Raw genomic sequence first — 54345 nt, 5'->3', positions numbered from 1 at the left:
AGCTTCACGATTCGCATGACGTGTTCCTTCCTGTAGCGGCGGCCCCTTGGTGGGCCGCCACTACAGGTGGTGGTCGGACCGCCCAGGCCCGCAGCCAAGGTCGCTCCGCTATGCCACCACCGCTAGCCAACGACAGAACGAGCGGCTGGTAAGAACGGCGCCGATTCGACCGCGGCTTACCATCGCCGCCACAAACCGGCGCAGTTCCGCTGCTGCCGTCTGGTAACCGGGGCATGCGGCGCGGTCCCCAACCACGAACACGGCCCCGGTGCACCTCAGTGGTCACCTCGCTCCGCGCACGCTCATCCCTGTACCCCGGCTCGGACACTTCGCCTTACACGTATAGGTCCTTGCGCCGAGTGTTACAAAGGTGGGTGAAAATGGCCCAGTCGAGCTGAGGAGGCTTTTCTTGACCCCCTTTGCAACACCCGACCCGCCCGACGTCGAGGGCCTGCGCAGCCCCACACTGGCAGATGCCCGGCGCATCGCCTCATGGGCGCCCGAAGCGAGCCGCATGGAACTCAACCACGGACACCCCGGCAGGTTTCGCCGAGCGTGGCTACACGTCTGCGTGGCGGCCCGTACCGTCACGGCCCCAGTCCACGTGATCGTCTGGCTGTTCATAGGGCGCCTGCCGGGGCACCGCGCGTACGTATCCCCCGATGGCGACGCGACGATCACTCTGTTCGTCCGCCGTAATCGCTGGCTACTCGCCAACCACTACTGCGCCAACCCCGGGCACGGCCAGGGCCGCCGTCTACGCGCGCTCCTCAAGCCCGCCCTCATCGACGTCACCCGCCGCCAGCATGTCACCATCACGGCAACGACCCGCGTACCAGCACTGCGCGACGCCTATATGCACGACCTCGGCCCCAACGCAACCTGCCAGCGCCGCAGCCAATACTGGATCATCGAGCTCTCACCGACCGGAAACCCTCTTCCGCAGGCTTGACCAAGCGACTGGCATCAGCCAAATAGTCATTCACCCTCGTAGGAATGGTCTGCTGCGCCGTCGGTGTCCTCCGCTTGGTCAGCTGGGACGATACGGGACTGCCCCTTAGGGATGGGCACCCTGGGTGTCATCACCATCCCCTTCTCAGCCAGAATCTCATTGAGCGCCTGGTCCCGCAGACCCACGTAGTGACCACAAAGCCGCCCCCAGACATCCGGTCGCCATCCCCGCGGCGGAGAATCCGGGTCGACGCCAACCCGCTTATCATCCACTAGCACCAACGCGATGGCGGCATTCTTGACGCGTTCCATGTGGATCAAGACCTCACTGGTCATCCACACAGGATCAGGCGGCAGGAAGTCAGACGGCTCGTGGGTCGGGTGGAGCGTCATGGAGTGGACGTGGTACTCCTGCCGCTCCGGCATAACCAACTGGTCATCGACGCCCTGCCGCTGCTTCAGACGCTGCAGCACCTTCCCGAATCCGAAGACCTGGTGGCGCCTCTCCTCCTCCATGTCCTGCCACTTCGTCATCCGGTCCAGATCGACCGTCCACTCTTGTAGTAGCACCTCGATTTCCATCATGACTCTCGCCGTGTCGTTCACGGTCTGCTGATCGTCCGCCAGCAGCCCCTCGATCGCCCGGATGGACTCGGCGGCAGCGCGTTCGAGTAGCGAGCGGAACGCCGGGCTGACTGTCACCTCGGCCAAGCCGGTAAACAGGACGATGATGGTGTCAATGCCGGCGAGGAAGTCTGGCGTCGCCGTGCACAGTTGAAACAGGCGCTCCGTACGTGCCTGCTGCGTGCGTAGCAGAACGGTGGCTGTTAAGGAGGAATCCCCAACGGCACGCAGTATCGCCTCGTAGGGGGCATCACTTTCATCACTCACCCAGTCAAGCTACAGGCATCGCCTAGCCCGAAGTAGGCAACTGCGGAAACGGTCAGGCCGCGAAAAGCATCCCTTCGTGACTTTACGCCCGACCTCTGAAACAAAACCTCACTAGTCGCGTGCCCGGTTGCGTTTTCCCCGCACAGAACAGGGATGTGAACAGCCACCATCCAAACAACCTGACGGCAGAGCACGGCGAGGATCTCGTCGACCGTGTCACCGCTACCATCAACCGCGCCCTGGCGGCCCTGCGCACCGACCCTGAGTCCGCCCGCCGAGACCCCCAAGTCATCCGCGTCGTCCGGACCCTCCGAGCCCCAGAGACCGCGGTCCGCATGTGTACCCGCAACAGCAAACAAGCGAGCGGAAGGCACCACTGACCATGATCGACAACGTCAACTTCGTGACCCTCTGGAACGACTTCATCGCCACCATCGAGGGCATCGCCGGCGCCGACGGGCTCTTCAAGATCCTCGCCTACGCGGGACTGATGATCCTCGTCGTCGCCATCGGCTCCTGGGCGATCCAGAAGCGCCGCGGCGGCCGAATCTTCGAAGGCCGCGACGGCACAGTCATGGCCGGCGCCCTCATCGCCGGGCTCATCTGCATCGCCCCGAAGGTCATCATCCCCATCGCCCTGTTCATCCTGCAGGTCCTGGTCAACATCTTCATCGCGGCCCTCAACCAGGCCGGCATCGGCTCCTAACAGGCAGGAGCCGGGACCTTGCGGATGTACGACCTCACCGATTTGACGGGCATGCGCGCCGAGCGCGCCCGCTCAACCTTCCTCGCCAGCTTCCAGATACCCGCGGCATGGGTAGCCCCCATCACCGTGGGCGTCATCACCGGCGCCGTCCTCGGGATCGCCGCCTGGCCCCTCACGGGCCCGGCGGCGATCCTGCCAGCCGTCCTGCTCACCCCACTGGTGGCGATCTGGCTGACCGTCGACGACGTCGAGGCCCCATGGCGCAGGGCCGTGCGCCGGGCCCGCAACCACGACGGCCAGTTCACAGCCAACGGCGACGTCCTCGACCTACAGCCCCGAAAGTTCATCCACGTCGTCCCCTCATGCACACCCGTCACCAACCGCGGCGAGAACAAGAAGAGGCACCTGCGATGAAACACGCCATCACCACCTACGTGCCGCGCCTAGCCGCCTGGACCCAGCGCACCATCCTGGCCTGCCTGGCCGGAATGCTGCTCCTCGTCGCCCTCGCAGCCCCCGCCCAAGGCGCACCGACCTACCCTGACGGCACCCCCATGGACAACACGACGGTGGCCGAAGTGTGCGGGGCAAACTCCAACCGGGCGTCCTCTCAGCTCCTGCCGGTCAACCGGTGGGCTGACGCCACCACGACCTTCCACGACCGGCTCGACGCCAAGGCCTGGAATGACGTGTCGGAGAGGATTCAGCGCCATGGCATGGCCTCCCTGTGGATGCAGCTCGGCAACGCCATGTGGTCACTGTCGGCCAACCTCCTGCACGCATCCACTGCGTTCTGCCCGATCAAGACCCTGGGTCAGCCGATGGACCAGATCGTGGCCCTCATCGGCGGCGCCATCACGACGTCTGGCCTGCTCATCGCCATCCTTGTGTGGCTCATCGTCGTTACGCTCTGGCAGGTGCGCCGCGGACACGGCTGGTCGTACGTCGGCCGCGAAGCCCTCAAGACCGCGGCGATCCTCGGGCTCATGTTCTCCATGGTCGCTGGCGCCCAGGCGTCGACCTCCGCGGCTCCGGGCTCAGGAAGCCCCTGGTGGTGGGTAGCCAAGGCAAACAGTGCGGTCAACGCCCTGTCCGGTACCCTGACGACCTCCGTCGTGGAGGGGTCGGGGGTGATCGATCTCGGCTACCAGAAGCTCTCCGACAGCGGAGAGTTGGACCCCGCCGAGTGGTCGATGCGTTGCGCGGCGCTTGACGGCGCCGACAAGACGGCTTTCACGGACTGGCTGCACAACAAGTACGAGGACATCTGGGGAAGCACGGAGGGGGCGGCCCTGCCCGCCACGGTGTCGCGCCTGTGGGAGGCCACGGCCCTGCCCGTATGGGCGGGAACCCAGTTCGGGGCCGACAACCCCTACAGCGACCAGGTGTTCTGCTTCGCCCTGGAGTCCAAGTCCTCCACCCGTAATGAGGCGTTCTTCCGCCAGTACTTGACGGAGACCCTGGACCTGTCTGACGACGAGGTTGCGACGCTTCTAGCCGACTCCCACGCCTGGGACAATGACTCGAAGGTGGCGCGTGACCGCGCCTGGGCGGGATGGGCCGAGTGCGTCCCAGTGGACGCCACCACCGCCAACTCCCGCAGCCGCTGGGACGAGATAGAGCGCCCAGCGGACGGCAGCGACGACCCGGAGGGGGATTCTTCTGCGTGTGCGAAGTGGTGGACCGGCAGCGGCAAAATTGACCGCAGCAACTTGAACTGGGAGGACGACCCAGACGGCATCGCCAAGGCCACAGCCGGGTACGCCCCCGAGCAGAACTACCTCGACTCCCTGCACGGCAAAGGCGGCTCCGACATGGGAGTTGCCCAGCTGACCTTCACCGTCGGCTCCGCCATCAACACCGTCGTATTCGTGATGATCGCCGCCATGCAGGCCCTGTCCAAGATCGTCCTGGTCTTCATGATCGCCGGCATCTTCGCCGCTCTCGTACGTGCCCTTGCCCCAGGAGACGACAGCGAACTGTTCAAGAAATCCGCCAAGCAGCTCCTCGGAGCGGCCTTCGTATCCTCCTGCGCGGGACTCCTAATCTCGATCATCCTCATGATCGCCGGCGTGATCACCAAGACCGCCGTCGGAATGTTCGGAGCCGGATCCACTGGCGCCATCATCGCCGCCTGCCTCGGCCCCGCCATCGGGGCCTTCTTCATCCACTGGCTGTTCACCTCCGTCCTATCGTTGCCGTCGCCGTTCACCGTCAAAGGCATGGCAGCCTGGGGCCGCGGGATCACAAGCGGCGTCATCGGCGGCGCCGTCGGAGCAGGACTCGTCACCACCGCCTGGTCCATGGCATCCCGCGGCTCACGCAAGGCCCGCAGGGTCTGGGACCGCAAGCACCCCAAGACCGGTGGCAAGGTCGAGCGCGGTAAGAACGCCTCCGATGAGGGCGAGTCCGCGACCCAGCAGGTCCAGGCCGAGGCCGAGAAGAAGGCGGCGCGGCGCGGTGAGGGCCAGGGGAAGAAGACCCCCGCGGGAGTCAAGGCCGCCCACGGCTCCCCGCACGCCAAGCCCCTGACCCGCAGGGAGCAGGCACGCCAGGCCGGCCAGAGACTCAAAGACACCTTCAACGGGCAGCGCCTGTCCCGGCCAGCCGGACAGCGTGTGCGGGACCCCGAGACGCGGGGCCGGCACAAGGTCTCGGGGCCGGACACGTCGACCTGGAAGGGACGCCGCCAGGCCGCAGGCCAGGCCCTGCGCACGGGTTTGAAGTGGGCGGGATACATGCGGGAACACCCGCACACCGCCCCGGTGGTCAGGGCCTCCCAGGCCATCGACAAGGCCAAGGGCGCCGGCAGGTTCGGTGCAGGTGTCGTGGCCCCCGGGCTGGGTGTGTTGGCGGTCGGGGCCGTCGCCGGGGCACCCATGGCGGCCACCGCGGCAGCCGCGGTAGCGGGTCACAAGTTCGCCCGAGCCGTCCGGGACTACCGGGCGAACGGTGCGGAGGCCGACCGGAAGATCGCCGCATACAACGCGGCCTACCACGCCAAGCACGCAGTCACCGCCGAAGACCAGGCCCCCGCGGCCGCGACGGCCTCCACGGTCTCGGCGCAGCCGGGACCCCAGGAGGCGGCGCCTCAGCCTGCTACGGCACCTACCAGGCCCCTGCCTAAGGCACAGGAGGAACCCGTGGAAGCACCGCCGCAGGCTCCAGTGCGACGCGGCGTCTTCGACGACCCCGAGGTCGTGCGAGCCGACCACGAATATGCGGTCAGCCAGCTCGACAAGCTGCGGGCCTCAGTCAGGGACCGCCAGAATGACGGCGGCAACGACCATGAATGAGTTCCGCAAGGCCCCTGGGTGGGGTCAGAGGCTGGGACGCTCAGTGTCCCACAGTGCCTCTTCGGCCATGCTCAAGACCTCGCCTACGGCTTCCGGCCAAGATTCGGTGTGCTCGCGCAGGGTCAGCCCCGGCGGCGGACCGACGGGACCGGCCGCGGCGGCGGTTTCCAGCGCGTCCTCCACGTCGTCCGCGGTAAGGTCCTCCACCCACGGGCGCGTGGAACGCGGGTCCAGGCCATACCGTCCCGTAAGCGTGCTGGACGTGTGCCCGTCGGGGGCCTCTTTCTCGGCTTCGGCGACGGCTGGCGCCCAGGCCCGTTCCAGGTGGGCCATGACCTCGATCAGATACTCCCAACGGCCCACCTGGGCTCGTTCACGCGCCTCCGGGTCCGGGCCGGTCTGTGGGGCGGGCTCGGACGCCGGTGGGCGGACCGGTGCCGGCCGGAAACCCCACTCGGTCTGAGAAGCCATCTCGGTCAGGACGTCCCGTACGCGCCCAGGCCAGCGCTCATCCGGAGTACGAACGTACAGGGGCTCCAGGACCGGCGGTCCATAGCGTAGATGTCCCTGGACGTCGGCCTGCGCGAGGACGGCCTCGGTCTGCCGTCTCAGCTTCTGCACAGTCACTGGTCCCAGCCACGGGAGCGTTCCCCGCGGGTCGAACCCGTACCGGTCGTCCAGCAATGCCCTGAGGTTGGCGCCCTCGCGCGCATCAAGCTCCTCCGGGACACGATCCGCCTTAGACCGGACCGCATCCCCGATCATCCCCACAATGATGGGGCCTCCGAAGACCATGAACGCCAGCCACAACAGGCGGTGAATGAACTTCATCCCAGGGGAGAACCAGCTCAGCACGAACAGAACAATGCCGAGCACCAACACGTAGGGTGCCAGCCAGGCAAGCAGACGCGCGAAGCCCCACACCAGCTCTGGGCGGCGGCTCACCCGGGCCTCGTCTTCGTGTTCCCGGATCGTCATTCGCCAGGCCCAGTCCCACCGGTCCTGCTCCAGTTGCATGCGCTGGGCCACCTGCTCGCGCCGGTCAGCCCAAGCCAGTAGTGCGCGGCCCTCGCGCGTCATCTCCCACAGCTCATGGCGCTTCCGTCGGGCACTCTCCCTCTCGGCCAGGCGCTGGCGCTCCCGCTCCGCCTCCTGCTCCTCCAACTGCTGGCGCTGCGACTCAAGCCGGCGCTGGCGCTCCTCCTCATCCAGGCGGGCCTGTTTGCGCTCGCGGTGGTGCGACCACCCGGCACTCACGAGGTTGACCGCGCCCTCACCGATCGCCTCTCCTATGGCGTGGCCTCGCTCGTAGTTGCGGTCGATACGCGCTTGCTCCGCCACCTCACAGGCCGCACAACCAGCCGTGTAAACATGGTGCTTACCGCACGACGCCCTGGCCATGATCCATCACATCTACGCGCAACGGGTCAGTCGGTCTTCGTGGCCACGATTGGCTCATAGTCGTTGCTCGGGAAGAACGTCATCGTCTTGTTCTCGCGGTCCCACACGAGCCGCACGCTGATGTCCGTGTCACCGTCGTCACAGATCCACTGGAAGGACGTGATCATGTCCTCCGTATCAACGTCCTTCGGGATCGACTGCGCGGTCCCGGTCAGTCCCCTGATCAGGGCGCTGTAGTCGTCCGGCGCCTTGTCCTCGTCGACGATGAGACTTCCGCCCGACAGCCGCCAGGTGCCCGAACTCGTCGACGTGTAGGTCTCTGCGATGATCTGGGAGGACCAGGTGCCGTCCTGGGTGATCGCGATCGTTATCGGTGGCGGGTTGTACTGGTCGGTGGGCACCGTGACGGTCCAGGTGCCGGCGGCGAACTTCGAGAACGCGAGTGTTGATCCCGAGCAGCCGGTCAACGGCGCCACCACGGCCCCGGCCACCGCGATTGATAAGTACTTGAAAGCATCACGACGACCAAGAACAGAGAACAGCGAAGAAACACGCTTGCGCTTCATCAATATGACCCTTCCAGGAACAATAGGAAAAAGGGGAATATCCGACTTACGCGACCAAGCAATAGCCTAATAGCCGCGAATAACCCATTCGCCGTTGACATCGAAAGCACCGAAGCCGCAACTGTTCTCGACTACAGTGACGACTGCACGACTGTTCTCATCGTAGACTAGGCCGTAGTCGTTATATGCCGCACGTTCGTACCTGACGGTAATGTCGCCCTCGATAGCCTCAACATCCGACGTGGTGGCCGGGCATGAGCCGTCGCTCAGCTGAGCCCCGTAATGGTCGCAGGACGCATTTTCAGCGTCGCAGTAGATAATCTCAGATGGATCATCCACCCCCCACGGCTGAGTTGTCCCGTCGGCGATCATGACGGCTTTGACGTCTTGGTCTTGGCCGTTGGCGTTGGCCAAGAGCATCGTGTACACCAATCGTTCCGGGGAGGACTGGTCGATGGTGACGTCCTGGGAGCAGCCGGCGAGGGCTCCGGACAGGACGATGGCGCCCACGGCGGCGGTGGCGAGTAGCCGGCGGTGGCTGTGATGGCTCATGGGGACCTCCCAGGGTTACGAAACCGCTGCAAGTATGGCCCCGGCCAGTGTCGACACGCAAGATAACCCTGCCAGTGCTGCGCTGGCTGGATGGCCTGGAACGCCCGCAGTAGTGGGTGCCGACAGAGTTTGACGATGCCTTGAGTGCTCAGAGCGTGCCGGGCTGGTCGAGCTCGGCGTCCAGGGAATCCAACCAGGCGTCAAGGCTGCGGGGACCACTCTGTTTCCATCCCCGAGCCTTCGGCATATAACCCCACAGCGGACGACAGAAGACGCAAAGATCCCCCGTCTTCCCGTCCGTCCCAGGGGTCCAGTCGCACAGCCGCTTGCCGTCCTTCGAGAACAGCACGATCCCCGTCCCGGTTCTGGCCGCGTGCTCGTGGGCGTCCGCAATTTCGCCCAGGCGCTCGTACAGACGATCCACCGCCCGCACGTCGGCGGCGTGCAGTGCGCAGAGCATCGACCCCTTGATATCGCCCGTGTCGATCGGAGTCACGGCGCCGGCCTGGTCGTCCACTATGACCGGCTTCCCGTCGGGCCCCTGCCGGAGGTGCAGAAGCTCCCCGTCGGCGCGACGGATCGTCAGCGGCGGGTTGCCGTCGTCACGGCCTTCGTAACGGTCACCGTGAAGATCGTAGTGGGACTCATTGAGGAGTCCCCTCAGAGTCCAGGCGGCGAGAGCCATCAGGCCCGCTGTGCTGGTGTCATTGTTGCTCAAGCTCATGATCGCGGTCCCCTCAATGCCCGGGTGCGCCTGACACTTCTGATAGTGGTCGGAACGGCAGCCAGTGACCCGCGAGCGTCTCAGACAGACCACGAGCCACGTCCGGTATCCCCTCGACCGCCATGGGGCCGCTCACGGCCCCTCCTGGGCGCTGACTGTGCCGAGACCTGCACCTGCATGAAAAAAGAGCAGGAATTCATGCCAACAAATATGCCAGCACGAGTAGTGCGCGGCATGACGCCGTTAGCGGCTGGGCTCGTGCCCTGTACAGGCAGCCCGCTTGTGGTGGACACTTGGGTGGTCACAGCCCTTCCCCTGCCTGTTGGAGGCCAAGATGACGCGGACCCGCCGCCCCTCCCCCGCTCTCACTGCACTCGCTCTGACGTGTCTGTTGGCCGCCTCCGCCTGTTCAAGCGGTAGTGGCATCAACCAGTCCACTCCGGAGTCCCTGGCTGTCGACGTCGTCGAGGCCGCACGCCAGGGCCAGGACGTCACTGCCTACGCGCTCGTAGACCACAACAGTCCCGAGGTCTGCACCCCCGACACATGCGGGGACTTGACGGCCTTGCGCCGGGCCCAGGACGTGTGCGCCGACCTGGAAGGCGAGCTCTCGGCCCACGTTGAGACCGCCAACCGCGACGACTCATCGTCCGTCATGGTCTACGTAACCACTCCGGACGACGAGTCAGGCTTCTGCGGGTTCCACGTGTCCAAGCAGGACGGCAAGTGGTGGCTCAGCGACTGAAGCCGATGAGCATCCCGTAACGCTGTCGGTCAGCGTTAGGAGGTCAGACCGCCGCTAGGACCTTAGCGAAGCGGTCGCGGGGAAGGTACTGGAAGCTCTGCGGAGGGCGGGACACCCCTATATCGCTTAGCGGTAGGACGTTACGCAGGCGGGTCGCCTCGCCTACTTTGATGCCGGTCGCTTGGCTCCTGCCGGCGTAGTAGGCGAAAAAGTCGTCCTCGCTAATGACTCCCTGGTCACGAAAGTCTCTCCACAGGGAGGCGGGGCTTGAGGTCTCCTGTCCGTTGACGGTGAAGTAACCGACAACCGCCTGGTCTGGTGCCGTGGAATAGATGACTACGTGGGTGATGTCTGCGGCGAGGCGGCGTTTGCGGAACTCGATGGTCTTTCGTCCCTCGAGGATTGCCCGGGCGTACGCAGGGTGGATTGACATCAGGGCTACTCGCCCAACTGCTGCTTCAGCCACTCTAGGCCCTCCTTCCGCACGGCCATGATCGACCGGGCTATCGAACCGACGGGTTGATCGTGGTCGGAGTGCCGGTGCCGACCACGACTGTGGGTATGAGTCGAAGTACGGGCTTCAGGCCCCGCCGTCGTAAGGCCAGTCCCCGCTGGCCCCTGTACATGCTGCTGGACACGCTCCGCCGTCAGGGGTGGGGTCCCCTGGACGGTCGCCCTTGGAAGGGGCTACGGGCCGTCCTCGTGGGCCTGGCAGCGCGTCTCCCGTACGGGTCCGCTCAGGGCGCGGCCACGATCGAGCAGGTAGCGGCCGCCGCGGGATACGGGCTGCGGTGGACCCGCCAGTGCCTGACCGACCTGGAAGACCTGGGGCTGATCGAGTGGGTGCGCGGGGGCGTCCGCTACGGCCGGCCCGTCCCGTCGTGGTTCCGGATCAGCAAGACCATGCTGGCCGAGCTCGTGGAGGCAGCCCGCGAGAAGCGGACCGCCGACATGATCGCCTGGGCCCAGGCCACGAGGCGGCGCCTGGAGCGGATCCGGACGATCCGGATGATCCGAGCCAAGCGCAAACCCCGAACTCACAGCACACCAGCCACGCCCGCGGACGGCGGCATCGCGAAAAACAGGGTGGCGAAATCACGCGGATCCGTCCATGCGGCAGTAACTGCCAGCCCCTCCCCCAGGAGGGGAGACCAAGCGGGTCTCCGCCTCCCTGTGGACAACACACCACCCGCACGAACCTCCGCCCCACCACCGTCTGACCGCCCGTCGAACAACGTGCCTCTGCCGGACGGGCTCGCGGGGCCGGCACTCGCCAGGGCCGTCCTGGCCTCCCTCGGCCGCTAACCCCTCGTCCGTCCACTACTAGCCATGGACGCCGACATGCGGCGTCTGGACACGAAGGAGCAAGCCCGTGAACTTCCGCGCAACACGTGACCATGACACTGACCAAAAGTGGCCGTCCTTTGAGGAGATCCTCAACGGCGGCAACGACCCCGCCACCACTCAGGACGCCTCGGAGCCAGACACCAACGACCGGCCTCTGACGGAACTCGAAGTCTTTGTCGGCCGATGCGAGTGGCTCAGCATCGTGCTTGTCGTCGCCGGGCTCATCAGCTACTACGCCTACCACGGGGCTTTCACCGCCCGGGAAGTCTCGATCCTCCTGGGTCCGTGGGCCGCGTGCGCCCTGCTGATGACCCACCGTTCTGAGTGCGGAGCGGGCGTCGGGGCCCTTGCTGCCGTCGTGATGACTGCCGTGACGGGATGCCTGCTCGGCCCCTTCTACCGCGAGATCACCACGGTTTCGCCGTTGATCATCCTCTTCGCGGTGCGTACGCCCCTTCCAGGGCTGAGGGTGCCGCGGAGGGCGCGGTTCGTCCTATTGCGGGGGCTCCTGCTGGTAGGTCTGTTGGACGTCGCGCTGGTTTGGGCTGGTGCTGTTGGGCCCTGGGGGCTGCGAGGCGAGTCGGTGGCCTTCAGCGTGGCTGCGATTATCATCGCGGTCTCCTGCCGGTCAGAATGGCCAGATACCGACTTGGTGGATGACGTCGACCAGTCCTCCGTCAATACGTGGGACGAGGCCTCCAGGTTTGTCCTAAGCAGGGTCTGGATCTGCGTGGAGGCTGCCGCGCTCTTGGGGCTCTTGGGGCTTATGTGGAACTGACTGCGGCACTTCACGCGCCCCGGTAGGTAGTATGATGGGCATGGAGTCGGTGGAGACCCTTGCGACCATCCTGGCGATCACGCGCGCCCGGAAACCCGGCCTGTCACAGCCTGACCGGGTTCAGACCCTGTTGGACAGCGCCGACCCCGAACGGGTTCTTGAGCAGCTCACCAGCCCGGCCCTGCTTGATGACCCGCTCCTGGAACAGGCCCGCCAGGACGTTGACCGGTGGACCGGGCAGGGCATGAAAATGGTCAGCGTCCTGTCTGACCAGTACCCCAGGCGCCTACGGGACGTCAGGGAGGCCCCGGCCCTCCTGTGGTTCCAGGGCGACCTCCAGGCAGATGATCAGGGCGTGTGCGTGGTGGGGTCCCGCCAGGCCGATGCGGCGGCGCTCGATGTCGCCTCCTACGTGTCTGCGGCTCTCGTCGATCAGGGACTGACCGTCGTTGCCGGCCTGGCCGCGGGGATTGATGCCGCGGCTCACCGTGCGGCCCTACAGGCCGGGGGCAGGACAGTCGCCGTCATGGGCACCGGCTTGGACCGCACCTACCCGCGCGACCACGCTGGGCTGCGCGACAGCATCGTAGAGGCCTCCGGGCTGGTCGTGACACAGTTTGAGCCCGGAGCGACCATCAGCCGCTCGAATTTCCCGATGCGCAACGCCGTGATGAGTGGATATGGCATCACGACCTTCGTTGTCGCGGCCTCTGAGCACTCGGGTACCCGCAGCCAGGCCAGGTATGCGGTCAGACACGGGCGTGGCGTCATACTCGCCCGAAGGGTCGCTGAAGGCACCCAGTGGGGGCAGATGCTTGTCCGGGGCGGGCAGGCGCAAGTCGCTGACAGTACGGCGGACGTGCTGGAGCATGTGCGGGCTCTGCAGGCCGAGCGCGACCAGGCCGAGCGGCTCCTGCGGGATCTCGTCGCATGACCCAGCCACCGGCCCCACCGCGGCTGCCCGGCTACTACCTGGCGGCTGTTGTGCCCGCGAGCCTGCGCGGTGGACTGTGCCTGTGGTGCCGCACCCCCATCGAGGGCCCCTACCGGCTCTGCTACAAGTGCAACCGGGCGCGCACACTCCCCCAGGCCCGCCCCGACAATATCGGCTTCGCCAGCTACGCCATCAAGGGCCAGCAGGCCGCGGTCGAGATGTACCGCTACAAGGATACCCACCAGCCCTCAGCACAGGCACTCGGGAACGTCTGGCTCCTGCTGAACCACGCCGTGCGGCACCTGGGATGCGTCGGCAGGCTCGTCGGGGCAGGGATTGATGCCGTCGCGGTTGTGCCCAGCCGCACCCACCATGTGCCCGGTAGGCAGACTCCGCTGCAATACCTCTGCTCCCAGACCTTCCCACCGGGCCTACCAGCACTGGCGCTGCAGCCCGCCCCCGGTTCGTCGTCAGACCGGCACGTACGAGCCGACGCCTTCACCGCCACCGGCACCAGCGGCTTTTCGCACGTGCTCGTCGTCGATGACACCTGGGTCAGCGGAGGCACCGTGCTCTCAGCCGTAGCGACCCTCAAAGCCGCCGGCGTGCGGCACATTTCGGTGCTTGCACTCGCCCGATGGCTCGACCCAACTTATGGGCCCACCAGCACTCTCATCCGGAACGTCAACCAGGCCTGGATCACCCCGCAAGCGGCATGCCCATTCACCCTCGACGGCACCTGCCCGAAATAGCCCAGCTCGACTGACTTTTCTATCTGGTCCCCGCACAGAAGGGGGCATGAGCAAATTCTATGAGTCCCAGCACCCGCGCAATGCTGACGGCAAGTGGGCGACCAAGCCCGCCGCTGCCCCTGCCGCGAACCTAGGCGACAGCGAGCCGCCGCCAGCGCCGACGAACACAGTAGACGCCGAGGCCATGTGGAGGATCGTCCAGACCTACGCCCACAGGGCGGGGCGGCGCATGGGGGTGCGGGACCCCGACCACATTGACGCCGTCATCTCCGACGTCACGGCCGACGTCATCGGCCGGTACGGCAACGAGCAGATCCCGGTCGTCCCCTTGTACTCGGTGGTGTCCCGTCGCATGGCCCGCAGCCTCGGACACACCAACCTCGGCCCCACCGACCGGGCGGCCATGCGGGCCCTCAATGAGGCCGCTGCAGCCAGGGCCGAGGAGCTTGGGCGGGAGCTCACTGAGCGGGAAGTCCGGGGCCTGGCGGATGAGGTGCGGTCGGGCTGGCATGATCCGCGGCACCGTCCTTCCCGGAACTTCTTCGAGCGGGCCCAGATGGCACGCATGGGCAGCCTCATTGATGATGAGGGCAACATGATTGAGGGCGTGAGCCCGTGGGCGGGTGGCGGTGTCGCCGCCGCGCCGGATACGCCGGCGGCCCGCGCCGAGGAGGCCCTGAACGCTGGTCGGCGCGGAGTGGCGCGCTCTGAGGCGTGGGACACCCTGGCCACTGTGTCAGGGGCGCCCATGGTGGCGCGGGGCAGTCGCAGCACCACTACCGCGACCGCGTGCCGGCGGATCATGCGCGACTACCCTGGGGGTGTGGCCGGCGCCGTGGACGCCTGGCAGCGGGCCGAGCAGGACGAGGGCACTGTCGCCTTGTTCGCGCCGTTCGGTGACGGCCTGGATGAGGAGGGCGCAGACGCAGTGTGCTCCATGCTCCAGGCTCATCCTGAGGTTGCGGACGACCTGTGGGAGGCGGCCCTGTCGGCTTCAACACGCCGCTATACCCGTGATGGCTAGTCGGGGTCGGCCTGGCTGCCTGTCGCGACGTCAATGACCCGCCACGCCCCGTCGCCGTCGGCGGTGAGGGTAACGGCCCAGGCCGTGACTCCGGGGTCTCCCGGGCGTGCCTGCCGTAGTGCGTCCGGGACGGCCTTCTGGTCGGGTTGGGCCTCCCACGAGACCGTGTAGACCATGAGGACGATTCCCCGGCTGTCGTTGTGCACGGTCAGCCAGTCGCCGTCCACTAGTTGGGCGTGCATGGTGGTGCCCATGCGGGCCATGAGCTGCTCGTTCGTGGCTGCCCGCGCCTCTAGCTCGGTCGGCACCGATACTGCGGCCTGACCATCCAGGTCGTCCGTGAGGTCGGTGCTGTTGTCGCCGCAGGCCAGGGCCAGCACGACCTGCCCGGCGGCCTCGACGGCGGCAGTGTCAGCCGGGGTCGGGGTCGCCGAGGCCTCGCTGCCGCTGGCGGCCGGTTGTGGGGCCTGTTCTTGCGGTACCGTAACGCGCACCCCCGACGTGGCGGTCGGCGTCGGGGCCGGCTCAGCATCGCCCGCGCAGCCACCCAGCCCCGCCGCCACCAGCGCCACTACCGCCGCACCCGCTGTAGCCCTGAGTGTCATCATTATTGGATCCTCACCATGTAGTAGGAGCCGTACAGGGGGACCTCGATGATCCCCTGCCGGTAGTTCTGGGCGCCGACGATCCCGCCCTGCCCGTTGTACAGGGCCACGTGGTAGGCGGGCGTGCCCCAGCAAACGAGGTCACCCGCCTGCGCCTGGTCCTCGTCGATGACCTGTCCGGACTGGCACTGCGACGCCGCCGAGTGCTCCAGGGTGATGCCGACCGTGGCGTATGCGGCCTGTACGAGTCCCGAGCAGTCGTAGCCGTCGGGTCCCGTGCCTCCCCAGACGTAGGGGCCTCCGATCTTCGTGCGCGCCCATTCCAGGGCCTTGGTGGTCCCGCCGCCGGCCGGGGCCGTGACCTCACCGGTGGCCAGGTCGACTCCGTGGGAGGCGAACGTATCCACGGGGTTCGGGCAGGCCGACACGTAGGCGGCGTCGAACGGGCACCACATGGTGTCCTCCCCGAGCAGGCTGATCTGGGCTGCCTCCACGTGCAGGTGGGCGCCAGCTGACACACCGGTGTTGCCGACCTGGGCGACCTGTTGCCCCCGGGTCACAGTGTCTCCAACGCCGACGGTGAAGGAGCCGTTGATGACGTGCAGGTAGCGCAGCCGCCACCCGTCGGTGGAGTCGATGATGATCGCGCACAGCCCGTTGGTGCCGGTCTCGCAGTCCGCGTAGCGGACGGTCCCGTCGGTCGCGGATAGGACTGCCGTGCCTAGGGGCGCCCCGATGTCGGTGCCCCAGTGGGGACGCGCATACCCCAGGACGGGGTGCATACGGGCCGGATCCCAACTGGAAGTGATCGTGTACGCTTGGGGCAGCGGGTAACCCCAGCCGGTCGTGGAGGACACGTCTGTGCCGGTGCAGGAGACCCCTGCTGTCGAAGACAGCAACTGGGAGGCCGCCTGTTCCCAATGAGCGTATCGGTCGGGGTAGGCGGAGGCCTGGACGGCCTGCGCCTGCTCCCCCAGGCTCCCGGTCCCGCCACCGGCCTGCCAGGCGTCCAGGGCGTCGAAGAAGAAGCCCGCCGACTTGCCGGCGTCCATGAGAGCCGTGACGTCGCCGCCGCCCCAGCCCGCCGACGGCCTCTGCTGGAAGAGCCCCACGCTGTCATGGTCGGAGCCCACGGCGTCGTGGGACACCGACAGTGACTCGGGGACGTTGCTGTTGGCGTACATCTGCAGATGCGACTCGGTTAGGGCCGTCATCAGTGCCACCTGCACGTTCTGGTCGGACTCGCCGCGGTCCCGTCCGGCCTGGATGATCGCCGCGACGTACCCGGCCTGTTTGTCGCCGATGGTCACGTTCTGCCCGCTAGTCGAGGTGACTTCACCGACTGTGGCGCCCCCGCTGCTGGCCGTGCATGACACGGCTGTCGTGGGGGTGCCGAGCCACCAGGACAGGGCCCGACTATACAGGGCGTCTGCCTGGTCGCGGGTGAGCCCCTCCGCCTCCGCTTCGGAGTCTTCGGTGCAGCCGGCGCCCCACCCGGTTTCACAGGCCCAGACGCGGACCTCACCCTCCGCCGCGGGGTCGTCCCCATCCGCTGGGGCGTCAAGGCCCGTCCACCCTGCCTCGGGTGTCCACGACCTGCCCGCGGCCTCAATCACGGCCACACGGGTGTCTTGGTAGCGGGACGCCAGAGTCGTCGCCAGCGGCAGGGGCTCATCCGTGGTTACGGTGATGACCTGGGAGGCCGCGCCGGCACCGTCCGGGGCGTTGCCGGCGGTGTAGTCGTCCACGGAGACCGCTGTTACCGCGCCCGAGTCCAGCCCGTAGGTGTCGGTGGCGACCTGGGTGATCCGCTCCACCGTGGTGCCTTCCAGGTCCTCGGGTGGCGCCGGGGCGTCGGAGGCGCCCTGGAGCGTGCCCGTACGGGGCGCTGGCAGGCCCTCCACGGCCATGAGGGCCGCTACCCATGCCTCCCGCACCTGCCTGGCGTTGGCGGCCCCAGAATCGTCACTGGCGACGCCTGACGGGCATGTGTCGCCCGCGACCACCAGCTGGTCGCCCTGGCACATGACCGTCCCTGTCGAGAGGTCCCACCCGGAGGCGGCTGTCACACCGGCCTGAGCCTCACGCACGGCCTCCGCGACCGTCCGCGCGTTGTCCAGCACGTCGGCGTCGGTGCCGGCCCGCCACGGGCCCGATTTGGGGGCCACCAGGGCGTAGAGGATGACCGTGGGAATGCCGGCTTCCTCGGCGATCTCCGACACTGGCCCCGCCTGGTCTCCCAGCCCGGACTCCTCTGCGGCACCCACGAACCCTGATGTGTTCGACCCGTTGACGCTGACGTCGTTGACGTGAGCGGCTCCCTGACTGGCGGGCTCACCCAGGCCGCTGATCATGGCGCTGAATGCGCACACGAGGGCAATACCTCCGGCTGCTGCCGCTGCTGCGGTGCGCTTCCAGCCACGGCCCTGAAGAGCCGCTCGGGCACCACCGAGTACTGCGCCCCAGGCCCCGCCTTTCGTGGCGCCCTTGGCGGCACCAGCCGCAACATCCTGCTTCACGCCCTCGCCGTCTGCCATACCGGGTCACATGCGGACTCTGCGCCCGGGGCGGGGTCAGGAGTATCCGCGGTGGCGGGCCCGCCGCCGACGCAGGACCGCGGCGTTGGTCGTTGCCCGCCGGTGGAAGGCCGCCGGCAGCACTAGCTCGGCTGGCACCACTCGGTCATCGAAGTCGATGACGTAGGCGATGGAGCCCCGCAGGGACCGGCCTGTGCCTGGGTCTTCCAGGTGCCACATGGATTCCCAGTTCGGCACCGCGTCGGCGCCCTGCCCCTGGGTCTTCCGCTGGGTGAGCTTCCGGACCCGCTCCCCCGTCGCCAGGGCCGGGTCGAAGAGTTCCAGTGCCGTCCGGGCCTCATCGGCGTCGGCGAATGCCAGGACGGCACCGCGCACGAAATACCCGGACAGGCCCGCCCTAGTGGCTTCGCTGACCTTCTGGTTGAACAGCCCAATGTCAATGGAAAACTCGCGGGCTAGGCGGCCCGCCCGGTCCAGTTCGTCGGCACCAGCCAGAAGGAAGGTCCATGCCTCATCGAGGAGGATCGTGCCGCCACGCTCCCGCAGGGCGAACATGCACGAGTTCACGAGCGCACGGATAAGCGTTAGTGCCACGCGCTGTGACACATTGGTCTCACCACGGTCGACTGTGCCCTGCTCGGGCAGATCCAGGCTCATATTCCCTGCCTGGATGTGGGTCCAGCCCGGCTGACCAGCCAGTGTCGGGCCCTCCGGGCTCATACCCACGAACGCCCGGGCCTGGGGCATTGACCGGGCGAGCTTCAGGACCGGCCCCACCACATCATCGTCAACGACGCCCGCATCCTTCGCCGCCCGGAGGGCCTGCCCGGTCGACTTGGCACCACGGGCAGCCGCCCAGTGCAGGGCATCAATAAGGTCGACCTCGACGCGCCCACGAGCCTCGACGGTGCCCCAGGGGTTGATCGACAAGGTGTTGGCGGCCGCCTGATGCACGGCCGCCTCGGGGTCATCGTTGTAGCGCAGCGGGTCAAGAATCCCGTCAGCACTGATCAGGTCTGACAGGGACACGGACTGGGCTCCTGGAGTGGCGTCGACGACGGCGCTCGCATCCGCCATGGGCTTGGGCGCTACAGACACAACGTCCAGGCCCGCGCGGGAAAGCTGCTGGGCGTGCCGCAGCAGCAGCATCGTCTTGCCCGACCCGGAGGCCCCGGCAACCAGCCACATGGTCGCCGAGTCCTCATCCGAGGCCCGGGTCGGGGTGAACCCCACCGGCTGGTGGTCACCCACAGTGAACCCCCAGATGACGGGTGAGGCCGACCCGTCACCGACCACGGCCACATCGTGCAGGCCACTGGCGGCCACCATCTGCAGCGGCCAATCCTTCAGGTACGGGTTCTCACGCACAAACGAGCCCAGGCTCATTTCGTCGCGAATGAAGTCCTGACGCCCGATACGCGGCACCAGTGTTACGCCCAGGCCCTTGCCCAGGGCCGTGGAGTCCACCCACTGGCCGTCCATGGCAACACTGATGCGCGCCCCCGTCAGTGTCGGGGGGACCATTTGTGCCTCAGCCCCATAGATCCGCTCAGCCGACGCCAGAGCCGCGGCCGCTTCGTCGGCCTCACTCTTGTCCATGCGGCCCAGCTGCTGGGCCTTGGCGATGTCGTCCTCGTACTGGCGGCGGTGACGCCGCATCTCGTTGCGGGTCACGTCTGCGGGCTCCAGGGAGCCCCTTATTGAGACAGCGACCGCGCCACCGTGTAGCAGGCGGGACGCCCATGCCGCCACGTCGTCGGTGGAGTCGAGCTCCCACCCGGACTGGACCTCATCAAGGCTCGCCAACGTGAGGACTCGGTGGCCCTCAAGGTCCCGCCCCCAGTCGATACAGTCGGTGCCTCGCTCAAGTGCCCGCTCGGCTGCCTGGGCGGACGAAAACGAGGTGAACACGTGCATGTGGTCGCCGTGAGGCAGATCAATGGTCTCGGGCCACCGTCCATCATTCCACCAACCCACGGTGGCCTGGACGGCCTCCTGGGTGGGGACCTTGAGACCGTGCCTGCGCATGATCTGCCCCACACGCTCGTAGTCGCCCTGGTAGTCGGCCATGGTGGCGCCGCCCTCGATGAGGGTCCCGGCCACGTCCCTGATAGTCGACCGCAGGTTCCGCCGCATGGACGTGGCCTGCAGCGGAACGCCCAGGAGCACGGTCTGCTGGGCGACTCTCACGCCCGCGAACTCCTCCCCGAGCTCGGCGGCCGACGGGCTAGCCGGGTCGGGCCGGTAATCTCGACTGGTGCGGACGCCCAGCAGGTGCAGCTCCCGGTAACCCCGGCGCAGAAGCGTCCGACGCCGGATGCGCCCGCCCTGCATATTCGCCAAGTCGCGTCCGACTCCAAGCAGGGCGGAGGCGTAGGTATCCCGCCACTCCGGGACACGCGCATGCGTGACCGGGGCCGGCGGCAGCTCCCGGTACAGCCAGACCTCCTGGCCCGTGCTCACCAACAGTCCCGGGTCATCGGCGGACGGGACGGCCTGGACAAAAGTCGGTGATGCTTGGACTTCCGGCATTAGTTCTCCTCAGGCGTCGCAGTCGCTGTTGTCGGGGCCGGCACGGAGGCCGCTGCTCTGGTGGTGCCGGTTACGGCGTTCTGCCATGGTGCGAGGTCGGTGCCCGTGCCGGGTGGTCCCCAGGCCACCACGCGGGCCGTGCCCGTGCCCGCGCCGGTGACCAGCAGGTCGTAGCCGATACTGACCGGACGCTCGGCACCGTCTCGGGTGATGTCGAGGGTGACCGCGACCATCAGCGTCGAGGCGTCCGGGGTGGCATCCTCGGCGACGGCCCGTGCCGCAGCGTGGTCGATTGATACGGATACGCCAGTGATGCCGGACAGCGGGATGTACGTGTGCCCCAGGTCCGGGTCAGCCATGACCGTGGCCAGGGCATCTGCGTCACCCGAGGCGAACGCCGTAGCCCACGCGTTGACGGCGCGGTCGGTCGTCTGGTCGACCGTCACAGAAGTGGCACCGGCCCACATATCAGAGGACCAGCCCGCCTCCGCCGTGGGCAGGACATCCAGTGAGGGCGTGCCCACGGCCTCTGCGGCATCGGTCGCCGCAGAGTAGTTGACACGCGTCCCCACCTCGTACACGGCTGAATCGGTCGCGACGAGCACATAGGCCGTCCAGGTCTCCCAGGACGCCGCTGTCGCGTACCGCGGTGTCGGCACGGGCTCGGCCCGGTCCCAGCCGAGCACCTGCGCCCCCGCAGGCAGCGGAGACGGGTCCTGCCCGATCCAAGCCTCCACCTCGGTCAGGGCCGCGGCACGCACCTGTGTCGGCACCTCCACTCCCCTGCCGCCGTCATCGTCTGTGGGCTGGGGGCTGGTGAGTGTCTGGGACACCACCAGGATCAGCGTCAGGGCCAGCACAGGGCACAGGAACACGCAGGCGGTGACGAACCAGCGCATGCGCCGGGCCGCCCGGTAGCGGGGCCCCGTATCGATCCCGTTGTCGGTCGGAACCTGCGCAGGCTCCGACCACCAATCCTGCTGTCGGTTCTTCTTCCACGGCAAACGCATACGCCTTCTCCTCGCTCAGGCTTCCAGGAGACCCAACACAGACTGGCCCTCACCGAGCACCTGGACATGGGGCCCGCGGGGCTCCATGAGGTCGCTCATCCACGCCACAACCCGGGGGTCACCAGACCCCAGGGCAGCCTGTTCACACTCCCGGCACCAATCCTGGCCGGGCTCGGCGTCATTCCGGCACGCGGCCCAGCACTTCGGGCACAGGGCTGGTGTGTGCACAGGCACGTGATGATCGGGCCGGAGCCTCCACAACTGGCAACGCATCAAGCCACCAGCCCCGCGACAGCCTCCAGCAGCGCCTGGAGGCCGGTGGCGGCCTCGGCGAGACGGCGAGCCGCCTCCACGACGTTGGCGTCGGGCGCTCCCTCAAGGGCGCCGAGGGCGGCGGCAAGCTGCCAGGCCCTGCGTAGACGTGCCTGGCCCTCACGTCCGACAGCCAGGGCCAGCGCTGCCATGGGAGCGTCGTCGGCCGCGGCTACGTCCAGGAGGTCCTGGAGGGCCTGCCCGGCCTTGGGACGGGCGGCGGACGCCAGGGCCACCGTCAGGGCCCGGACCTCTATGTCCTGGACACCGAGCACGGCTGCCAGGGCCTGCCGCTCCGTGTCGTCGGCGGCCCCGATCAGGTCGTAGGTATCGAGGACGGTTTCGGCCTGGCGGCGCTGGACGGTGCGGCGCCGCCCGCCCCTGCGCACATGCGTCTCGGCCTTGCCGGCGTATTCGGCACCAGTGGTGTCGGGCGCTGCGGCCTCCGTGGTCTCCTGGGTGTCCTCACTGTCGTAGTTGTAGAAGTCGCTCATGGTTTCCTCTCCCCGGCCTGACGAGGGCGGGGTCGTTCGTTGGGTTTGTTTTCGTCAGGTGCACATGCGGACCGTCGCACGCGCACGATTCAGATGACGGCCGTGAGAACCAGGCCGGCCCCGCACCAGGTCACGTAGGCGCTGAGTCCCAGGCCGAGAAGCTGCTCGCGTGCCGACCCCGTATCCCCCAGCACGGGCAGCCGCAGCCGCGGTGCCCTGACCAGCGGCCACAGCAGGTTCTCGACGCCCTGCGTGGTCAGGGCGTCACCTAGTCGGTGGATCCACATGCCCAGGCCGACACTGGTGGGCATGAGCCACCAGGGCGTGGCGGGGGCTGCCGCTCCGACAAGGAAACCCCCGAACGCGGCGGCCCACAGTGCCAGGCCGGCCCTGGGGCTGACGCCCATGGTGCGAGCCCCGACGGCGGCGCACAGGCCGAGGATTAGCCCGTTGCCGGGGCGGATGACGAGGCCACTGCTGGTGGCGGTCCACGCACACACCACGGTCACCACGGCGATGGCTGCGGCGATGCCGACCAGGCAGTGGGTGATGGCCCTGTGCCCGCCGGGAGTGAGGCGCCTCGACACCCAGCCCGTGACCGGCGGCAGGGCCGTGGAGGCCGTGCTGGACGGCGTGTCCAAGTCCGGCAGGAGTGCCGCACAGGCAGTCACCAGCGCCCCGAGCGCGACGAACGCGGGTGACAGGCCCCCCAGGCCCGCTCCCAGCCGGATGGACCCGACGGTTGCTGCCCCGTAGACGGCCAGGCCCGCGGCCAGGCCGGACAGGGCGTGCGTGCGCCCCATCACTGTGCGGCTCCTACGGTCAGGGTCACCGGCCCCCGGGCGGTCGCAGTGATCTGGAAGACCCCGCTGCCAGTGACGATCACGGCCGTGGTCGTGGCGGACCGGCTGGTCGAGTTGATGGTCTCTATGGCGCCACCGGTGGTGGTGACGTAGATGGAGGCCTGCCCGTCGTCGGCCTCGGCAGTGAGAACCAGCGTGCAGGTCTCGGCGCACTCGTAGGTAGTGGTGGCTAGGGACGTGGTGGTGTCGGCCCCGTCGCCGACGACCCACGGGCTCGCGGACGCGCTGGCGTCCGGGCTTACGACGGCCCTGCTAGAGGCGGTGGCCTGGGTCTGCGGGGACGACTGTCCGCCGCGGGCCAGGTGGGTGCCCCCGACAGCCAGGACGATGACGGCCACAAGGGCCAGGGCCGCAACGGGCGCCAGGCGGATCGCCTGAGCCCTCCTTGTCCGCACAAGCGGGTTCGTCGGCGTTGGGTTGGTGGTCATTGCTTCTCCTAGCGGGTTTCGCTTGATGTTCTGGTTGTGGTCGGACCCTGGGTTCAGGGGCTGAGCCAGGTATGGGTGAGGAAGCGCCGCACCGACCTGGCGTCGTCTCCCAGGTCTCCGCGGGCCGCCCGGGCCGCCTCCACAGCCAAGGGCGCGAATCGGCGGGCATGCACGGCCGCGGTCTCCCGCATGGCCGTGGCTGTGGCTTCATCGACGCGCTGGTCCTGGGGCACCGGGTCGGTCACGAGATCCCAATAGCTGTCGGTCAGATCGGCCACCAGGGACGGACGTGCCGCCGGGATGAGGGCCGTGACTGCGCGCCGAACCCTGCGGCGCACGCGCCCGTTCGGGCGGGGCCGCAGCGTCACAGCCGCCTGCGCGTGCAGGGCCAGCAGGCGGTCCGGCATCTCGGCCATGCGCTCACGGTCAGCCCTGGTGGTGTCGTCCCACAGGGCCAGCGCCGCCTCAGGCACGCTCCCGTAGGAGTCCTGCCAGGGTCGGTCATCAAGGACTGACGTGGCGGCCTCCAGGGACCGGCGCGCCAACCTGGGTTCGCCGGCCAGGGCCTGCCGAAGATGCTCGGCCTCCACCGGGTCCTCCGGCGCCACCAGGGCCGGCAGCTGGTAGATCTCGGCGACCTGTGTGGCCGCTGCGAGGATGCGCCGGACTCCGGATCGGCGCGCGATCGCCGCCGTCACTTGCTGGGCATCCGCATCTGACACCCCGCCAGCGGTGACTCGGGCTTCGGGACCCGACTCCGGGTCAGCGGCGAAGCGCAAACCCTCTGTTGGCGTGTCCGGGTCGTCGAGGCTCACGATCACCCGCCGGTCCGGCATCACGCGCCGGACGACGGCGGCCCGTGACTGCCACCCGTATTCGGTGAGCCACCCGCACAGGGAGGCGCCGGCTGCGATACGTTCCCGGTCGGGCCCCTGCCTCAGACGCTCAACCAACAACAACTCGAATCCGCCGATAAGGTCCTCGATCTCGACGTCGGTGCGGGAGCGCATGTCCCCCGACGCCATGTACCTGCCTGCGAGCCTGCGCGGGACCCCGGATGCCGCGAGCAGCGGCATCAGGTACTCAACGAACTCCCTTTCCGTCAGGGTCGGGTCAGCAGCGAGATCCTGCGCATCGGAGTCGATGCGCAAGCGCAGGGTTTCCAGGGTGTGCGCTTCCATGGGGGGCGCTAGCGGCGTTTCCACGTTGTTGTGGTGGTCGGAGTCCGGGCTAGGCCGCCCCCTCAAGGCCATCGGTGCTGGTCAGGACGTCCGCCAGCCACGCCAGGGCGTCCTGACCGTCGTCGGCCAGGCGTGCCAGGTGGTCGCGTCCCTGCCGCAGCAGGTCTCCCCGGGTCGGGTCGGCGGCCAGCTGTGCCCATAGGGCCGGCGCCTGCGAGTGCCCGTCGACGACCTGCAGGCACTGGGCCGCAGTCGCCGCCGCCTGAACGACGTCCGGGTCATCCGTACCGAGCGCGGCCGTAAGCTCGACGGCTCCCAGGGCGTCGGAGGCGGCACGCAGCGCTGGCACCAGTTCCTGGGCAGCCCCTATCGCCCAGTCCGCGTCCGCACCTGTCGGAGCCTCAAGCCCGTCCAGTACGGGGTCGGCTGCGCCGGCGATCCAGTCACGCACCCGCGCGGGCGTGGCCCCAGCGTCCGCGAGGACGTCTATCCAGAGGCCGGACTGGCGGTCGTACCACCCGGCTGCAAGGGCCTCCAGCAGGAGTCGGCATACCCACGTGTCCAGGCCCTCCTGGCTGGTCGTGCCGTCGTCGGCGACCAGCTCGTACCGGGTGAGTAGCCGTTCGGACAGCCACAAGAACGGGTGCCCCGCGACCTGGTCGTTGGCCGGAGCCAGGCGGGCGCTCCTGGGCGTCAACAGCGGGACTGCGAGGTTTGCCCACAGTGGCGCGGTCACGCCGCTGGGGCCGAGTCCCATGGCTTCTCGCAGACGCTCGTGGCGTTCACCGGCGTCAAGGATGCTTGCGGTGCCCCATAGGGCGGGGATGAACAGGCCGGTGCCGGCCTGGGGGTCAAGAGCAATGGTGTGGCGCATGGTGGCCTGGCCTCTCGGTGCCGCCCCTCCCTGCGAGGGGCTCTTGCCCAGGCACATGCGGACCGACTATTCGAGGGCCAGGCCGTCTAGGCCCAGGTCGCCGAGATCCAGCGGCCTCAGCTCAACCGGCTCCTGTGTTTCGTCGGGCGGGAGTTCGCTGTACGCCGCCGTCGCCGTCGGTGAGGCGCCGCCAGTAGCGCCGAGAGACCAGTCCTCACACTCAGCAACACCCCGGTCGCGCAGCATTGCGGCCAGGTCGCTTGGAGGCGTGTACCAGCCCTGTACCTCCACGGCCACGCCGTTGAGCGACTCCCAGACGCCCCGGCCCGGGGGCGCGTACGTCAGCACGGGCGTCTGTTCGGGCCTGCGCAGCGCCGACGCCAAGTCACCGTAGGAGGCGACCCCCAGCAGCAGACGCCCCGTGTTGGTCTTCAGGTCGTTCCCGGGGATGGCTGCGAGCGTCTGGGCCCTCAGGGCCTGGGCGCCGAGCAGGATGTGCACGCCAGCGCTGCGGGCTTCGCGCCCGATCCGACCCACCAGGGACGCGATCTGAGCCTTTGCGGCGTTTAGCCGGTCGGTCTCGGCCCTCTCGGCCAGCACATCGGGATCACTCGTACGCACACGCGAGGTTTTCTCCGCCAGAAGCAGGGACGTGAACTCGTCGATGACGATCAGCATGTGCGGCGGGCGCAGACCCGCCGGAAGGTCGTCGATGGTCGCCGCACCGTGCTCGGCGTTGAGGTTCTTGCGGGCCAGCACCTGCTGGTAGACGGCCTGCAGGCACTGGGCGGCCTCGTCGACGGTGCCGATGAGCCCGCGCAGGAACGGCCCCAGGGCCGTGAAGTCGGCGCCGCCCTTGACCGGGTCGATCACCAGCGTCTCCCACCCGGCGAGCAGCGCGCCTGTCAGGGCGTCCGTGAGCAGCACGGTCTTGCCCGTGCCGGTGGGGCCGAGCACGAGGCAGTGCGGAGTCGTCCCGACGTCCCACGTAACTGGTGCGCCGTCGAGGCCGACACCCCAGGGCATGCGCAGCCGCCCGCCCCTGCCAGAGTCGGTGATCAGCCGCAGAGTGGCCGCTGCGTCATACAAGGCTGCGTCGGGGATGGGGTTGCGCGCCGCCGCGAGTACCCGCATCCGCGACGGGCCCTCGCCCGGCAGGATCCGCAGGAAGCCCCTCCCTGTGGAGGCGGCCAACCGGTCGCGCTTGTCCGTTACCTCCCGGACCGACAGGCCCGATGGCAGGGCGAAGTCGTGCACCTGCACGTCCGGGTTGCCCTCCAGGGCCGTCAGGTCCTCCAAAGTCGGCGTCTCACCCGCGGGCGTCACCAGACCGGCGTCAACGAACGCCTGCTCAAAGTCCAACTCCGCGAGAACCCGCATACTGTCGGGCGTCGGACTCGCCTGTGCCGGGTGAGCTCCGACGTAAAGGTCGACGAGGTCGCCGGCGGGGCGGACCCGCAACCACTCGGCCCGCAGGATCGCCGCCAGCCGGTCGGCCCGCCGCCGCACGTCCGCGACCGACAGGCCCCCATAAAGGCGCAGGGTCGCCCGCCAGATATATGGGCCGCCCCGGGTCAAGCACTGGGCATCGACTAGTTCCGGTGCGGTCTTCGCCGCGAAGACCGCCCGGAATGCCCCGTCGATCTGGCCCGCAAGAACCAGGGTCGCTCCGTCGCGACCGTCGAAGGGGCTCCGACTGGGCATCGCGGACGGGGGTAGTTCGGCCGGGCTCTCCGGGACCGGCTCGGTCGACCACACGACGGCGAAGAACTTGTCGGACCGGGCGCCGGGTGCGGCCTGGCCCTCGGTGGGCGGCATGCCCAAGAGCGCGAGGAACGGGGCGGACGGCATGGTCGTGCGCAGCCGCTGGCTCAAACCCAAGTAGGTGGCGGCCACATCCTGGCCCTGTGGGGAGGCGAACGGCAGACGCTGGACCTCCACGCCGGCGACCGTCTGGGTGTCCAGGTAGCGGACCTGTGCGACCGGCGGGGTCTGGGATGGGCGCAGCGCCTCACGGAAGTGCGCCTCCCAGTCGGCTGCAAGGGTCAGGTCGGCTACGTGCTCCCCCATGTCGGGGTCCGCCCAGTGGGCACCGGCAGCGTCGCCGAGGATGAGGCTCTGCCCGTCGACGAGGACGGGCGCCAGAGTGGTCAGGGCGGGGACAGCTACAGGGATCATGTCACCAGCCTGTGATGTCACGGTCTGGACACGCCAGACGGCAGGGGCGCCCTCGCACGTCAGCCTCTGAGACACGCACGCAATCACCTGCGGCTGGCCCGCATCAGCCAGCGCGCACGCGCACGCGATCTCCACGCCCTCGGCGTCCAGGGCGTCAAACTCGACCTGGCTGTCCGGGCTAATCATGCAAACTCGGAACGCCGCCGGATGCACCACCGTGCCCCCAGCATCAGCCGGGGCAGCGAACACTCGAACCAGATTTCCGGCTCCCACCAGTGCCCCCAGCGTCTCCGCAAGCCGGAAGTACTCCTGGGGTGAGCGCCCGGCCGGGCACATGAAAGTCTCGACCGTGTACGGGCCCACCTCGTCCACCCCGGTCAGCACCGGTGGCGGATCCTGACGCGGCAGTGCCGCCCACCTTGGCGCCCAGGTCTCCCGCGCGCGCCGACGCCGCCGCCAGGGACGCCACGATGCTCGCCTGCACAAGGCCCAGACACCCGCCGCAGCCCCGACAAGACCACACCCGGCAACCCACAAGGCCGGTGATGCCCCCAACGCCCGGAAAGTCAAGACGCCCACAATGGCACCCACTACCGCCATGGACGTGACAGTCGCCAGGCCCCAGCGACCAACCCGCCCCAGCATCACCAGGGGCGTGCCAGGGCCAGGCTCATCCAGGCTGGCCGCCTGCCTCCACCAACGCTCTAGACCCAACCCCAGCAGAAGCGCCGACGCGGCTTGCAGGCACGGTCCCCACGAGGTCACCCAGCCAACCCCTGGCCGGACCGGCAGCCCCAGCAGGCAGCACGCGACCCCAGCGGCCGCCACCAGGGCGGTTTGCACCGGCCACAGGCCGCGCGGCACCATCACCCACCGCAGCAGGCGCGCCCACCGGTGACGCTCCACAGCCCGACGCTCCGAATCATTCGCAGGCGTGCGCTTGCGGGCCGTACCACCCGTCAGCACCGGGGGACGGTGCGTCATGCCCGCGACCGTCAGGGCCACGAGCGTCACCGGCAGCCCCGGCAGCCTCCACACCGGCCACGCCACCACACCCACCGCTGCCGCCCCAAGCGCCAGCGCGAACGGCACCGGACTGGCCGAGACCTGCTCGCGTTGGCGGGTCACTGGTTGGCCTCCGCCCAACGCGAAACCGCCCGGACCACCGCGGGCGCGGCGCCGCCGCGCCCGGCGAGGCGGGCGGCCTTACGTACCGCCCGCCTGGCAGGCAGCACCGCGTCCGCGCCCGCATAGCCCATCAGTGCCGTGTGCACCCGCCCAACCCCACCAGCCGGCCACACAGCCACCACCGCCCCAACAACCGGTACACCCGCGGCCCGCAGCTGCTCGACCGACCGGGACATCGACGTCGACTCACCCGGGGTGAACCGCCAGACCGGGCCGCCGGTGCGCCAGGCCCGCCCAAAGGCCTTCGCGTACCAGCCGGGCCGCCAGCCCTTGGAGTCGATGACGACGGCCCCGCGGGACCCCACCAGCAGGTGGTCAACGTCGGCCCTGCCGCCCGCAACAGCCAGGGAGTGGAACACCACGTAGCCCCGCTCAACCACCTGGTCTAGTAGGGCGGCGGTAGCCCGCTCCGCCTCCGCACCAGCCCGCCGGGCCCCAGCGCCTTGGCCCTCAAACGCACCCAGCTGTTCGCCCGGCTGACCGACACTGAAACCCCCGCCGCGGCTCACCGGAGAACCTCGACAATCACCTGCGCCACCAGGATCAGGCCCGTGAGCACGGTGATCACCGCGATCACCACGCCCCCACGCCGCGAGGACGCCCAGTCCTCTACCTGCTTGTCCTTGTCCGGGTCATGTAGCCTCATGCCCGGTCACTGACAACCCCAGCCTCCGACGGGTTACACGCCATGTCGCACCAGCGCTGCTGGTGTGCGCAGCCGCAGCGGGTAGTCAGCCACCCGCGCCACTCCTCGGCCGGTGTTAGTGCCGATCCTGGCGCCGAAACGCCGCATCGGGGGCCCCATCGGGTCCAGGTCGTCGCGCCGCAGCCACCACGGCACACCACCCAGCAGGCCCGTCGCCGACAGCACCGACACCTCACCCCCGGCCACCGGCGCCGTCAGCAGGTCCACATCCGCCCAGCCCCCAACAGCCACCGGCGTCTGAGCCCGCATACCTCCAAACGCCGCCATGTCGACCATGCCACGCGCCGGAAACCAGGACCGCCAGTCCACCACCGCCATACGCGGCCCCGTCGGATCCGCCAGACCACCCGGATGGGTACGCACAGCCCGACCCACCGCCTGACGCACAGCCCCAAACAGCGACGCCCCCGACTCCGCCCCGTCCACCGGGGCCGCAACCACGAACACCACCATGACGCCCGCACCCGGGTTCGCAGCCAGCAGCCTCGCCCACGACTCCGCCTTAGCCGACAGGGCCGGAGTCGCCGAAGCCGTCAACTCCACCACCAGCCGCACCCCATCCTCCCGCACCAGCAGCGCATCCCCACGACGCCCCGACTCGATCCGGGCCCGACCGGCACCAGCACCAAACAGGTCATCCGCCGACGCCAAACACTCCCCCAACACCCCGGGAACACCAAGCCACGCGCCCGCACGCAGCGCCAGCTCACAGCACAGGCCGTTATGGCGCGCCGACGCCGACCCCCGCACCCAAGGCCGGTCCTCCGTCACCGCCAGCCACAGCGGCCACTCCAACTCCTCCAAATGCGCCCGCACGTCGACCTCCCGTCCAGGCGCCACGAGCGTCTCCCCGCCCCAAGACCAGCCACGCATCCCCGCCGGCAGCGCCGAACCCACATCCACCAGGCCCGCCCTAAACAGTGCCCGCACATCCCTGATAACCGTCCCCACCGGACAGCCCGTGATAGTCGATATCTGGGCGCACGTAAGCGACCCCCACATGCGGGCACACGCCAGCACACCGCACCGCCTCACCCCCGCCGGGCCACGCAAAGGCCACGCCCCCGACCCCGGGGTCATATACCGCGGATACGCCACCAGACCAGCCTCAACGGCCGCCCTCACCGCCGGGGCCGACAACCACGACGCCGACGCCGCAGCCCGCCAAGCCCCAGACCAGAACAAGTCCGCGCGCCCCGCCGGAGACGCCACACCCCCGGGCACAGGCACATCCCCAAACCCCACAACACCAGTCGTCATTGACGTGCCACCGCCACGAACCCCTCCGGGTCCCCCTCAGAGTCCACCGAGCGAGCCGTAAACGGCGGAGCCAACACCCCACGCACACGCGTCGCCACCACAGCCGTCCACTGAGGCAGCGTCGCGATTTCCGACGCCTCCCACGCCGACCCGTCCCGCCGCATCTGCCTAGCCACGGTCTCCGCCGCATCCGGATCGTCCTGATGGAACGACACGGACGTCGACAACGACAGAAACGACGCCAGCACGTCCGGCTCCAACTGCACCGGGTACTGCGTCGCCGCCACCAGCCCCACCCCGTAGGCCCGGCCGTCATCACGCCACCACTTCGCCGGACCCGCAGCCGATCCCGCGAAATGCTTGAACTCGTCCACGAGGACCCACACAGACCGCCCGGCATGACGCCACCCGAAGCACGTACGCTCCACGGCGGCCTGGAGCGTGAACCCCATCATCGCCGTCAGCCACTGTGTCATCGTCGACGTCGCCTGGTGCCGTCCCCGACTCGGTCCTGTCCCGACAACCACAACCCCGTGATGATCCAGTACCTGCCCCCACGTGTAGGCCACACGCCCAACCGGGGCAAGGAAGTGAGCCATAGACCGCAGCTGGTCGAACTTGTTGCGCGCAGCCTCAACGAGACTCCGCCTCGCCGTCGACGTCACGCCCGGCCCCCAAATGATCCCAAGTCCCGCCCAGGCCCGCCCAGCCGGTGACTCAGCCCCGAGTATCCGCGCACGATCAGCCAGCGCCGCATAAACGGCCTGGCCAGCCTCATCCCCGAACCGGCCAGTCAGCGCCATCCCGGCCCAGAACCACGACCGCTCCTCAACGCGTACGACTCCGGTCGCCTCACACGCTTCCCAGGCCTCCTCATCCATGGACAGTCCAGCCGCGATCACCGCCGCCAAGACCTCACGGGACCGCCCCATAATCGCCCCATCACCAAACGCCGACGCCCACGCGTCCGCGATGAACTCAGCTCGTGAGAACACGTCATCACCCTCACGAGCGAACATGTCGATCGCCGGCGCCCCCGGGTCAGCGGCCTCCACCACCAGCAGATCATCTTCATGCCCCGCCGCATCCGCCATCCGCTCATACGCAGCCACGCCGTCGGGCTTCGTCTCCACAGCAACCACCGCCTGCGCCGGGTGCTGCTCCCGATCCACCAACAGCCACCCAAACAAGCCACGCAACAGCACAGACTTACCCGACCCGGGGGCGCCGAGAATCCCTACACCACCCCACAAACAATCCCGATCAACCCTGACCAGACGACCCGACCCATCCTCAAACAACGGCGGCCCCGAAACCTCCTCCAAAAGAGCCGGAGGCACCGCCCGCGAACGCGTCAACGTCGCACCCGTACTCGCCCCAGCCTGCGGCGCCACCAGAGAACACACCACCGGCGCCGACGTCGGAATCACCAGCCGCCCAAACGGCCAAGGCCCCCGAGCCAACAACGATCGCCCAGGCGACGGCACCGGTACGCGCCCACGCCCCCAAGCCCGGCCCACCCGAGCCGCCGGACCCGGCCACAACCACCGCAACACACCCAACAACACCAACAAACCCGCCAGCCAAAACGCCCAGGACCAGCCCGACCCGACCCCCAGCAGCCCGAACAACACCGCCAGCACCAGCAGCAACCCCACCTGACCCCAACCACGCGACGCAACCGCAAGAGTAGCCGTATCCCAACCCGGCAGCGGATCAATCACCCGCCTCACCAAATCCCGAGCCCGCCGCGCAGAGGCCGCCGTCACCACAACCGTCGCAAACAACGGCGTCGAAGCCTTCAACGAATGGTGCTCCGTCGACCCCGGCATCAGCTCCGCATACCCCCGCCAACGCCGACGCTGCCGCCGCGACATCGGACGCAGCACAATCAACACCTCCTCCCCCTCACCCAGCGTCTGCTCCAACAAATGCGCAGCATTCGCCGGATCCACCCCCGCCAACGACGTCCGCCCCGCAACACCATCACCCTGCACCCTCGCAACCGCACGCGCGCCCAACAAAGGCTCCGGCGCCTCACACGGAGACGCCGCAGCACCCAACGCATCAGCCAACGCCCGAGCCTCATCCCCAGACTCCGACTGACACAACACAAAGTCCGCAAGCTCACCACCCGTACGCCGGACCAGCAAGCCCACGGCCTTCCCCCCAGTCGCCGCAGCGAACGCCTCCGTCCGCGCCTGGTAGTCCGGCAGGTTCTCCGTCATCGCGCCAGTACGGAACAAGCGCCACACTCGCGCAGGCCTAAACGTGCTCATACCCCCGCACATGCGGACCAGACGAAACCCCACCGGAAGACGTAAATCCAAGCCCCCAGTAACCTGCGGAATCTCCGCTGACCAGGAAGATCGCCCACCCTCCGGGTGTGGGAGGGGTGTGCGGACGAAACGATTGGCACGGGGATTCGGTGTTATTGCGGGGAGTTCTGGTGGTTGAGCGGATGCGTCGTAGTGCTGTGTGCACGACCATGCGCGGAGATGCCGGAATGTCTCGTCGGTGAGTCTCGGCGTTGGTATGAGGGACGGCTATCTTGTTGCTGCGCGAGTGTGTTCCTGGCGTTGAGACTTGTGTGCCTACCGGGGACGAGGAGGGTTGTCACCTGGTAGGTGGTTCGTCTCGGTGGCGAGTGGGACTCAGTTCTTGGGTCACGAATGGCGAGCGGCGCAAAGGCGGGGTTAAGCGCTGATCCGATCCGTGCTCAGGCTCTTAGGGTCCGTCGACGACATTAAGGTGAGCGGGACTGCCGGTTACGGGAGCTCGCTGCGCCTCTAGCGGGTACAGGCGAGGGTTAGTTCAGTGGAGGCCGTGGCTATAACGGGGAGGGAGCCGAAGACAGGTGGCAGACGATTGGGACTGAAGGCTCGAATTGGACTGCCGGGTCGGGATACGGGCAGGCCGAGACAGCACCCGCTGGGGCAGACGCCGCGCCGGCGAGAAGGCCACCTACAGGAAGGTGACACTTCTCGCCGGCTAGCGCACGGGATATGGCGGCACGCCGCCGTCACCCGCTCACGCGGGCTCGCCCGGGCACCTGGCGCCGCAGGCGTCACAGACCATGTACGGCCAGCGGGTGGCCGTGACCTTCATCTGTGCGCCCGCGAGCGCCCATGTGCCGATCGGCTTGACGCGCAGCCTGTACTAGATGCGCAGGCTGCCGTCGGTACCGCACCTGCCACAGGTGCCGGGGCACGGCCCTTCGGTGATGATGGTCTCGACGGGCTCGCCGTCGGTGCTGCTCTGGGTCATGGCACCTCCTTCATCGAGGTGGGTTCAGTGGGGCTGCTAGGGGTCCAGAGGACGGTCACCGGGTAGCTGAGGTCCTGGCTGAATGCCCCGGAACCATCCGTCGTGCCCCACGATGCGAGCGCGTCGACGTCTTCCTCATCGCGCTGGTACACCGACTGGTGATCGTCGAGGATTACCGCTCCGTGCGGGAGCCTCTCGGCCTCTTCGGGGGTGCTGATCGCCCATACGGGGCGTGCTGGTTCCTCCGTGAGGATCACGTCCAGCTGGTGGGATACGTGCAGGGGCACGTGGTAGCCTGCCCCGTTGAAGCGGATACCGATGGATTCGGCGTCCAGGACTTTGGCTTCGGCGATAGTGCGGTTGAGGCCGGTCCACCTAACCTCATCGCCTGGCTTTACCTGGTCGGCGCGGACGGGTCGCACCCAGTAGGAGGTACGGACGTGGATGGCTTGCCGTCCGTTGGTGATGGTGATGCCTCGCCGTGTGGGCCGGTTGCGGCTGTAGGCGCTGGTGTCGTCGACGCGGCCGACGGCGGTGAGCGTTCGGCCTTCCATGGCCCACAGGACGCCGTTTTCGACGGCGTAGAAGCGCTGGTCGTCGCCGACCATGACCTCGCCGACAAGACGCCCGTCCCGAACAGGGAGGATGTCTGACAGGACCTGCCACTTGTCGAGGCGGATCACGGCGTCGTCTTCGATCATGTCCATGTACTCGTCCCAGTGGGCGGACATGTGAGCCACGTTTTCCCGGGTGTTCCCGCGGCTGACGTACCGGTTGAGGTACTCAGCCTTGGCGTCACGGTGGGGTGCGACGACGGCGATGGCGGCGCCGCGGTCGCGGAGGGCCTGGCGGACCTGGGGGTGCATCGCCATAAGGACGGTCTGGCCGTCCATGTGGGCGTCCCAGATGGCGTCGATGTAGTTGTCTGGCCAGTCGGGGCGCATGACGGTGCGCATGCTTTTCCTGGCCTCCGGGTCGACGCTAGTCATGTCGTCGGCCCACTTGAAGTCTCCCGACTCGAGGTCGGTGATGCCTTGGATGTTCTTGCCGGCCCAGGTCTTGCCTGTGCCGGGCCATGCGGCGATGATCACCACTGGCTCCTTCTTGTTGTGGCTGGCGCCCTTGTGTGCCGGTCCGGTGTTCTTTGTGGTGGTCGGACAGGCGCTTCGGACGCACCAGTGGGTGTGCTGGTGCGCCCGAAGGTGGGTTAGCAGCGGTTGCGAGCCACAGCTGCGGTGATGATGAGGGCGCCGGCGATGACGGGGCCGGGGACGCCCTTGGCGAGAGCGATGAGGGTCCCGATGGCCGCGAGCGCGGCGACGGGGTGGTTGATGATGAGGCGGATCGCCAGGGCCAGGATGGCCCCGACGATGCCACCGACGGTTCCGGCGATGATGTTCATACCCCCAGTGGTGGTCGGCACTGGGTTAGTGGCGTGGGCGGAGTCTGTGTCCGGGTGGGTTGGTGGCTGCTTCTACCTGGCGGAGGAAGGCCGCCTGGGTTTCTAGAGCCTCCTTCTCGCGGGCTCGGGCTTCGGGTAGTGCCCAGGTGATGTGGCCGAGTTTGAGGAGTTCGGTCGTGGTCAGGCGTGTGTTGGTGCCGATGTACTCCCGTAGATCCTTGCGGGCGTGCGCCAGGTCTCGGTCCAGTCCTTCGCGGTTCTTTCGGGCTCGTTCCGCGTCTGCTTGGGGAGACAATTCTCCTTCGGGTGACACGCAGTAGTAGACTGTCCGGAGTTGTCCACTGGGTGAGATTTCACGGCCGTCGAGGTCCGCGAGCGCTTCGATGTCGCAGCCGAGTGGCCCCAGGCCGACGCAGGCTTCCAGGATGTCTCTGACCTGGAAGAAAGTAGTTCCCTTGGGGATGTCGACGTAGGTCGTGGAGCGGTGGAGTCGATGGTGGCTTCAACGCCGAGCGGCACCATCTGGGTGGCGAGCAGGTAGTGATCCTGGCCTGTGCGGGAGATTGTGAGCTCCCATGGCGTCATCATCTCAGCACGCTCCTGGTCGAAGTCTTCAAAGCTACGGAACGCGATCACTGGTCCCGCGAACACGGCAGCCGTGAAGGGCAGCCCCAGCAACAGGCGCATGCCAGTACTTACCTGTGCGTCGAACATGCCGAGCGCGTACCGCGCGGCGCCTATTACTTCGGTGGCGGCGAGGCCGACGCACAATCGGAGGGCATTCCGCAGGGCTATGCGTAGGTTCTTACGCATATCCGGGTGGTGGACGCGCCTATGCCATTCGGGCGTGCCTGCGTGCATCGGCGGTTCCTGTCGGGTCAGTCCCACCAGAGCCACATCCCTTCGGGGCCGTGGTCATTGAAGCGGCGGCGGGGTGTGGCCTCGTCGGGGTCGCCTCGGTTGGTCAGGCCGTAGTGGTTGGCGATGACGGGCCAGACTCGCTGGGGGTTGATGACGGCTGTGTTGGGGGTTTCGATCCAGATGGCGTCGACGGCGACGCGTTCATCGTTGCGTTGGGGGCCGATGCCGTACCCGTGCAGCCGGAGGCGCCCCTGTGAGGCGATGCAGGCGTGTAGCAGTTCGCCGAGGATGGGGGCGGCGTTGTGTGTGTCGGTCAACGCGTCGTCTGGCATCGCGTCGAGTAGCTGGCGTGCGGTGGTGGGGCCGATGTCACGCAGGTCCACGTAGTCGGATGTGGGTGCGCCGTTGTCGTCCAGGGCGGTGGAGAGGTTGGGGCTGATGTGGTTGCGGAGGATGCGCCAGATTCCGGCTCTGACGGTCCAGCCTCGCGGTCCGTACAGGCCCATTGTTTCAGCGACGATTGTTGGGGTGCTCATGCCCTAGTAGTGGTCGGCACACGCCAGCCGACCCGGGGCGTGTGACCCGTGGGGTGGCCCGGTTGTCAGTGACCGGGCATGAGCGACGAGCTGATAGGGGTCGTTGGCCCTGAGTCCCTGTCCCGTGTCCTGGCGGAGCGCGGAGCCCGGGTAGTCACCGGGCCGGACCGTGAGGCCGCGGCGAAGGCTGTCCGCGAGCGCGGAGGCGTGTCGGCGGTCGTTGTCGCGGGACCGCCGGATGCGGTGTTCTCGGCTTGGGCGGAGGCCATGTCTGCCCGGGTGGATGTGCTGGGGCTGGCGCCGGGGTGGCCGGGGTCGGTGCGGGTGCCACCGGCGCCCGTGTCTGTCGAGGATCTGTGTGACGCGTTGGGGTTGGCGCCCCGGCCTGGTGATGGCGCCCTGTCGGTCGGGTCTGACGGGGCCGTCGACGGGGTCTCTGGGGTAGGCGACACGTCCGCGGCGGGGGCGGTCACGGAAGTGCTGCCCGGGGATGCTCAGGCCGCGCCGGCGCGTGTGCCGACGTGGGCCAGGGACGCAGCAGACGCCAATCGTGTGGAGACGCCGGTTGAGGTCGTCCCCAAGCCTTCGGCATCTCCTTCGGATGCTGGTGGGGCGCCGGCGCCGTGGGGGACCGTCCTGCTCGTCGCGTCGGGGCGCGGTGGCGTTGGGCGCACGGCCCTGTCCGCGGCCGTCGCGTCCACCGCGGCAGCGCGTGGGCTCGACACGGTGGTCGTCGATGCCAATCCGGGTCCGGGTGGGCTGGCGCACCTGCTGCGGGTCGAGGGCCGGGGGCTCCCGACCGTCGCGGACCTGGCGGCTGGTGCCAGCCCGGCGCAGGTAGTGGCTGGGCCCGAGCAGGTGCGGGCGGCTGGGGGCGTGCGGGTGCCGTGGGCGGCCGTGCTGGGCCCGGACCCGGATCAGGCCGCAGGCGCCGGAGCCTCGCCGGAAATCTACGTACAAGCGCTGGCGCATCTGGCGGGCCGGGCGGGCCTGGTCGTGGTGGACATGCCCGTCTGGTGGGGGCCGGTTGGGCCGGGCGGCCAGCTGCTCGCGCACGCGGTGGGCCGCGGCGCCGCGGTGCTCGTCCTCGGGGACGCCTCACGTGAGGGTCTTGACGGTGGGCGTCGCCTGGCCGAGTGGGCGCGTACACGTGCGCGCACAACCCACGTGCTGGGCGTGCTGAACCGAATGCCTGCCCGGGGACTGCCGGGTGTTGGCGAGGGGGCGCGGGCTCTCGACGTCGACTTCTGCGCTGCCGTGCTGCCGTATGAGGAGACGGTAGTGCTGCGGGCGGCCCGCGGTGACTTGGTGCATCCGCTGCTGGGCCTGGCCGCGGGGCGTGTGCTTGACGCGATCGGCGTTGGCGGGGCTGGGCGGTGACCCGGCATCCGTGGCTGGCCCGGTGGGCGCCGGCACTTGAGGCCATGATCCAGGCCGCCGACCTGCCCGAGGGTCTGGGGGACGGCGAGTCCGTTTGGGTGGTGCCGGCGTGGATGTGGGTGACGGCGCCGGCGGCCATGGGCCGCAAGGGCTACGACCGGGTGTCGGGTGGGCGCCTGGGCGTGCCGGTGCGTGTCCAGTGGGACGCGGGCGGAACCGTCAGCCCCCGCAGCGGTGACCGACGGGGCCGGGCGGTGGGTCCCGGCATCGACCAGCCAGTCCAGGCGGCCGGTGCGGAGACGACCGCCGGCGCGGTGCGTGTCGCCGGTGAGGAGGCTCGCTGGAGCCTCTTTAGCGAAGTCGAGGTCTGGGCCGCCGGGCAGGTGGAGCGTGCGGCGGCGGCACGTCGTCGGGAGATCGCGGAGGCTCACGGCCACGCAGATGTGGACACAGGGCCGCCGCCCCTGGATGAGGTGGCGCTCGAGGGCATCACGTCGGACCTGATGGTCGCGCCCGGTGGGGCGTGGGAGCGGATGTGCCGGCTCATGGTCCGGCCGGGCTGCTTCGAGCGGACCGATCCACTGCGGTGGCTACGCATGACCCTGGCCAGGGAGGCCGACCAGGCGGTGGGGCGGGCGCTTGGGGACGTGTGGACGGGGCCGCGGCTGCGGCGCCTGGCTGCGGCCCACCCGCATCTGTCTGTGGAGGGTGTGGCTGAGCGGTTCAACGCCGGGCATGTGCGTCAGGTGACTGCGGGTCAGGTGCGGCGGGCGCTTGAGGCGGGGCGGGCTCGGCGTGTGGCCCTGAACCACGACCTGGCGGAGGGGATTGATGCCCTGGCGGTGTCGCCGTCGGCGGAGGACGTGGCTCTCGGACTCGGCGGTGGCCGGGCATGGGAGTGAGTGAGGAGCGGGCGGCCCTGCTGGCGGCGGTGGATGCGGGTGTCCTGGATGTGCCCGACGTGATCGCGGCCGGGCACTCGCGGGCGGCTGCGGGCATCAAGGTCCGGCGGCTGTTGGCGTGCGCGGGCATGTCGCCGTCGCGGGTGCGGCGGCTGCTGGGGCGGGCTAGGGGTCTGCATGGGGGGACGGCTGACCCGACCGTGGGGTGGCTGGTGGACCCGCGTGCCGGGGGCCGTCGTGTGGCGGCTTTCGCGGCGGCTTGGGAGCCGAGGCCGGGCACATGGGAGGGGTTCCCCTTCACGCCGGCCCCGGCCGACTGGCGGCGGGCCGACCCGTGACCGCGAGCGCGAAGGGCCCGGACGGGAAGGTCCTGGCGCTTCGGCGTGCGTTGGACGCTGGTGCGGGGCCCGTTGAGGCGCTGGTGGCATCGTGGGCGGCCGATGTCAGGGAGATTGCCCGGCGGGAGCGGCGGCGTTTGGGTCTGCCTGACCGGGTGCACGTGCAGCAGGAGTTGGAGGGGTTGGCCTGGGAGGTTGTGGCCGAAATGGTCGCCCTGGAGCGTGACGGGCAGGCCCCCGAGGCCTACAGGTTCGACGCCTGGGTGGTGATGCGTTTGCGGAACCGGGGTCGTGCGTGGGTGGACAGTGAGGCCGGGGTGGCGCCGGCGTCGGGCATGTCGGCCGTGCTGCGGCGTGGGCGTCGGATCCTCCAGGCCATGCGTGAGGAGCAGTCGGACGCCCGGGCGGCGATCGCCCGGCTGAATGCCGCGGCGCGGGCGTCGGGCTCGCACGCCGGCAAGTACAGTTTGGAGGATTTGCGGGCGCTGCGGCGGGCGGTCGAGTTGGATGCGTTCACGGAGGGTCAGCGTGAGGCTCTCACGGCCGAGGAGGCGGCTGAGGTGCTGGTGGAGCCGGAGGTGGGTTGGCTGCTGGCCCCGTTTGAGGGCCGGGCGTTCGTCGAGGAGGTGGTGCGCAGGGTCGAGGCTGTTGATGAGGGTGCGGCCGGGATTGTGCGGGTCTGGTTGGAGACGACTCGTACGGATGAGGAGCCGCCACTCGCCGCGGTTGCGCGCGCTGTGGGTGTCGCGCCGTCGCGTGTGCGGCGGGCCGTGGAGCTGGGGCGCCGGGTTGGGGCGGCCCTGGCGGTTGAGCTTGGACTCAACCCCTAGACGTGCCGGTGGGGTTTCCGACCACAACTAGGAACGGACATGCCCGCACCGGACGGAGGAACCCGATATGACCCAAACCGCTATCGCCACATCGACTGCCGTCGAGGACGAGACCCCGCAGGAGACCTCGGCGGGGCGCGCCCCGGGAATCTACTTGGGTGTCAGCGAGCGTGACTACCACTCGGACGCGTCGACGCTGTCGTCGACGGGGGCCAAGAGGCTCCTGGACTGCCCCGCGCGTTTCCGGTGGGAGCAGGACCACCCGAAGCCGTATACGCCGGCCTTCGAGCTTGGGCACGCGGTCCACGCCACGGTGCTCGGCGTCGGAGCCGAGTTGGTGGTCGTGGACGCGGATTCGTGGCGGACCCGGGCGGCCCGTGAGGCCCGGGACGAGGCCCTGGCGGAGGGGCTGACACCGCTTCTGCGGTCCGAGCACGAGCAGGTGCTGGCGATGCGCCGGGCTCTGGCCGAGCACCCGGTGGCGGGGCCCTTGTTTGAGCGTACCGACCGGGTGTGTGAGTCCTCCGTCTACTGGGAGGACGGCCCGACCGGTGTGCCGTGCCGGGCCCGACCCGACTGGCTCAGCGAAGACCACGGCCTGATCGTGGATTTAAAGACCACTTCGCGGTCGGCTGCGCCCGGGGAGTTTGGGCGTCTGGCCGCCCAGTTCGGCTACCACCTGCAAGCAGAGTGGTACGTCGAGGCGGTCCAGGCCGTCACCGGCGTGGAGCCGGCTTTCGTGCACGTCGTCCAGGAGACGACTCCCCCGTACCTGGTCAGTGTTGTGCAGCTGGATGCGGAGGCCCTGCGGGTCGGTGCGGAGCAGGCCGAGATGGCCCGCCGCACTTGGGCGGAGTGCCAGGCGACGGGCCGTTGGCCGGGCTACGCCCCGAGGATCCACTCGGCCTACTTGCCGGGCTGGTACGTCAACAACCACGAGACGGTCATGGAGTCCATGGCCGAAGAGGAGAACGGAGCGATCTAATGACCAACAACGGTAAGAGCAGGCAGGCGACCCCGGTCCCGACCGGGGCACTCACCGGAGCTGGCAACTCCGAGGCGACCCTGGTCGAGCAGACGCGGGCGGTCGCGGAGGTCCAGGCGGCCATTACAGTCGCACGCGCGTGCCCGCGCGACCTTGAGCGCGCACGCGACGAGATGCGGCGCGCCTGCACGACGCGGGCGCTGGCGGACCGTGCGTTCTACTCGGTGCCCAACCGGGGCCAGGGGGCGAGCGTCCACTTGGCACGCGAGTTGGCACGTGTCTGGGGGAACATCGACTACGGGGTCCGTGAGACCCGCCGGGACGATGTTGAGGGTGTCTCTGAGGTGCAGGCGTACGCGTGGGATCAGGAGACGAACGCCCGGACGATCCGGTCGTTCATCGTCCCCCACGCGCGCTCTACGCGCCGGGGCCGTCAGCGGCTCACCGACTTGGGTGACATCTACTCCAACAACCAGAACCAGGGTGCGCGAGCTGTACGCGAGTGCATTCTGGCGGTTCTGCCGACATGGTTCGTGCAGGAGGCGCAGGACCTGTGCCACCAGACTCTGCGTGGCGAGGTCACCAGTGAGGGGCTGCCGCAGGCGGTGGAGAAGGCCGTTCAGGCCTTCAAGCCGCTCGGCGTCACGCGCGCCATGTTGGAGGAGCGTGTGGGGCGTCCCGTGGCGGTGTGGACGCCGGATGACGTGGCGCGGCTGCGCACAGACCACACGTCCCTCACTCGTGACGGTATGCCTGTGGCGGAGCTGTTCGACACGCAGACGGTGGATGAGCGGATGCTCACCGCCCCCGCCGGGGCAGGTGAGGCAAGCGGCGGGGAGGTGGGGTTCCCGCCTGAGGAGCCCGACATGTAGCCCCTGCCCGCTGCCCCGGTCGTTTTGTGGCCCGCACCCCGATGTCGTGCTTCCGGGTGCGGGCCACACCCATGCGTGCGCGCAGGTCTTCGTTGCATTCATCGTGTCCGACCACCACTAGTGCGGGGCCGCCAAACGGGCGGGCCTACGCCCAGGAAACACCCTCTACTGCGACGGCAGGGGTGAAGGAGGACATTATGAAGGTCTTAGCTGTCACCAGTCAGGGCAAGCTCGACGCCGCTATGCGCCAAGAACGTGTCTTGCTCCGGCTTCGCAAGGCCAATTCCCCGTATCGAGTCACCGAACACTGTGGAGACGAAGTGGTCTTTTGCGGCATGAGCGTCGGGACTGTTTACGGCATGAGCCGAGTCCGTGCAGAAGGCTTTGCGGTCGTCCGTGCTGAGGACTCTGCGGTCGTCCGTGCTTGCGACAACGTTACGGTTGAGGCCAACAACACGTCCATGGTTGAGGCCCGCGGGAATGCCACGGTGTGGGCCTTCGATAACACGATCGTCCACGCCTACGGCCAGTCCACTGTCGAGGCCTACGACGCGGCCGTTGTGCACGTGCATGACGCTGCCGTCGTGCGCGCGCACGGGGAGTATGTGACTGTCATCAGCCATAGTTCGGGCCACGCTGGCGGACGTGTGATCGACCTGTCTGGTCTGGATCTGTCCGATGCCCGCCAGTGGGCGACCTATCACGGCGTTCACTTGAATGACAGCGGGATGCTGACTTTGTATAAGGCAGTCCCCGCTGACAGGACCACCGGGCGCGAGTACGGCCATGAAGTCGCCTGGCCGACTGAGGGCAGGGTTGAGTGCGAGGACTGGGATCCTATCCCGAACTGTGGCGGCGGCCTGCACCTTTCCCCGATTCCGCGCCAGGCAGCACGGTACATGGATGACGACAAAATCCGCGCTGGTGCTCACTTCTTTGAGTGCCGAGTACCTGTAGACAGCGTCATCCCCCTCTCGCTCGATGCTCCTCCCACTACTCCCAAAGCAAAGGCACCGTGGGTGCAAGTGGTCCGCGAAGTCACTATCGACGGCGCGAACGTGGACGGGAGTGAGCGCCGATGAGTCGCGTCCGGTACGAGCCGCCCTACCGGCCGTGGCTGATTGTCATTCACCGAGCCGCCACAGGCCGGGGCCAGTTGGTCCGTGACGTGCTGGCCGTCCTGGACGGGGACCGGTACGTCACCTGCCCGTCCGGGCAACGACTCCATCCGGCGGACATTGAGGCCTAGGAGCCCGTCGCGCTTGTGCCCGAGGACGTGCTGGCGGGCGCGGACGCAGCACTCGTGTCCGGCCAGTTGGCCTACTGGTCGGGCACAGTCACGGGCTCCGCGAAGGAACTCAAGTACCGACTCACCGGCCGCCTTCCCCGCACAGAACAGGAGTGGGAAGAGTCCCAGCGGGAGCAGGAGGAGGACCAGTGAACCCGAAGAGTGTGACGCCGCGGGATTGGTCGTGTCCGGTCCCCTGCGCTGCGGGGTGTGGGCGCATGCTCCGCCCCCGTCAGGCCCCCGCCGCCGGTGTGTGGGCCGGGACCGTGGCCCACCGAGCCAAAGGCCTCTGTCAGGCCTGCTACACGCGTCTGCTCGCCGAGGAGGCGGTGGAGGAGCCGCCGGCTTGGCGGCTGACCTTCTGCTACCGGCTCAGCCCGGATCTGTCGGTGGTGCAGCAGGAGGCGGAGGCTATCGCGGCGCTGGTGGAGCATCTGCACGCGATTGGGGCGGTGCTGGTGCGGCGCCCCGAGCAGCAGCCTCACACCCACAAGCCGGGCAGTGCCCTGGTCTTCAACTGCCTCGTACGCGACTGCACGGACGTTGAGCGGCGGGCCATCCGGGCCCTGCGTGACGACGTTGACGGGGCTGCGGCGGCTGTGGGGGTGGCGGCATGAGCACGCTCCTCCGCACCCGCCGACCCGTTTCGCGTGGTGTTAGTGCTCGGTGCACGGTCTGCGGCACCATCATTCCCCGCGGTCAGCGGTACCAGCGCGACACCCTCGTTGAGGGCCGCGACCTTTGGGACTGGTGCACCTGCGAGGCCTGCGAGCCCCTGTTGGGCATTTACATGGCCGACGCCGACGGGGAGGCCGAAGAGTTCACCGTCGACGATCTTGACGGCTGGGCCATGGACCTGATGGCGGACGGGGGCACCGAATGGCCTGTGCCGTTCCTGATCACGTGCTGGCGCGAGCGCAGGGGCGAGCCGTCTCTGGCCGAGGCAGAGGCCCGTGCGAAGGCGATCACCGAGCACTACCAGCGGCGCGACGCCGCCCGAAGGGGGCGGGCGTCATGAGCACCCGTACAAGGCTCACGGTCGGACTGGCCCTGCTGGGTTTGGGACTGGTCGTGGCCGTTATCCAGGCCCTGCTCGCCGTGCACGGCGATGCGCCGTGCTTCTCCGGCTTGTCGCTGCTGGCTCTCCTGGCTGGCGGCGTCGGTGCCGGGGTGGCGCTCACGAGCCACGACAACACCCCGCCTACAGGCCTCGAAGGCTCACAACAAGCGGGGGTGGGCGAATGAGCACCAATGACTCGGATCTGCGGCCGTATCTGCCGATCCCCGCCCCCGGTCTGCCACTCGTGCACTTGGCCCGAATCAGCCCGGCTGGGGAGTCCGACCACCACGACCCACTGACCCGGGCCGTCGTCCTGTGCGACCACACCCGCACCTACCAGTTACACGGACACGCCAAGGGCGGCACCGCCGCCGAGATGGAGGCGCTACTCGCCCGCCCGGATACATGCCGGGCCTGCCTCCTCGCCTACCAGCAAACCCCCGTGCCCGCCGACAACGGCGGCCTACTCGATCTCCTGGAGGACCAGTCATGACAGTAATCGTCCCCGCCCGTCAATTTGCCCGCATGGTGCACCGCACCGTCGCCGTCGTCCCCGACGACCCGCTGGAGGCGCCGATCCTCCGCTGCGTGCACGCCTGGTCCGACGGCACGCACCTCCTGATGGAGGCCAGCGACCGTAGGCGGCTCCTGCGCACCCGCACGGCACTCGCCAACGCAGACGGGGACGGCCTGGACGCCATCATCCCCGCCCGGGTACTCACCGCCGCCTGCCACCTGATCCCCGAACCCCAGCCGGTGGCGGAGTCCGACTGGGAGGACGACGAGGCGTGGATCAGCACGGTGGACCCCGCCAAGAGCTGGATGGTCAGCCTCGACGTCGACGGCGGGCAGGTCCACATCGCAGTCCGCAACGACACCACGACGAGCGTCACCAGCACGGTGCGTCCCCGCGGCGAGTGGCCGGACCTCGACAGACTGTGGGCGCGTATCCGCCCCGAGGTCGGGGACGGCCCCACCGCATGGACCGGCACCATGGCTGCCGACCTACTCGCCCTCGCCGGAGACGACGTCACTACCGCGCCCGCGATCGTCTGGCCGTCCGGCAGCACCCACCGGCCCACGGTGATGACACTCGGCCCAGACACCATCGCGCTGCTCATGCCCGCAGTACTCGACCAGGAGTGCGACCCGCGCGACACCTGGCCGGGTCTCCTCCGCGACGACCGAGAGAAGGCAGATTCGTGAGCGGGCTCCTGACTGTCGGTGAGGTCTGTGCAGGATATGGGGGTCTGAGCCTCGGCCTCAGCATGCTCACCCGCACGCAGGTGGCCTGGGTGTCCGAGATCGATGCTGCGGCCAACCGGGTGCTCGCTGAGCGTTACCCCGGAGCCTCGAACCTCGGGGACCTGACGGCGGTGGACTGGAAGGCCGTGCCGACTGTGGACATTCTGGCAGGGGGCACACCTTGCCAGGATCTTTCCACGGCGGGGCGCAGAGCGGGTTTACGTGCGGGGACGCGTTCCGGCCTATGGGCGTCCATGGCCCGGGCAATCAAGGCGCTCAAGTCTCCGTTAGTCGTGTGGGAGAACGTCAGGGGTGCATTGTCCAGTGGAGCCGACAGCAGAGCCGATAGCGCAATGGAATCCCGACCGGGATGTTTGGGAGGCCTGGATGCCGATGGAGCCGCTCTTCGGGCCGCCGGACGTGTTCTCGGCGACTTGGCCGACCTCGGGTATGACGCGCAATGGGCAACTGTTACCGCCGCCTCAGTTGGAGCCCCGCACAGGCGCGAGCGTCTGCTTGTCCTCGCCCACCGGCGAGGCGACGGCGCTGCTGCCAACGCCCTCCGCGTCCTTCACGTCGGGGCATCTGGAAGGGTTGAACGGCCGGAATCTCACGACCGCGATACTCGACCTCACCCAGTAACACCGCTCCTGCCTACCCCAGCGGTGAACGACATGGGGGCCGGCTACACGCCGGAGGCGTGGGACGAGTGGACCGAGAGGATGCGGGCCACGCATTGGAACGGTAACGGTCACGGCCGGTCGCTGAGTGTGGAGGCGCGCCGGCTCTTCCCGACGCCAAGTGTGCAGCCCGACCAGCGCCAGTCTGCGGGGTACGGGCCATCGTTGGGAGACGCCGTCCGCGGCGGCTTCGGCCGCTACTCCGTGGCAATCCGCCACTGGGAGGAGGTCACTGGTCGTGAGGCTCCGGCGCCGACCGAGCCGAACAATGTCGGGAAGCCAACGCTCTCCCCCGTCTTTGTCGAGTGGATGATGGGCCTGCCCGGTGGGCATGTGACCGGCGTGGGGGGGCTGACTCGGAGCGGCATGCTGCGGATCCTGGGCAATGGCGTGGTGCCCGCCCAGGCAGCCGAGGCTATCGGGACGCTCGCAGGATGGGGGCTCGCGTCCATGCGCGACGAGTCCGCCGGGGACGCCCCATCGCCAGCGGTTGGCGGTGGTGTGGCGTGAGCGTCTACTACGAGGACCCGCAGGCGACCGTCTATGAGGGTGACTGCCTGGACGTGCTGCGGACTCTTCCGGATGAGTCGGTTGATTCCGTCGTGACTGACCCGCCGTATGGGCTGCGGTTAATGAACCAGCCCTGGGATGGGGCGGCTATAGAGGCCCGGGCTGCCCGGGGTAGAGAGACCTCGCCCATGCCAGTGGGCCTGGGCGGCCCCCACGGGGGATACCGGTCGGCGGCGACCGAGGCCGGCCGTTACGACCAGTCCCCGACGGCACTGCGCGACTTCCAGGACTGGTGCGAACAGTGGGCGGGCGAGTGCCTGCGCATCCTGCGCCCTGGCGGGCACCTGCTGGCGTTCGGGGGCTCCCGCACCTGGCACCGGTTGACGGCCGGGATCGAGGACGCGGGGTTCGAGATCCGTGACTCCATCGCCTGGATCTACGGGCAGGGCATGCCCAAGTCCCTGGACGTCGCCCGGGCCATCACGGGGCACCTCGCCGGAGTGGGTTCCAACACGGGGGCGCTGCGTCGCCTGGCCATGGGCGACGACTACACCCCATCCGGAGTCAGGGGCAGCCGGGACAGTATGACCCGCCGCAATACCGGCATGGAGGGCCGCACGATCGCCCTGGCCGAGCAGGCACAACAGTGGGAGGGCTGGGGCACGGGCCTGAAGCCCGCCTTCGAGCCCTGCGTAGTAGCCAGGCGTACGCCGGAGGGGTCTGTTGCCGCGAATGTCCTGGCTCACGGCGTCGGGGGTCTGCACGTGGACGCCTGCCGGGTACCCATGAGCCAGGAGGATGCGGCTGCGATCGACGCCAAGCACGCCGGCATGGATCCCGGCACCTACCAGCGCCCCCCGGGCACGTCCCTGGGGCTGTCGGTGCGCCCCCTGCCGCTGGCGCCGGCCCGTGCGCATGAGGGCGGGCGGTGGCCCACCAACGTCGTCCTCGACGACGCCGCAGCGGCCTCCTTGGACGCCCAGTCCGGCACTACTGTTTCACGGTCCGGCCGGCCCCGGCGGGGCGTGAGCGGTGACGGGTGGGGTATGACCGCCACGGGTGCCGAGTACGACGACGCTGGCGGGGCCAGCCGGTTCTTCCCGGTCTTCCGGTGGGAGGCCAAGGCCTCGGCGGCTGAGCGCCCCGCGGTCGGGGGTGTGGCTCATCCGACGGTCAAGCCCCTGGCCCTGATGCGCTGGCTCGTGCGCCTGGTCACCCCCTACGGCGGGACGGTCTTGGAGCCGTTCGCCGGGTCGGGCACGACCGTCGAGGCCGCTCTGGCGGAGGGCATGCTCTGCATCGCCGTCGAGCGCGAGGCCAGTTATCTGCCGCTGATCCGCGAGCGCATCCAGAGGGTGCAGGACGTGCCCATGGACCTGTGGGGAGGCACCACAACATCATGACCAGCCTGACATTACCGGTGCCGAAGAGTCTGTGGATGAGCGCCAACAGGCAGATCGCCAACCCCGGGCACCGCCAGCGCGTCATCAACGACCTGCACGGGCTGGCGGCTCTGGGGGCCCGCCAGGCCAGGGTCAGGCGCCTGCCGGAGCCCTGCACGATCGTCTGGGAGATCCGCTACCCGAAGGGCACGGGCCCGAAGGCCGACCCGCCCAACGCATCCCCGACCACCAAGGCCTTGCTTGACGGCCTGGTCAATGCGGGTCTCCTGACGGATGACAACGCCAGTGTGGTGGTTGTGCAGGCCTTTTGCCGTGGCCCCAACACTCGGCGGCAGGGCGTGCACGAGGTCGTCCTGACGGCCACGGCCCTGCAGATGGAGGAGCCGTGAGCCCCCGGCGCATTCAACGGCGCCGCAGCCGGGGCTGGCGCATGCCCCCAGGGGCGGTCTATGTGGGGCGCCCATCGGCCTGGGGTAACCCCTACCGAGTCAGCCAGGCCGACAAGTCCATGTGGGTGGTTAAGCACCAGGGGCGCGTCGTCAAGAGGTTCGCGACCGGGCGTGAGGCCCGCGCCTACGCGGTCCACCGCCTGGCCAAGGACATCCAAACGGGGAGGGCGCCGTGGACGGCGGAGGCGGTCCGCGAGCGCCTGGTGGGCCTCGATCTGGCCTGCTGGTGCCCGCTGGATTCTCCGTGCCACGCCGACCTGCTACTCGGCCTGGCTAACCCCGGCGGCATCACATGAGCGGCACCGGCAGGAGCACGCCTGTGAGAGTCGGGCGCATCCTCCCCCAGCGCCGTGGGGAGCCCATGGAGGCGTGGCTGCGGCGCCTGAGGCAAGCCGCGGCCCGGGAGGTCGAGCAGCGAGCGCGCCTGTCCGGCCGGGTCACGACCACCACTACTAGGGCAGAGGTGCCAGCGAGAAGGAGGGGCACCAAATGAGAATTAGGACCATCAAGCCCGACTTCTGGCGCAGCCTGGACGTTGCTGCGCTACCCATTGAGGACCGGCTGTTGTTTATTGGGCTCTGGTCGTACGTCGACGACAACGGCGTCGGCCGGGACGAGCCGCGCTTGATTCAGAGTGATTTGTTCCCCCTCGACCCATTCACTGAGGCCTCAGTGAGGGTTCACGGAGGCCTCAAACGCCTTTCCGAGCAGGGCCTAATCACCCGTTATGAGGGCCCTGACGGGCGCCGCTACCTCCAAATCGACTCCTGGGGCAAGCACCAGAAGATCAACCGCCCCTCAAAGCCACGTTTCCCGCAGTATGACGCCGAAACATGCACGCTCACTGAGCCCTCACTGAATCCTCACGACACCCTCACTGAGGGCTCACTCCCGGAACAGGGAACAGGGAACAGGGATAAGGGAATAAGTAATACCCCCCAACCCCCACAGGGGGCTGGCTCCGCTGACGCGGAGCCGGAGACTCTCCAGGACAACACGATCAACGACGTCGCCGACCAGCAGTCCACCACAGGCCTAGAGCAGACGACACTGCTGGAAGTCAGTACCTCAAGGCCAGAACCCAAGACAGCGGAAAACAAGACGCCGAGGAAGCGGGAGGCCTACCCGGAGGAGTTCGAGGCCTTCTGGCAGGCATACCCGAGGCACGCGGACAAGAAGTCCGCCTACCGGGCCTGGAAGCAGGCCGTCAAGGAAGTCCCCAACGATGTCCTGGTCGCCGCGGCCGAGCGTTACGGGCGCGACCCCACGCGCACGCCCGAGTACACGAAGTACGCGGCCACGTGGCTGCGCGCGGGTTCCTGGGACAATGAGCCCGCCAAACCCGCCGGACCCGTGGAGGCGCCGGTGGTTTCCATGTGGGACTACGCAGGTAGGGGCACGGCGTGACAACGCAGGAAATCCTCGAACGGGCGGTCCTCGGGCTCGCGCTCGCGGGCGACCCTCAGGTCCTGCTCGACCTCGACCAGGTGCGGCCTGAGCACTTCCAGGACCTGCGTCACGGAGCCCTGTGGCAGGCCATCCGGGGCATGTCCGCCAGGGGCAGCACTGTCGACACGCTCACCGTCGCCGGGGCGCTGCCGTCGATCCCCGCTGAGTTGCGGCAGGGTATCAACGACGCCTACCTGCTGGACTGCCTGCACGAGGCCCCCGCGGCGCCACGGGTGCTCGCCTCGGGTTACGCCGAGCGTCTCATTCAGGCCGCCGGGCATCGTGCCCTCGAGGCCGCCCTGGTGCGCTCCCAGCAGCTCCTGGAGGGCACACCCGACCCCGTGGAGGCTGACGCACTGATCCGGGCCTGCCTGGACGATGCGGCTCCCACGGCCGGGCAGGGTGTGGGGGCCATGCTTGCGGACACGCTGGACTCCACGATCGCGGCCATGGAGGCCCCGTCCCGGCTGGCGCCGACCCCGTGGACGGGCCTGAACGACATCATCGGCGGCTGGCGCCCAGGCGCCCTGTATGTGATTGGGGGCAGACCTGGCACTGGAAAATCCATTATGGGTCTTCAGGCGGCTTACGGGCTGGCGCATCAGGGTGCTGTGGCGGTGTCGAGTCTGGAGATGCCTCAGCGTGAGGTGCATGCGCGGCTGATTGCGCATGCGGCTGCGGTGCCGCTCGGGCACCTGAACGGGCAGGCCAGGTTGACGCCGGCGGAGTCCGAGCGTGTCGGGCAGGCCGTCACGCACCTGCGGGCGCTGCCGGTGAGCCTGGATGACCGGACGGGCGCGACCGTCTGGGACGTCGCCACCCACGCCCGCTTGTTGGCCAGGCGGCAGCCGCTGGCGGGCGTTGTGGTGGACTACATGCAGCTCATGTCCACGAGTCGGGGGGATCGGCGATCCCGCTACGAGGTGGTTTCGGAGCAGTCCCGACAGTTGAAGATCCTGGCGGGCCAGTTGGACTGCCCGGTGATCGCGCTCAGCCAACTCAACCGGGCGCCGGCTGCTCGTGGTGATGGGCGTCCGACGCTGGCGGATCTGCGTGAGTCGGGGTCGATCGAGCAGGACGCGGACGTGGTGCTGCTGCTGCACGTGCCGGTGGAGGCGGGGGTGCCGGATCAGTCGCGTCTGGATGTGCTGGTGGCGAAGAACCGGCATGGGCCGACGGGCGTGGTCCGACTGGAGCGTGACGGCGCGACGGCGACCCTCTCGGACTTCACCTGGGTGCCGGCGGGAGCCCGCCCCGACCTAGGCGGATGAGCGAGTGGTCTCGAAAACCCGCCCCCAGGCGTCGCAGGAGCCCCGCGGACGGGACAACAGCCGCCTGATAGGCCCGAGTACACGGGTGGCGTTTTGAGGCTGTCAGATCGGCTTACACGCAATCACATGCGTGGTCGGTTACGCCGTGGCCCGAGTCGGCATCAGGTCGTCGCGGATGTTCTCCCGGACTCGCCGGGCGCTCCCCGGGGCCGCCCGGCCCTCGGCCTCGCGCCGTACGGCCCGCACGAGTCGGTCCGCCGCCTCGTTGAGCTGGTGGCCCGCGTGGCCGGGCACCCACTGGACCGTCACGGCCCCGCCGTGGCCGTGGAGCGCTCGCCGCAGCACCGGTTGCATCCGCCAGGGCACCTGTCCCCCGTCCAGGGCGGCCTGGACGATCCTGAGTGCCGGGCGGGAATCCGTGAGGATCACCAGATCGTGGAATGGCAGGGCCTCCATGACCCGGCAGATCGCGACGGTCTCAGCCTCCACGATCCTCTCCCGCTGGCACCGGGCCGCGTGGCCGAGGCCCGTGTCGGTCACCCACCCGGCGGCGGCCACACCCGTTTTCGGGTTGTAGGCCCCGTCGGTGGCGACCGTGATCGGCCGGGACGGCAGAACCACCGTCCCAGCGCGCCTTAGAAGGCCCACGGGGTCCTGGGCGTCAACGTGGAGCGTGAACGGGCGGCCGGGCTCGACCCTCAGCCTCTCCAGGCCGCTGAGGCAGCGTCGGACCCGGCCCAGCGGCAGGCCCGCACCCCCGACGAACAACCGCACCACCGGCCACCTGCCGGCGAGCTCCCGACCCAGACGCAGCAGGGCCTCACCGCGCTCCTCTAGCGTGAAGGCCTCCAAATTGACTACAACATGCTGGGTCTCCCCCGACGGGGGTCTGACGGCGGCGACGAGGCTCGCCACCGGCCCACCGGGTGTGCGGATGGCCTCCACGACAGCCACAGTCGGCGTATCCGGAACTGTGGGCGGACGCCGAAAAGGCATGGCCGTCAAAGGTGTCACGTTGGCGTTCATGCCTTAGTGGTGGTCGGCCCCACGCGCCCACAGCTGATGCCGACCACTACCAGGGCATGAACCAACGTGTTGCATCCCTGGCGATCGCGGCCACCCTGGCCGTCCTACCCACACCCGCCGCACAAGCCACCACGACGGCACCGCAGCCAGCCCAGGCGGTGGCCACAAGCGCCGTCGCGCCTGCCCTGGCGCTGGCTCCCGCGGAGACCACATCGGGCTCAGGCACCGACGACGCCCCGTGGTGGATCCGCGCCTACCGGAAGGTCGCCGACTTAACCGTCTCCCCCTCCGAGAACAACCGGGTCATCCAGTGGATGTACGCCCACCCGGAGATCTCGGCGGGCGTCGCTCTCGGCCTCGTGCTGATTGCCACCGGTGTGCGCGGGCGTCGCCGCTGACCCACACCGTCTCGCACGCCAATCCGACCACTACTAGAGCAACGGCAACCAATGAGGAAGAGGACACCATGCCGACCAACACGCCGCAGCATTGGCCCAGCGCTCCGATCATCCGCATTCGCCGCGGGCACATGCTGCCGTGCGGAGACCTGAGCGGCAGGATCGCCTACCGCGAGACCCCCGAGCCCGGCTACTACGTGCCCGACCTCGACGTCGGACTCTGGCAGTCCAACACCGACCTCCGGCTGGAGGAATGGGAGGACATGGTGGCCGTCCCGAAGCGCATCGTCGACGAGCTCGGGCGGCGCGTTGCCGCCCACGACGACGGCTACACGCGCCACGAGCCCGTGGACGGGCTCTATGGGCTGAAGGACCAGATCGTCAACACGGCCCGCGGCGTGGTCCGCCAGGCCGACGCGGGCGGGGAGGCCACGGAATGAGCCTCAAAATCCGCCCGACAATCCGGCTCACCTGCGACCGGCCCGGCTGCCAGTCAACCGTCCAGGCCCACCCGGACCTGCCTGACACCGACGGTCTCGCCGCCGACCTGGAAGACGTCGCGCAGACCCTCGGATGGGTCCACGAAGCCGGGGCCGACTACTGCCCCGACCACTAAGGACTACACAATGAGCATTATTATCATCATCCCCGTGGTCGCGATCATTATCGTCGCGATCATTATCGGGGTCGTAGGCTTTATCCGAATCCGCCGACTTGACCGCGCTGCGCCTCCGCCCGGCCACCAGCACCACGTCCCGTACCTCTACGTCGAAAACCTGGGTGAGGCACTAGCCACAAGGAACTTCATGCTCTGCGCGATCACCCTCCTCTTGGCGATGGCAATCGCCATCATGCTCATGCAACCACTCATTGCATACGTCACCCCCATCTCGCCAGCATCACCGACCGCCACTACCACGATTGCCACGCAGGAGGCCAATACGAATTGACCGCTATCACCGAACACTCCCCAGGAGCACAAACGGAAGGAACCTCCACATGAAGATGATCGTCGTAAACGTCGGGAAGAATGGCGAGCCTACCGTCCCCGACTCAACCGTTGACGCCATAGCTGAACACCTGCGGGACATGCTCCCGCCCGGAGTGGATCCCCGAGCCCTCATCCAGGACCAGGCGCGTCAGGAAACGGCGCAAGGCACCGCAAACCCCAACGACTGAAAGGACACACGATCATGGCTGGCGATACCGTCATCACGATTATCGGGAATCTGACTGCGGACCCCGAGATGCGCTTCACGCCCTCGGGTGCGGCGGTCGCCTCCTTCACCATCGCCTCCACCCCGCGCAGCTTCGACCGGCAGGCCCAGGAGTGGCGCGACGGGGAGACCCTGTTCATG

General features: G+C 68.6%; 60 protein-coding genes and 1 pseudogene. 37 read left to right on the top strand and 24 right to left on the bottom strand.

All coding sequences use genetic code 11. The annotated features are described in order from the left end of the window. The first annotated feature begins 409 nt into the window (after window positions 1-409). Entirely contained in the window at window positions 410-952 is a 543-nt protein-coding gene (locus tag GZ998_RS05590; RefSeq protein WP_219109308.1) for a hypothetical protein, read from the top strand. A gap of 26 nt (window positions 953-978) precedes the next feature. On the opposite strand, the gene GZ998_RS05585 is transcribed toward GZ998_RS05590, so the two are convergent. Then, window positions 979-1842 carry a hypothetical protein gene (locus tag GZ998_RS05585; protein ID WP_219109307.1) on the bottom strand — a complete coding sequence of 288 codons (864 nt, stop codon included), beginning with the start codon at window positions 1840-1842 and terminating at the stop codon, window positions 979-981. A gap of 382 nt (window positions 1843-2224) precedes the next feature. Here GZ998_RS05585 and GZ998_RS05580 point away from each other — a divergent pair, with 382 nt between their 5' ends. Genes GZ998_RS05580 through GZ998_RS05570 form a run of 3 tightly spaced genes read left to right on the top strand, consistent with a single transcriptional unit; the run spans window position 2225 to window position 5844 of the window. Further along, on the top strand, window positions 2225-2548 hold the full coding sequence (locus tag GZ998_RS05580) for a hypothetical protein (protein WP_219109306.1): 324 nt from the start codon (window positions 2225-2227) through the stop codon (window positions 2546-2548). 18 nt (window positions 2549-2566) lie between these two features. Continuing rightward, window positions 2567-2962 carry a hypothetical protein gene (locus GZ998_RS05575; protein ID WP_219109305.1) on the top strand — a complete coding sequence of 132 codons (396 nt, stop codon included), beginning with the start codon at window positions 2567-2569 and terminating at the stop codon, window positions 2960-2962. Further along, window positions 2959-5844: an MFS transporter gene (locus GZ998_RS05570; protein ID WP_219109304.1), complete on the top strand. Its 2886-nt coding sequence runs from the start codon at window positions 2959-2961 to the stop codon at window positions 5842-5844. Before GZ998_RS05575 ends, GZ998_RS05570 begins: the two co-directional genes overlap by 4 nt. Window positions 5845-5868: 24 nt before the next feature. Here the strand turns inward: GZ998_RS05570 and GZ998_RS05565 are convergent, their stop codons facing one another. From GZ998_RS05565 to GZ998_RS05550, 4 genes are all read right to left on the bottom strand, one after another. Then, window positions 5869-7185, bottom strand: a complete 1317-nt coding sequence (locus tag GZ998_RS05565) for a hypothetical protein (RefSeq protein WP_219109303.1) — start codon at window positions 7183-7185, stop codon at window positions 5869-5871. An 86-nt stretch (window positions 7186-7271) separates the two neighbouring features. Further along, window positions 7272-7811 carry a hypothetical protein gene (locus GZ998_RS05560; RefSeq protein WP_219109302.1) on the bottom strand — a complete coding sequence of 180 codons (540 nt, stop codon included), beginning with the start codon at window positions 7809-7811 and terminating at the stop codon, window positions 7272-7274. A gap of 66 nt (window positions 7812-7877) precedes the next feature. After that, window positions 7878-8363: a hypothetical protein gene (locus GZ998_RS05555; protein WP_219109301.1), complete on the bottom strand. Its 486-nt coding sequence runs from the start codon at window positions 8361-8363 to the stop codon at window positions 7878-7880. 148 nt (window positions 8364-8511) lie between these two features. Next, window positions 8512-9087 (bottom strand): hypothetical protein, encoded by a 576-nt coding sequence (locus GZ998_RS05550; RefSeq protein WP_219109300.1) that lies wholly within the window; start codon window positions 9085-9087, stop codon window positions 8512-8514. A gap of 334 nt (window positions 9088-9421) precedes the next feature. Here GZ998_RS05550 and GZ998_RS05545 point away from each other — a divergent pair, with 334 nt between their 5' ends. After that, window positions 9422-9832: a hypothetical protein gene (locus tag GZ998_RS05545; RefSeq protein WP_219109299.1), complete on the top strand. Its 411-nt coding sequence runs from the start codon at window positions 9422-9424 to the stop codon at window positions 9830-9832. 43 nt (window positions 9833-9875) lie between these two features. Here GZ998_RS05545 and GZ998_RS05540 read toward each other — a convergent pair whose 3' ends face one another. Then, window positions 9876-10298: an ASCH domain protein gene (locus GZ998_RS05540; protein ID WP_308807170.1), complete on the bottom strand. Its 423-nt coding sequence runs from the start codon at window positions 10296-10298 to the stop codon at window positions 9876-9878. Window positions 10299-10393: 95 nt separating this feature from the next. Between GZ998_RS05540 and GZ998_RS05535 the strand changes: the two genes are divergently transcribed. The 5 genes from GZ998_RS05535 to GZ998_RS05515 all read left to right on the top strand — a co-directional run bounded on the left by GZ998_RS05535 (window position 10394) and on the right by GZ998_RS05515 (window position 14667). After that, a complete protein-coding gene (locus tag GZ998_RS05535) occupies window positions 10394-11137 on the top strand; it encodes a hypothetical protein (RefSeq protein WP_219109298.1) in 744 nt (247 codons plus the stop codon). Between the two features lie 67 nt (window positions 11138-11204). Beyond that, the gene (locus GZ998_RS05530) at window positions 11205-11957 is read left to right on the top strand and encodes a hypothetical protein (RefSeq protein ID WP_219109297.1); all 753 of its coding nucleotides are present in this window, start codon (window positions 11205-11207) and stop codon (window positions 11955-11957) included. Between the two features lie 40 nt (window positions 11958-11997). Further along, window positions 11998-12891, top strand: a complete 894-nt coding sequence (locus tag GZ998_RS05525) for a DNA-processing protein DprA (RefSeq protein ID WP_219109296.1) — start codon at window positions 11998-12000, stop codon at window positions 12889-12891. Next, window positions 12888-13643: a phosphoribosyltransferase gene (locus GZ998_RS05520; protein ID WP_219109295.1), complete on the top strand. Its 756-nt coding sequence runs from the start codon at window positions 12888-12890 to the stop codon at window positions 13641-13643. The genes GZ998_RS05525 and GZ998_RS05520 overlap by 4 nt, the downstream gene beginning before the upstream one ends. A 46-nt stretch (window positions 13644-13689) precedes the next feature. After that, a complete protein-coding gene (locus tag GZ998_RS05515) occupies window positions 13690-14667 on the top strand; it encodes a hypothetical protein (protein ID WP_219109294.1) in 978 nt (325 codons plus the stop codon). Here GZ998_RS05515 and GZ998_RS05510 read toward each other — a convergent pair. The 17 genes from GZ998_RS05510 to GZ998_RS05430 form a co-directional block, all read right to left on the bottom strand. After that, window positions 14664-15275 (bottom strand): hypothetical protein, encoded by a 612-nt coding sequence (locus tag GZ998_RS05510; protein ID WP_219109293.1) that lies wholly within the window; start codon window positions 15273-15275, stop codon window positions 14664-14666. The genes GZ998_RS05515 and GZ998_RS05510 overlap by 4 nt on opposite strands. Then, window positions 15275-17809 (bottom strand): NlpC/P60 family protein, encoded by a 2535-nt coding sequence (locus tag GZ998_RS05505; protein WP_219109292.1) that lies wholly within the window; start codon window positions 17807-17809, stop codon window positions 15275-15277. The genes GZ998_RS05510 and GZ998_RS05505 overlap by 1 nt, the downstream gene beginning before the upstream one ends. 36 nt (window positions 17810-17845) lie before the next feature. Next, window positions 17846-20341, bottom strand: coding sequence for an ATP-binding protein (locus tag GZ998_RS05500; RefSeq protein ID WP_219109291.1), 2496 nt, complete (start codon window positions 20339-20341; stop codon window positions 17846-17848). Then, window positions 20341-21351 carry a hypothetical protein gene (locus tag GZ998_RS05495; protein WP_219109290.1) on the bottom strand — a complete coding sequence of 337 codons (1011 nt, stop codon included), beginning with the start codon at window positions 21349-21351 and terminating at the stop codon, window positions 20341-20343. The genes GZ998_RS05500 and GZ998_RS05495 overlap by 1 nt, the downstream gene beginning before the upstream one ends. 272 nt (window positions 21352-21623) lie before the next feature. Continuing rightward, complete coding sequence (locus GZ998_RS05490) at window positions 21624-22157, bottom strand: hypothetical protein (RefSeq protein WP_219109289.1); 534 nt, start codon at window positions 22155-22157, stop codon at window positions 21624-21626. Window positions 22158-22246: 89 nt separating this feature from the next. Continuing rightward, window positions 22247-22960 carry a metal-dependent hydrolase gene (locus tag GZ998_RS05485; protein ID WP_219109288.1) on the bottom strand — a complete coding sequence of 238 codons (714 nt, stop codon included), beginning with the start codon at window positions 22958-22960 and terminating at the stop codon, window positions 22247-22249. Further along, window positions 22960-23448, bottom strand: a complete 489-nt coding sequence (locus GZ998_RS05480) for a hypothetical protein (protein ID WP_219109287.1) — start codon at window positions 23446-23448, stop codon at window positions 22960-22962. Before GZ998_RS05480 ends, GZ998_RS05485 begins: the two co-directional genes overlap by 1 nt. Before the next feature lie 53 nt (window positions 23449-23501). Beyond that, a complete protein-coding gene (locus GZ998_RS05475) occupies window positions 23502-24629 on the bottom strand; it encodes a hypothetical protein (RefSeq protein ID WP_219109286.1) in 1128 nt (375 codons plus the stop codon). A gap of 49 nt (window positions 24630-24678) precedes the next feature. Continuing rightward, window positions 24679-25503 (bottom strand): hypothetical protein, encoded by an 825-nt coding sequence (locus tag GZ998_RS05470; protein WP_219109285.1) that lies wholly within the window; start codon window positions 25501-25503, stop codon window positions 24679-24681. A 66-nt stretch (window positions 25504-25569) separates the two neighbouring features. Then, window positions 25570-27681 carry an FtsK/SpoIIIE domain-containing protein gene (locus GZ998_RS05465; protein WP_219109284.1) on the bottom strand — a complete coding sequence of 704 codons (2112 nt, stop codon included), beginning with the start codon at window positions 27679-27681 and terminating at the stop codon, window positions 25570-25572. A 1124-nt stretch (window positions 27682-28805) separates the two neighbouring features. Further along, a complete protein-coding gene (locus GZ998_RS05460) occupies window positions 28806-29378 on the bottom strand; it encodes a nuclease-related domain-containing protein (protein ID WP_219109283.1) in 573 nt (190 codons plus the stop codon). Then, window positions 29375-29515, bottom strand: coding sequence for a hypothetical protein (locus GZ998_RS05455; RefSeq protein ID WP_219109282.1), 141 nt, complete (start codon window positions 29513-29515; stop codon window positions 29375-29377). The genes GZ998_RS05460 and GZ998_RS05455 overlap by 4 nt, the downstream gene beginning before the upstream one ends. A gap of 33 nt (window positions 29516-29548) precedes the next feature. Further along, window positions 29549-30526 (bottom strand): hypothetical protein, encoded by a 978-nt coding sequence (locus GZ998_RS13320; RefSeq protein ID WP_219109281.1) that lies wholly within the window; start codon window positions 30524-30526, stop codon window positions 29549-29551. Between the two features lie 305 nt (window positions 30527-30831). Beyond that, complete coding sequence (locus tag GZ998_RS05445; RefSeq protein ID WP_219109280.1) at window positions 30832-32160, bottom strand: hypothetical protein; 1329 nt, start codon at window positions 32158-32160, stop codon at window positions 30832-30834. Window positions 32161-34098: 1938 nt separating this feature from the next. Beyond that, window positions 34099-35193 carry a hypothetical protein gene (locus GZ998_RS05440; RefSeq protein ID WP_219109279.1) on the bottom strand — a complete coding sequence of 365 codons (1095 nt, stop codon included), beginning with the start codon at window positions 35191-35193 and terminating at the stop codon, window positions 34099-34101. A gap of 116 nt (window positions 35194-35309) precedes the next feature. Next, window positions 35310-35504 (bottom strand): hypothetical protein, encoded by a 195-nt coding sequence (locus GZ998_RS05435; RefSeq protein ID WP_219109278.1) that lies wholly within the window; start codon window positions 35502-35504, stop codon window positions 35310-35312. A gap of 878 nt (window positions 35505-36382) precedes the next feature. Then, on the bottom strand, window positions 36383-36901 hold the full coding sequence (locus GZ998_RS05430) for a hypothetical protein (RefSeq protein WP_219109277.1): 519 nt from the start codon (window positions 36899-36901) through the stop codon (window positions 36383-36385). Between the two features lie 78 nt (window positions 36902-36979). Between GZ998_RS05430 and GZ998_RS05425 the strand changes: the two genes are divergently transcribed. The 21 genes and pseudogenes from GZ998_RS05425 to GZ998_RS13030 all read left to right on the top strand — a co-directional run bounded on the left by GZ998_RS05425 (window position 36980) and on the right by GZ998_RS13030 (window position 51563). Further along, window positions 36980-38281 carry a hypothetical protein gene (locus GZ998_RS05425; protein WP_219109276.1) on the top strand — a complete coding sequence of 434 codons (1302 nt, stop codon included), beginning with the start codon at window positions 36980-36982 and terminating at the stop codon, window positions 38279-38281. Next, window positions 38278-39183, top strand: a complete 906-nt coding sequence (locus GZ998_RS05420; RefSeq protein ID WP_219109275.1) for a hypothetical protein — start codon at window positions 38278-38280, stop codon at window positions 39181-39183. The genes GZ998_RS05425 and GZ998_RS05420 overlap by 4 nt, the downstream gene beginning before the upstream one ends. Continuing rightward, window positions 39174-39521: a hypothetical protein gene (locus GZ998_RS05415; protein ID WP_219109274.1), complete on the top strand. Its 348-nt coding sequence runs from the start codon at window positions 39174-39176 to the stop codon at window positions 39519-39521. The genes GZ998_RS05420 and GZ998_RS05415 overlap by 10 nt, the downstream gene beginning before the upstream one ends. Then, on the top strand, window positions 39518-40351 hold the full coding sequence (locus GZ998_RS13315) for a hypothetical protein (RefSeq protein WP_219109273.1): 834 nt from the start codon (window positions 39518-39520) through the stop codon (window positions 40349-40351). The genes GZ998_RS05415 and GZ998_RS13315 overlap by 4 nt, the downstream gene beginning before the upstream one ends. Before the next feature lie 67 nt (window positions 40352-40418). Continuing rightward, a complete protein-coding gene (locus tag GZ998_RS05405; RefSeq protein ID WP_219109272.1) occupies window positions 40419-41336 on the top strand; it encodes a PD-(D/E)XK nuclease-like domain-containing protein in 918 nt (305 codons plus the stop codon). Further along, a complete protein-coding gene (locus GZ998_RS05400) occupies window positions 41336-42208 on the top strand; it encodes a hypothetical protein (RefSeq protein ID WP_219109271.1) in 873 nt (290 codons plus the stop codon). Before GZ998_RS05405 ends, GZ998_RS05400 begins: the two co-directional genes overlap by 1 nt. Before the next feature lie 197 nt (window positions 42209-42405). Beyond that, a complete protein-coding gene (locus GZ998_RS05395; RefSeq protein WP_219109270.1) occupies window positions 42406-43290 on the top strand; it encodes a hypothetical protein in 885 nt (294 codons plus the stop codon). Continuing rightward, window positions 43287-43457 carry a hypothetical protein gene (locus GZ998_RS05390; RefSeq protein ID WP_219109269.1) on the top strand — a complete coding sequence of 57 codons (171 nt, stop codon included), beginning with the start codon at window positions 43287-43289 and terminating at the stop codon, window positions 43455-43457. Before GZ998_RS05395 ends, GZ998_RS05390 begins: the two co-directional genes overlap by 4 nt. A 15-nt stretch (window positions 43458-43472) precedes the next feature. Continuing rightward, window positions 43473-43649, top strand: a complete 177-nt coding sequence (locus tag GZ998_RS05385; protein ID WP_219109268.1) for a hypothetical protein — start codon at window positions 43473-43475, stop codon at window positions 43647-43649. Window positions 43650-43714: 65 nt separating this feature from the next. Then, window positions 43715-44113, top strand: coding sequence for a hypothetical protein (locus GZ998_RS05380; protein WP_219109267.1), 399 nt, complete (start codon window positions 43715-43717; stop codon window positions 44111-44113). Next, a complete protein-coding gene (locus tag GZ998_RS05375; RefSeq protein ID WP_219109266.1) occupies window positions 44110-44514 on the top strand; it encodes a hypothetical protein in 405 nt (134 codons plus the stop codon). The genes GZ998_RS05380 and GZ998_RS05375 overlap by 4 nt, the downstream gene beginning before the upstream one ends. Next, window positions 44511-44741, top strand: coding sequence for a hypothetical protein (locus GZ998_RS05370; RefSeq protein ID WP_219109265.1), 231 nt, complete (start codon window positions 44511-44513; stop codon window positions 44739-44741). Before GZ998_RS05375 ends, GZ998_RS05370 begins: the two co-directional genes overlap by 4 nt. After that, the gene (locus tag GZ998_RS05365) at window positions 44738-45049 is read left to right on the top strand and encodes a hypothetical protein (RefSeq protein WP_219109264.1); all 312 of its coding nucleotides are present in this window, start codon (window positions 44738-44740) and stop codon (window positions 45047-45049) included. Before GZ998_RS05370 ends, GZ998_RS05365 begins: the two co-directional genes overlap by 4 nt. Beyond that, window positions 45046-45762 carry a hypothetical protein gene (locus GZ998_RS05360; protein ID WP_219109263.1) on the top strand — a complete coding sequence of 239 codons (717 nt, stop codon included), beginning with the start codon at window positions 45046-45048 and terminating at the stop codon, window positions 45760-45762. Before GZ998_RS05365 ends, GZ998_RS05360 begins: the two co-directional genes overlap by 4 nt. A gap of 62 nt (window positions 45763-45824) precedes the next feature. Beyond that, window positions 45825-46283: pseudogene (locus GZ998_RS13480) on the top strand (DNA cytosine methyltransferase); the annotation flags it as partial. 183 nt (window positions 46284-46466) lie between these two features. Beyond that, on the top strand, window positions 46467-46991 hold the full coding sequence (locus GZ998_RS13040) for a hypothetical protein (protein ID WP_257505257.1): 525 nt from the start codon (window positions 46467-46469) through the stop codon (window positions 46989-46991). Next, window positions 46988-48394, top strand: a complete 1407-nt coding sequence (locus tag GZ998_RS05350; RefSeq protein ID WP_219109261.1) for a DNA methyltransferase — start codon at window positions 46988-46990, stop codon at window positions 48392-48394. The genes GZ998_RS13040 and GZ998_RS05350 overlap by 4 nt, the downstream gene beginning before the upstream one ends. A gap of 35 nt (window positions 48395-48429) precedes the next feature. Continuing rightward, complete coding sequence (locus tag GZ998_RS05345; RefSeq protein ID WP_219109260.1) at window positions 48430-48783, top strand: hypothetical protein; 354 nt, start codon at window positions 48430-48432, stop codon at window positions 48781-48783. Then, on the top strand, window positions 48780-49139 hold the full coding sequence (locus GZ998_RS05340; RefSeq protein ID WP_219109259.1) for a DUF4326 domain-containing protein: 360 nt from the start codon (window positions 48780-48782) through the stop codon (window positions 49137-49139). Before GZ998_RS05345 ends, GZ998_RS05340 begins: the two co-directional genes overlap by 4 nt. Window positions 49140-49332: 193 nt before the next feature. Then, complete coding sequence (locus tag GZ998_RS05335; RefSeq protein WP_219109258.1) at window positions 49333-50250, top strand: hypothetical protein; 918 nt, start codon at window positions 49333-49335, stop codon at window positions 50248-50250. After that, complete coding sequence (locus GZ998_RS13030; protein WP_219109257.1) at window positions 50247-51563, top strand: replicative DNA helicase; 1317 nt, start codon at window positions 50247-50249, stop codon at window positions 51561-51563. Before GZ998_RS05335 ends, GZ998_RS13030 begins: the two co-directional genes overlap by 4 nt. A 138-nt stretch (window positions 51564-51701) precedes the next feature. Here the strand turns inward: GZ998_RS13030 and GZ998_RS05325 are convergent, their stop codons facing one another. Continuing rightward, entirely contained in the window at window positions 51702-52589 is an 888-nt protein-coding gene (locus tag GZ998_RS05325) for a ribonuclease H family protein (protein ID WP_219109256.1), read from the bottom strand. 56 nt (window positions 52590-52645) lie between these two features. Here GZ998_RS05325 and GZ998_RS05320 point away from each other — a divergent pair, with 56 nt between their 5' ends. The 6 genes from GZ998_RS05320 to GZ998_RS05295 all read left to right on the top strand — a co-directional run. Then, window positions 52646-52987 (top strand): hypothetical protein, encoded by a 342-nt coding sequence (locus tag GZ998_RS05320; protein WP_219109255.1) that lies wholly within the window; start codon window positions 52646-52648, stop codon window positions 52985-52987. 68 nt (window positions 52988-53055) lie between these two features. Next, on the top strand, window positions 53056-53427 hold the full coding sequence (locus GZ998_RS05315) for a hypothetical protein (protein WP_219109254.1): 372 nt from the start codon (window positions 53056-53058) through the stop codon (window positions 53425-53427). Further along, complete coding sequence (locus GZ998_RS05310; RefSeq protein ID WP_219109253.1) at window positions 53424-53603, top strand: hypothetical protein; 180 nt, start codon at window positions 53424-53426, stop codon at window positions 53601-53603. Before GZ998_RS05315 ends, GZ998_RS05310 begins: the two co-directional genes overlap by 4 nt. Before the next feature lie 10 nt (window positions 53604-53613). Further along, a complete protein-coding gene (locus GZ998_RS05305) occupies window positions 53614-53937 on the top strand; it encodes a hypothetical protein (protein ID WP_219109252.1) in 324 nt (107 codons plus the stop codon). Window positions 53938-53986: 49 nt separating this feature from the next. Next, the gene (locus GZ998_RS05300) at window positions 53987-54166 is read left to right on the top strand and encodes a hypothetical protein (RefSeq protein WP_219109251.1); all 180 of its coding nucleotides are present in this window, start codon (window positions 53987-53989) and stop codon (window positions 54164-54166) included. 14 nt (window positions 54167-54180) lie between these two features. Continuing rightward, the coding region (locus GZ998_RS05295; RefSeq protein ID WP_219109327.1) for a single-stranded DNA-binding protein at window positions 54181-54345 on the top strand (165 nt) is incomplete at its 3' end.

Source organism: Actinomyces sp. 594 (assembly GCF_019325145.1).
In the GTDB taxonomy this organism is placed as follows: Bacteria; Actinomycetota; Actinomycetes; order Actinomycetales; family Actinomycetaceae; genus Actinomyces.
This window is presented reverse-complemented; position numbering and strand designations above follow the sequence as displayed.

Excerpts from the sequence above, each read along its gene's own strand:
- GZ998_RS05370 (WP_219109265.1), top strand. The coding sequence starts at position 44,511 with ATGAGCACCCGTACAAGGCTCACGGTCGGACTGGCCCTGCTGGGTTTG.
- GZ998_RS05470 (WP_219109285.1), bottom strand. The coding sequence starts at position 25,503 with ATGCGCCACACCATTGCTCTTGACCCCCAGGCCGGCACCGGCCTGTTC.
- GZ998_RS05500 (WP_219109291.1), bottom strand. The coding sequence starts at position 20,341 with ATGCCGGAAGTCCAAGCATCACCGACTTTTGTCCAGGCCGTCCCGTCC.
- GZ998_RS05405 (WP_219109272.1), top strand. The coding sequence starts at position 40,419 with ATGACCCAAACCGCTATCGCCACATCGACTGCCGTCGAGGACGAGACC.
- GZ998_RS05560 (WP_219109302.1), bottom strand. The coding sequence starts at position 7,811 with ATGAAGCGCAAGCGTGTTTCTTCGCTGTTCTCTGTTCTTGGTCGTCGT.
- GZ998_RS05365 (WP_219109264.1), top strand. The coding sequence starts at position 44,738 with ATGAGCACCAATGACTCGGATCTGCGGCCGTATCTGCCGATCCCCGCC.
- GZ998_RS05320 (WP_219109255.1), top strand. The coding sequence starts at position 52,646 with ATGAACCAACGTGTTGCATCCCTGGCGATCGCGGCCACCCTGGCCGTC.
- GZ998_RS05515 (WP_219109294.1), top strand. The coding sequence starts at position 13,690 with ATGAGCAAATTCTATGAGTCCCAGCACCCGCGCAATGCTGACGGCAAG.
- GZ998_RS05465 (WP_219109284.1), bottom strand. The coding sequence starts at position 27,681 with ATGATCCCTGTAGCTGTCCCCGCCCTGACCACTCTGGCGCCCGTCCTC.
- GZ998_RS05360 (WP_219109263.1), top strand. The coding sequence starts at position 45,046 with ATGACAGTAATCGTCCCCGCCCGTCAATTTGCCCGCATGGTGCACCGC.
- GZ998_RS05555 (WP_219109301.1), bottom strand. The coding sequence starts at position 8,363 with ATGAGCCATCACAGCCACCGCCGGCTACTCGCCACCGCCGCCGTGGGC.
- GZ998_RS05535 (WP_219109298.1), top strand. The coding sequence starts at position 10,394 with ATGAGTCGAAGTACGGGCTTCAGGCCCCGCCGTCGTAAGGCCAGTCCC.
- GZ998_RS05375 (WP_219109266.1), top strand. The coding sequence starts at position 44,110 with ATGAGCACGCTCCTCCGCACCCGCCGACCCGTTTCGCGTGGTGTTAGT.
- GZ998_RS05455 (WP_219109282.1), bottom strand. The coding sequence starts at position 29,515 with ATGAGGCTACATGACCCGGACAAGGACAAGCAGGTAGAGGACTGGGCG.
- GZ998_RS05325 (WP_219109256.1), bottom strand. The coding sequence starts at position 52,589 with ATGAACGCCAACGTGACACCTTTGACGGCCATGCCTTTTCGGCGTCCG.
- GZ998_RS05505 (WP_219109292.1), bottom strand. The coding sequence starts at position 17,809 with ATGGCAGACGGCGAGGGCGTGAAGCAGGATGTTGCGGCTGGTGCCGCC.
- GZ998_RS05430 (WP_219109277.1), bottom strand. The coding sequence starts at position 36,901 with ATGAGCACCCCAACAATCGTCGCTGAAACAATGGGCCTGTACGGACCG.
- GZ998_RS05475 (WP_219109286.1), bottom strand. The coding sequence starts at position 24,629 with ATGGAAGCGCACACCCTGGAAACCCTGCGCTTGCGCATCGACTCCGAT.
- GZ998_RS05495 (WP_219109290.1), bottom strand. The coding sequence starts at position 21,351 with ATGCGTTTGCCGTGGAAGAAGAACCGACAGCAGGATTGGTGGTCGGAG.
- GZ998_RS05425 (WP_219109276.1), top strand. The coding sequence starts at position 36,980 with ATGAGCGACGAGCTGATAGGGGTCGTTGGCCCTGAGTCCCTGTCCCGT.
- GZ998_RS05580 (WP_219109306.1), top strand. The coding sequence starts at position 2,225 with ATGATCGACAACGTCAACTTCGTGACCCTCTGGAACGACTTCATCGCC.
- GZ998_RS05520 (WP_219109295.1), top strand. The coding sequence starts at position 12,888 with ATGACCCAGCCACCGGCCCCACCGCGGCTGCCCGGCTACTACCTGGCG.
- GZ998_RS05485 (WP_219109288.1), bottom strand. The coding sequence starts at position 22,960 with ATGGGGCGCACGCACGCCCTGTCCGGCCTGGCCGCGGGCCTGGCCGTC.
- GZ998_RS05335 (WP_219109258.1), top strand. The coding sequence starts at position 49,333 with ATGAGAATTAGGACCATCAAGCCCGACTTCTGGCGCAGCCTGGACGTT.
- GZ998_RS05300 (WP_219109251.1), top strand. The coding sequence starts at position 53,987 with ATGAAGATGATCGTCGTAAACGTCGGGAAGAATGGCGAGCCTACCGTC.
- GZ998_RS05435 (WP_219109278.1), bottom strand. The coding sequence starts at position 35,504 with ATGAACATCATCGCCGGAACCGTCGGTGGCATCGTCGGGGCCATCCTG.
- GZ998_RS05570 (WP_219109304.1), top strand. The coding sequence starts at position 2,959 with ATGAAACACGCCATCACCACCTACGTGCCGCGCCTAGCCGCCTGGACC.
- GZ998_RS05510 (WP_219109293.1), bottom strand. The coding sequence starts at position 15,275 with ATGATGACACTCAGGGCTACAGCGGGTGCGGCGGTAGTGGCGCTGGTG.
- GZ998_RS05550 (WP_219109300.1), bottom strand. The coding sequence starts at position 9,087 with ATGAGCTTGAGCAACAATGACACCAGCACAGCGGGCCTGATGGCTCTC.
- GZ998_RS05305 (WP_219109252.1), top strand. The coding sequence starts at position 53,614 with ATGAGCATTATTATCATCATCCCCGTGGTCGCGATCATTATCGTCGCG.
- GZ998_RS05525 (WP_219109296.1), top strand. The coding sequence starts at position 11,998 with ATGGAGTCGGTGGAGACCCTTGCGACCATCCTGGCGATCACGCGCGCC.
- GZ998_RS05395 (WP_219109270.1), top strand. The coding sequence starts at position 42,406 with ATGAAGGTCTTAGCTGTCACCAGTCAGGGCAAGCTCGACGCCGCTATG.
- GZ998_RS05545 (WP_219109299.1), top strand. The coding sequence starts at position 9,422 with ATGACGCGGACCCGCCGCCCCTCCCCCGCTCTCACTGCACTCGCTCTG.
- GZ998_RS05480 (WP_219109287.1), bottom strand. The coding sequence starts at position 23,448 with ATGACCACCAACCCAACGCCGACGAACCCGCTTGTGCGGACAAGGAGG.
- GZ998_RS05345 (WP_219109260.1), top strand. The coding sequence starts at position 48,430 with ATGAGCGCCAACAGGCAGATCGCCAACCCCGGGCACCGCCAGCGCGTC.
- GZ998_RS05315 (WP_219109254.1), top strand. The coding sequence starts at position 53,056 with ATGCCGACCAACACGCCGCAGCATTGGCCCAGCGCTCCGATCATCCGC.
- GZ998_RS05415 (WP_219109274.1), top strand. The coding sequence starts at position 39,174 with ATGGGAGTGAGTGAGGAGCGGGCGGCCCTGCTGGCGGCGGTGGATGCG.
- GZ998_RS05390 (WP_219109269.1), top strand. The coding sequence starts at position 43,287 with ATGAGTCGCGTCCGGTACGAGCCGCCCTACCGGCCGTGGCTGATTGTC.
- GZ998_RS05310 (WP_219109253.1), top strand. The coding sequence starts at position 53,424 with ATGAGCCTCAAAATCCGCCCGACAATCCGGCTCACCTGCGACCGGCCC.
- GZ998_RS05490 (WP_219109289.1), bottom strand. The coding sequence starts at position 22,157 with ATGAGCGACTTCTACAACTACGACAGTGAGGACACCCAGGAGACCACG.
- GZ998_RS05380 (WP_219109267.1), top strand. The coding sequence starts at position 43,715 with ATGCTCCGCCCCCGTCAGGCCCCCGCCGCCGGTGTGTGGGCCGGGACC.
- GZ998_RS05400 (WP_219109271.1), top strand. The coding sequence starts at position 41,336 with ATGACCAACAACGGTAAGAGCAGGCAGGCGACCCCGGTCCCGACCGGG.